This is a genomic window from Streptomyces sp. NPDC003393 (genome assembly GCF_053589015.1).
Genome location: NZ_JBSFRB010000030.1, coordinates 1 through 56,465, shown reverse-complemented (window position 1 = coordinate 56,465; position 56,465 = coordinate 1). Strand labels below are relative to the sequence as shown.

49 protein-coding genes and 1 pseudogene are annotated in these 56,465 nt (G+C 72.7%); 31 read left to right on the top strand and 19 right to left on the bottom strand.

Annotated elements, in window-relative coordinates:
- Positions 1 to 154 precede the first annotated feature (154 nt).
- Positions 155 to 922, top strand: a complete 768-nt coding sequence (locus ACWDUZ_RS25845) for a hypothetical protein (RefSeq protein ID WP_451634193.1) — start codon at positions 155 to 157, stop codon at positions 920 to 922.
- 126 nt (positions 923 to 1,048) lie between these two features.
- Here the strand turns inward: ACWDUZ_RS25845 and ACWDUZ_RS25840 are convergent, their stop codons facing one another.
- Positions 1,049 to 1,900: a GntR family transcriptional regulator gene (locus tag ACWDUZ_RS25840; protein ID WP_451634192.1), complete on the bottom strand. Its 852-nt coding sequence runs from the start codon at positions 1,898 to 1,900 to the stop codon at positions 1,049 to 1,051.
- Positions 1,901 to 2,067: 167 nt separating this feature from the next.
- Between ACWDUZ_RS25840 and ACWDUZ_RS25835 the strand changes: the two genes are divergently transcribed.
- The 3 genes and pseudogenes from ACWDUZ_RS25835 to ACWDUZ_RS25825 all read left to right on the top strand — a co-directional run.
- On the top strand, positions 2,068 to 2,901 hold the full coding sequence (locus tag ACWDUZ_RS25835) for a (2Fe-2S)-binding protein (protein ID WP_451634191.1): 834 nt from the start codon (positions 2,068 to 2,070) through the stop codon (positions 2,899 to 2,901).
- 338 nt (positions 2,902 to 3,239) lie between these two features.
- A complete protein-coding gene (locus tag ACWDUZ_RS25830; protein WP_451634190.1) occupies positions 3,240 to 4,277 on the top strand; it encodes a DUF2637 domain-containing protein in 1,038 nt (345 codons plus the stop codon).
- 26 nt (positions 4,278 to 4,303) lie between these two features.
- A pseudogene (locus ACWDUZ_RS25825) lies at positions 4,304 to 4,402 on the top strand (IS5/IS1182 family transposase); the annotation flags it as partial.
- A 167-nt stretch (positions 4,403 to 4,569) separates the two neighbouring features.
- Here ACWDUZ_RS25825 and ACWDUZ_RS25820 read toward each other — a convergent pair.
- The 3 genes from ACWDUZ_RS25820 to ACWDUZ_RS25810 form a co-directional block, all read right to left on the bottom strand.
- Positions 4,570 to 5,316 (bottom strand): SDR family oxidoreductase, encoded by a 747-nt coding sequence (locus tag ACWDUZ_RS25820; RefSeq protein ID WP_451634189.1) that lies wholly within the window; start codon positions 5,314 to 5,316, stop codon positions 4,570 to 4,572.
- Between the two features lie 70 nt (positions 5,317 to 5,386).
- Positions 5,387 to 6,457: an aldo/keto reductase gene (locus tag ACWDUZ_RS25815; RefSeq protein ID WP_451634188.1), complete on the bottom strand. Its 1,071-nt coding sequence runs from the start codon at positions 6,455 to 6,457 to the stop codon at positions 5,387 to 5,389.
- Between the two features lie 69 nt (positions 6,458 to 6,526).
- Positions 6,527 to 7,252: an SDR family oxidoreductase gene (locus tag ACWDUZ_RS25810; protein WP_451634187.1), complete on the bottom strand. Its 726-nt coding sequence runs from the start codon at positions 7,250 to 7,252 to the stop codon at positions 6,527 to 6,529.
- Positions 7,253 to 7,388: 136 nt separating this feature from the next.
- Between ACWDUZ_RS25810 and ACWDUZ_RS25805 the strand changes: the two genes are divergently transcribed.
- Complete coding sequence (locus tag ACWDUZ_RS25805) at positions 7,389 to 7,952, top strand: TetR/AcrR family transcriptional regulator (RefSeq protein ID WP_451634186.1); 564 nt, start codon at positions 7,389 to 7,391, stop codon at positions 7,950 to 7,952.
- 335 nt (positions 7,953 to 8,287) lie between these two features.
- Here the strand turns inward: ACWDUZ_RS25805 and ACWDUZ_RS25800 are convergent, their stop codons facing one another.
- From ACWDUZ_RS25800 to ACWDUZ_RS25790, 3 genes are all read right to left on the bottom strand, one after another.
- Complete coding sequence (locus ACWDUZ_RS25800; RefSeq protein ID WP_451634185.1) at positions 8,288 to 8,740, bottom strand: ATP-binding protein; 453 nt, start codon at positions 8,738 to 8,740, stop codon at positions 8,288 to 8,290.
- Positions 8,741 to 8,970: 230 nt separating this feature from the next.
- Positions 8,971 to 10,713 carry a pyruvate dehydrogenase gene (locus ACWDUZ_RS25795; protein WP_451634184.1) on the bottom strand — a complete coding sequence of 581 codons (1,743 nt, stop codon included), beginning with the start codon at positions 10,711 to 10,713 and terminating at the stop codon, positions 8,971 to 8,973.
- An 83-nt stretch (positions 10,714 to 10,796) separates the two neighbouring features.
- Entirely contained in the window at positions 10,797 to 12,644 is a 1,848-nt protein-coding gene (locus tag ACWDUZ_RS25790) for a protein phosphatase 2C domain-containing protein (RefSeq protein WP_451634183.1), read from the bottom strand.
- 540 nt (positions 12,645 to 13,184) lie between these two features.
- Here ACWDUZ_RS25790 and ACWDUZ_RS25785 point away from each other — a divergent pair.
- The gene (locus ACWDUZ_RS25785; protein WP_451634182.1) at positions 13,185 to 14,171 is read left to right on the top strand and encodes a helix-turn-helix domain-containing protein; all 987 of its coding nucleotides are present in this window, start codon (positions 13,185 to 13,187) and stop codon (positions 14,169 to 14,171) included.
- 22 nt (positions 14,172 to 14,193) lie between these two features.
- On the opposite strand, the gene ACWDUZ_RS25780 is transcribed toward ACWDUZ_RS25785, so the two are convergent.
- The gene (locus tag ACWDUZ_RS25780; RefSeq protein WP_451634181.1) at positions 14,194 to 14,712 is read right to left on the bottom strand and encodes a methylated-DNA--[protein]-cysteine S-methyltransferase; all 519 of its coding nucleotides are present in this window, start codon (positions 14,710 to 14,712) and stop codon (positions 14,194 to 14,196) included.
- Between ACWDUZ_RS25780 and ACWDUZ_RS25775 the strand changes: the two genes are divergently transcribed.
- On the top strand, positions 14,699 to 14,881 hold the full coding sequence (locus ACWDUZ_RS25775) for a hypothetical protein (RefSeq protein ID WP_451634180.1): 183 nt from the start codon (positions 14,699 to 14,701) through the stop codon (positions 14,879 to 14,881). The genes ACWDUZ_RS25780 and ACWDUZ_RS25775 overlap by 14 nt on opposite strands.
- Here the strand turns inward: ACWDUZ_RS25775 and ACWDUZ_RS25770 are convergent.
- Entirely contained in the window at positions 14,853 to 16,250 is a 1,398-nt protein-coding gene (locus ACWDUZ_RS25770) for a bifunctional transcriptional activator/DNA repair enzyme AdaA (RefSeq protein ID WP_451634236.1), read from the bottom strand. The two genes, ACWDUZ_RS25775 and ACWDUZ_RS25770, sit on opposite strands and share 29 nt — an antisense overlap.
- A gap of 144 nt (positions 16,251 to 16,394) precedes the next feature.
- Complete coding sequence (gene rsgA / locus ACWDUZ_RS25765) at positions 16,395 to 17,507, bottom strand: ribosome small subunit-dependent GTPase A (protein WP_451634179.1); 1,113 nt, start codon at positions 17,505 to 17,507, stop codon at positions 16,395 to 16,397.
- A gap of 445 nt (positions 17,508 to 17,952) precedes the next feature.
- Here rsgA and ACWDUZ_RS25760 point away from each other — a divergent pair, with 445 nt between their 5' ends.
- Together ACWDUZ_RS25760 and ACWDUZ_RS25755 are read left to right on the top strand one after the other, a co-directional pair.
- The gene (locus ACWDUZ_RS25760) at positions 17,953 to 18,156 is read left to right on the top strand and encodes a cold-shock protein (protein ID WP_028423304.1); all 204 of its coding nucleotides are present in this window, start codon (positions 17,953 to 17,955) and stop codon (positions 18,154 to 18,156) included.
- A gap of 87 nt (positions 18,157 to 18,243) precedes the next feature.
- Positions 18,244 to 19,962, top strand: coding sequence for a DEAD/DEAH box helicase (locus ACWDUZ_RS25755; protein WP_451634178.1), 1,719 nt, complete (start codon positions 18,244 to 18,246; stop codon positions 19,960 to 19,962).
- Between the two features lie 95 nt (positions 19,963 to 20,057).
- Here ACWDUZ_RS25755 and pntB read toward each other — a convergent pair whose 3' ends face one another.
- The 4 genes from pntB to ACWDUZ_RS25735 form a co-directional block, all read right to left on the bottom strand.
- Entirely contained in the window at positions 20,058 to 21,524 is a 1,467-nt protein-coding gene (pntB, locus tag ACWDUZ_RS25750; RefSeq protein ID WP_451634177.1) for a Re/Si-specific NAD(P)(+) transhydrogenase subunit beta, read from the bottom strand.
- Between the two features lie 6 nt (positions 21,525 to 21,530).
- A complete protein-coding gene (locus ACWDUZ_RS25745; RefSeq protein ID WP_451634176.1) occupies positions 21,531 to 23,090 on the bottom strand; it encodes a Re/Si-specific NAD(P)(+) transhydrogenase subunit alpha in 1,560 nt (519 codons plus the stop codon).
- Between the two features lie 195 nt (positions 23,091 to 23,285).
- Positions 23,286 to 24,815: a cellulose binding domain-containing protein gene (locus ACWDUZ_RS25740; protein ID WP_451634175.1), complete on the bottom strand. Its 1,530-nt coding sequence runs from the start codon at positions 24,813 to 24,815 to the stop codon at positions 23,286 to 23,288.
- A gap of 283 nt (positions 24,816 to 25,098) precedes the next feature.
- Positions 25,099 to 26,466, bottom strand: coding sequence for a radical SAM protein (locus tag ACWDUZ_RS25735; protein WP_451634174.1), 1,368 nt, complete (start codon positions 26,464 to 26,466; stop codon positions 25,099 to 25,101).
- A gap of 282 nt (positions 26,467 to 26,748) precedes the next feature.
- Here ACWDUZ_RS25735 and ACWDUZ_RS25730 point away from each other — a divergent pair, with 282 nt between their 5' ends.
- The 8 genes from ACWDUZ_RS25730 (at position 26,749) to ACWDUZ_RS25695 (ending at position 37,176) form a co-directional block, all read left to right on the top strand.
- A complete protein-coding gene (locus ACWDUZ_RS25730; RefSeq protein ID WP_451634173.1) occupies positions 26,749 to 27,996 on the top strand; it encodes an FAD-binding protein in 1,248 nt (415 codons plus the stop codon).
- Between the two features lie 96 nt (positions 27,997 to 28,092).
- Positions 28,093 to 29,355 (top strand): ROK family transcriptional regulator, encoded by a 1,263-nt coding sequence (locus tag ACWDUZ_RS25725; RefSeq protein ID WP_451634172.1) that lies wholly within the window; start codon positions 28,093 to 28,095, stop codon positions 29,353 to 29,355.
- A 296-nt stretch (positions 29,356 to 29,651) separates the two neighbouring features.
- Entirely contained in the window at positions 29,652 to 30,914 is a 1,263-nt protein-coding gene (locus tag ACWDUZ_RS25720; protein WP_451634171.1) for an ABC transporter substrate-binding protein, read from the top strand.
- Between the two features lie 20 nt (positions 30,915 to 30,934).
- Positions 30,935 to 31,900, top strand: a complete 966-nt coding sequence (locus tag ACWDUZ_RS25715) for a carbohydrate ABC transporter permease (protein WP_451634170.1) — start codon at positions 30,935 to 30,937, stop codon at positions 31,898 to 31,900.
- A complete protein-coding gene (locus ACWDUZ_RS25710) occupies positions 31,897 to 32,772 on the top strand; it encodes a carbohydrate ABC transporter permease (RefSeq protein ID WP_451634169.1) in 876 nt (291 codons plus the stop codon). The genes ACWDUZ_RS25715 and ACWDUZ_RS25710 overlap by 4 nt, the downstream gene beginning before the upstream one ends.
- A 12-nt stretch (positions 32,773 to 32,784) precedes the next feature.
- Positions 32,785 to 35,682: a glycoside hydrolase family 2 TIM barrel-domain containing protein gene (locus ACWDUZ_RS25705; RefSeq protein ID WP_451634168.1), complete on the top strand. Its 2,898-nt coding sequence runs from the start codon at positions 32,785 to 32,787 to the stop codon at positions 35,680 to 35,682.
- 95 nt (positions 35,683 to 35,777) lie between these two features.
- A complete protein-coding gene (locus tag ACWDUZ_RS25700) occupies positions 35,778 to 36,353 on the top strand; it encodes a TetR/AcrR family transcriptional regulator (RefSeq protein ID WP_451634167.1) in 576 nt (191 codons plus the stop codon).
- 4 nt (positions 36,354 to 36,357) lie between these two features.
- Positions 36,358 to 37,176: an alpha/beta fold hydrolase gene (locus ACWDUZ_RS25695; RefSeq protein ID WP_451634166.1), complete on the top strand. Its 819-nt coding sequence runs from the start codon at positions 36,358 to 36,360 to the stop codon at positions 37,174 to 37,176.
- On the opposite strand, the gene ACWDUZ_RS25690 is transcribed toward ACWDUZ_RS25695, so the two are convergent.
- Positions 37,146 to 37,604, bottom strand: a complete 459-nt coding sequence (locus ACWDUZ_RS25690; RefSeq protein WP_451634165.1) for a hypothetical protein — start codon at positions 37,602 to 37,604, stop codon at positions 37,146 to 37,148. The two genes, ACWDUZ_RS25695 and ACWDUZ_RS25690, sit on opposite strands and share 31 nt — an antisense overlap.
- A 100-nt stretch (positions 37,605 to 37,704) precedes the next feature.
- Positions 37,705 to 38,076 (bottom strand): VOC family protein, encoded by a 372-nt coding sequence (locus ACWDUZ_RS25685; RefSeq protein ID WP_451634164.1) that lies wholly within the window; start codon positions 38,074 to 38,076, stop codon positions 37,705 to 37,707.
- Between the two features lie 145 nt (positions 38,077 to 38,221).
- Between ACWDUZ_RS25685 and mmuM the strand changes: the two genes are divergently transcribed.
- Positions 38,222 to 39,154 (top strand): homocysteine S-methyltransferase, encoded by a 933-nt coding sequence (gene mmuM / locus ACWDUZ_RS25680; RefSeq protein WP_451634163.1) that lies wholly within the window; start codon positions 38,222 to 38,224, stop codon positions 39,152 to 39,154.
- Between the two features lie 121 nt (positions 39,155 to 39,275).
- Here the strand turns inward: mmuM and ACWDUZ_RS25675 are convergent, their stop codons facing one another.
- The gene (locus ACWDUZ_RS25675) at positions 39,276 to 40,838 is read right to left on the bottom strand and encodes a carboxylesterase/lipase family protein (protein WP_451634162.1); all 1,563 of its coding nucleotides are present in this window, start codon (positions 40,836 to 40,838) and stop codon (positions 39,276 to 39,278) included.
- 273 nt (positions 40,839 to 41,111) lie between these two features.
- Between ACWDUZ_RS25675 and ACWDUZ_RS25670 the strand changes: the two genes are divergently transcribed.
- Entirely contained in the window at positions 41,112 to 41,570 is a 459-nt protein-coding gene (locus tag ACWDUZ_RS25670) for a VOC family protein (protein WP_451634161.1), read from the top strand.
- On the opposite strand, the gene ACWDUZ_RS25665 is transcribed toward ACWDUZ_RS25670, so the two are convergent.
- On the bottom strand, positions 41,553 to 42,299 hold the full coding sequence (locus tag ACWDUZ_RS25665) for a helix-turn-helix domain-containing protein (RefSeq protein ID WP_451634160.1): 747 nt from the start codon (positions 42,297 to 42,299) through the stop codon (positions 41,553 to 41,555). The two genes, ACWDUZ_RS25670 and ACWDUZ_RS25665, sit on opposite strands and share 18 nt — an antisense overlap.
- Positions 42,300 to 42,321: 22 nt before the next feature.
- On the bottom strand, positions 42,322 to 43,500 hold the full coding sequence (locus ACWDUZ_RS25660) for a YihY/virulence factor BrkB family protein (protein ID WP_451634159.1): 1,179 nt from the start codon (positions 43,498 to 43,500) through the stop codon (positions 42,322 to 42,324).
- An 87-nt stretch (positions 43,501 to 43,587) separates the two neighbouring features.
- On the opposite strand from ACWDUZ_RS25660, the gene ACWDUZ_RS25655 reads away from it, so the two are divergent.
- From ACWDUZ_RS25655 to ACWDUZ_RS25600, 12 genes are all read left to right on the top strand, one after another.
- Positions 43,588 to 45,222: an acyl-CoA dehydrogenase family protein gene (locus ACWDUZ_RS25655; protein WP_451634158.1), complete on the top strand. Its 1,635-nt coding sequence runs from the start codon at positions 43,588 to 43,590 to the stop codon at positions 45,220 to 45,222.
- A 405-nt stretch (positions 45,223 to 45,627) separates the two neighbouring features.
- Positions 45,628 to 46,923, top strand: a complete 1,296-nt coding sequence (locus ACWDUZ_RS25650) for a GAF domain-containing protein (protein ID WP_451634157.1) — start codon at positions 45,628 to 45,630, stop codon at positions 46,921 to 46,923.
- Between the two features lie 393 nt (positions 46,924 to 47,316).
- Positions 47,317 to 48,684: a hypothetical protein gene (locus tag ACWDUZ_RS25645; protein WP_451634156.1), complete on the top strand. Its 1,368-nt coding sequence runs from the start codon at positions 47,317 to 47,319 to the stop codon at positions 48,682 to 48,684.
- Positions 48,685 to 48,759: 75 nt separating this feature from the next.
- Entirely contained in the window at positions 48,760 to 49,332 is a 573-nt protein-coding gene (locus ACWDUZ_RS25640; RefSeq protein WP_451634155.1) for a GNAT family N-acetyltransferase, read from the top strand.
- Between the two features lie 138 nt (positions 49,333 to 49,470).
- Entirely contained in the window at positions 49,471 to 49,554 is an 84-nt protein-coding gene (locus ACWDUZ_RS25635) for a putative leader peptide (protein WP_309486338.1), read from the top strand.
- Positions 49,555 to 49,713: 159 nt separating this feature from the next.
- Positions 49,714 to 51,405: a nitrite/sulfite reductase gene (locus ACWDUZ_RS25630; RefSeq protein ID WP_451634154.1), complete on the top strand. Its 1,692-nt coding sequence runs from the start codon at positions 49,714 to 49,716 to the stop codon at positions 51,403 to 51,405.
- A complete protein-coding gene (locus ACWDUZ_RS25625) occupies positions 51,402 to 51,587 on the top strand; it encodes a hypothetical protein (protein WP_451634153.1) in 186 nt (61 codons plus the stop codon). The genes ACWDUZ_RS25630 and ACWDUZ_RS25625 overlap by 4 nt, the downstream gene beginning before the upstream one ends.
- Positions 51,584 to 52,294 (top strand): phosphoadenylyl-sulfate reductase, encoded by a 711-nt coding sequence (locus ACWDUZ_RS25620; protein WP_451634152.1) that lies wholly within the window; start codon positions 51,584 to 51,586, stop codon positions 52,292 to 52,294. The genes ACWDUZ_RS25625 and ACWDUZ_RS25620 overlap by 4 nt, the downstream gene beginning before the upstream one ends.
- Before the next feature lie 26 nt (positions 52,295 to 52,320).
- The gene (cysC, locus tag ACWDUZ_RS25615; RefSeq protein WP_451634151.1) at positions 52,321 to 52,857 is read left to right on the top strand and encodes an adenylyl-sulfate kinase; all 537 of its coding nucleotides are present in this window, start codon (positions 52,321 to 52,323) and stop codon (positions 52,855 to 52,857) included.
- Positions 52,854 to 53,792: a sulfate adenylyltransferase subunit CysD gene (cysD, locus tag ACWDUZ_RS25610; RefSeq protein ID WP_451634150.1), complete on the top strand. Its 939-nt coding sequence runs from the start codon at positions 52,854 to 52,856 to the stop codon at positions 53,790 to 53,792. The genes cysC and cysD overlap by 4 nt, the downstream gene beginning before the upstream one ends.
- 2 nt (positions 53,793 to 53,794) lie before the next feature.
- Positions 53,795 to 55,150 carry a sulfate adenylyltransferase subunit 1 gene (locus ACWDUZ_RS25605; protein ID WP_451634149.1) on the top strand — a complete coding sequence of 452 codons (1,356 nt, stop codon included), beginning with the start codon at positions 53,795 to 53,797 and terminating at the stop codon, positions 55,148 to 55,150.
- Positions 55,151 to 55,426: 276 nt separating this feature from the next.
- On the top strand, positions 55,427 to 56,465 hold a 1,039-nt coding region (locus tag ACWDUZ_RS25600), incomplete at its 3' end, for an aliphatic sulfonate ABC transporter substrate-binding protein (protein ID WP_451634148.1).

Here is a 56,465-nt window from a genome sequence, read left to right as displayed (position 1 = left end):
TCGGCGGCGGCCGGCGCCGCCGCCGACGACGCACCAGGACTTTGTGAAATCCTTCACCCACCCTCTTGGCCGGGCCGCGGAATTCGTGCTGAGATGCCGCCACCACTCAAGGCTCGAAGGCGTGCTCGGGGAGGGCAACGTGGCGCATACCGCCATGTCTGGTAACGGAACGACCCCAGGTGACGATCCAGTCCAGACCGCGGTATGGCGGCTGCGCTCACGCGCGTGCTGGGCCGACGCGGCGGCGCTGGTGCCGTCGGACACGGCCGCCGCCGCGCTCCAGCGCACCGTGCTGCTGGTGGAACGCTGCCTGTACACGGAGTCCGGCTGGCAGGAGGCCGAGGACGCGCTGCGCACCGCGGAGGCGCTCGCGCACTCCGACGAGGAGCGGGGCGCGGCCGCTTGTGAACGCGGGTACTTGGCCTACTCGGCCACGCTGCACGGCGTACGGGACCGCGCCGACGAGGCGCGCTCCGCGCTCGGCCGGGCGGCGGCGCTGATCCCTCCGGGGGCTCCCGGGCGGGCGCTGCTGGACTTCCGGCGCGGACTGATCGCCGAGAACCTGACGCGCTCCCCGCAGGCCGCACGCGCCGCCTACCGCCGCGCCCACGCGGCCGCCACCGCCCACGCCGACCCGCTGCTGCTCTCCTCCACGTGGCGCCACCTGGCCGGGCTGGCCCTGCGGGAGGGGGAGTTGGCCGAGGCGCGGCACGGTTTCGCCGAGTCCCTGCGCATCCGCGAGGAGCTCGGCTACCTCGTCGGCACCGCCCCGGCTCTGGTGTCCCTCGCCGACACGGAGTCGGAACCGGAGGCGTCCCGCCTGCGCGAGGAGGCCCGGCGTCTGTTCCGGCTGCTGGGGGGCGTACCGACCTGGCTGGCCCGCCAGTTGACACCACCGGCGGCGGGGGCGGCGACGGCCTGAGCGGGCCCGGATCGGGCCCGGATCCCCTCCGCTCGGGCGAGCCCGCCCGCCGGCTCGCCCGCCGTGGCGGTGGCCGTGGGCGGGGTGGCGGAGGGGTACGGGTCGCCCGCCCCGGCGCCGCCGTCCTCAGCCGGCGGCAGCGAAGTGTTCGCGCACGAGCAGGTGCACCGCGTCGGTCTCCCGCGCGATCAGCGCGTCGAGCAGGGCCGTGTGCTGGGCGGCGTCCGCCACCAGCCCCGCCCGCGTGGGGCGGCCCGAGCCGCCGGCCGGGGGCCACTGGGCGCGGCGGTGCAGATCCCCGGCGATCCGCACGAGCTGTTCGTTGCCGGCCAGGGAGAGCATCGCGCGGTGGAAGGCGCGGTCGGTCTCGCCGTAGGTGGCCCGGCACCCCGACGACGCGGCGCGCACGGTGGCCTCGGCGAGCGGCCGCAGCTCGGCCCAGCGCTCGACGGACACGGTGCGGGCCAGCCGCAGCAGCACCGGCACCTCGACGAGGGCCCGCACCTCGGCCAGTTCGGCGAGTTCACGGGCGTCGCGTTCGACGATCCGGAAGCCGCGGTTGGGCACGACCTCGACGGCGCCCTCCAGCGCCAGCTGCTGCATCGCCTCGCGCACCGGGGTCGCGGAGACCCCGAACCGCTCGCCGAGCGCGGGCGCCGAGTAGACCTCGCCGGGCCGCAGTTCCCCCACGACCAGTGCGGCGCGCAGGGCGTCGAGGATCTGCCCGCGTACCGAGGAGCGCCGGACGGCGGGGCGGGGCGGCGGGACGGGCCGCTCGCCGTGCGTGTGCTCCCCCCGGGCGCCCTCGACCGCCGGGGTCTCCCGGTCCCGAGGTACGTCCGCGGCCGGGGTCTCCCGCTCCCGCCGCACGTCCGCCGCCTGCGGCTGCCGGGGGACCCGCATCGGGCCGGCGGCCGGCGGGAACCACGGTGTGCCGGCCCCGGTGGTCCCGGCGGAGTCCTGCGCGCCCTGCTTCACGGTCCTCCTCCGGGCTTGTAGGTGCTTGGGGTCATTACGGCGGGTTGTTACTCGCCCGTCAAGCACCTTAGGCGCAACTGATGGCGGGGTCACATTCCGGGCAAGTGAAGTAAGGTAAGCCTTGCCTTCAGTCGCCCCTTCAGTCGAGTGCGGATCGGTGGTCCGGCATGCCTGTCTCCCCGTCGGCCACATCGGACGCCTACGCCCGCCTCACCGCGGTGCACCCGGGCCTGGCGGTGACGGTGCTGGGCCCCGGCGAGCGGGCCCCCCGGGGCGGCGGCTGGGTCACGGCGGCCGCCCTCGCCCGGGGCGGCCCCGCCCTGGACGCCTTCCTGGCCTGGGACGACGCCCAGGTGCTGCGCGACTACGGAGTGCGGGCCCGCCCGGACGTGGTGGCGAGCTTCGGACTGCACCGGTACGCCTGGCCCGCCTGCCTGCTGGTCACCGTGCCGTGGTTCCTGCACCGCCGCGTGCCCCGCCTCCCCGTGACCCACGTCTCCTACGACCGCACCGCCGGCCGGATGGCCGTACGCCCCACCGCCTTCGCCTGCCTGCCGGACGACCCGGCGGCGGCGCGTCCCGGCGCCCTCGTGGTGCCCGACGAGGAGGCGCTGCGGGTCGAGGTGCGGGCGGCCGTCGCCGAGCACCTGGAGCCCGTCCTCGCGGCCTTCGGACCGCGCATGCGGCGGCGCGGGCGGGCCCTGTGGGGCACGGCGACCGACGAGATCGTCGAGGGCCTGTGGTACGTCGCCCGTCTGCTCGGGGAGGAGGGGCGGGCGATGCGCGAGCTGGAACTGCTGCTTCCGGGTGCGACCCGGCCGTACGCCGGCTCCGCGGCGTTCCGTGAACTCACCGGCCCGGACGGCGAGGCGGTGCCCACCCGGGACCGGGTCGGCTGCTGCATGTTCTACACCGTGCGTCCCGAGGACACCTGCGCCACCTGCCCGCGCACCCGCGACACGGAACGGGTCGCCGAACGGGCCACCGCGTCGGCCGCGTAAGGCTTCTGAGTCACTGTCAGCGGATCGGCCGGGCCACCCGCCCCACCCCGGCACGTCCGCCCCGATCCCGTAAGATCATCCACCGTCGGACACCCGCATGGGCTTTGGGCATTCACAACTTCCTCACCTGTCGCGCGCACTTTCCGCGGAACCACCCGTACGGGTAGTCTTATTCGAACTCAACTCCCGCCCCTCACGCGGCAGTTCGAGCAGAACGCCGTCCTCGGGCATCCCCTTGCACCTTCCAGGCGGCCTCTTGCCCCGAAACCCCCTGAGGGCCGACGGGATTGGGCCACTATGGCGGGCGTTACGCCCTATCCCCATGCAAGGGACCCCAGATGAGATTGACCGAGATATCGCTGAACTGGCTGCTTCCGGGCGCCGTGCTGCTCCTGGGCGTGCTGGCGGCGGTGGCGGTGCTCGCGCGCGGCAAGCGGTCCGACGGGAACGCCAGTGCCGACGACTCGTGGGAGCGCAGCGAGGAGCGCCGCAGGCGCAAGGAGGCCATCTACGGCACGGCCTCCTACATTCTGCTGTTCTGCTGTGCGGCGGTCGCCGCCGCGCTCTCCTTCCACGGGCTGGTCGGCTTCGGCGAGCAGAACCTCGGACTGACCGACGGCTGGCAGTACCTGGTGCCGTTCGGCCTGGACGGCGCGGCCATGTTCTGCTCCGTGCTCGCGGTGCGCGAGGCCAGCCACGGTGACGCGGCCCTCGGCTCCCGGATACTGGTGTGGATGTTCGCCGCCGCCGCGGCCTGGTTCAACTGGGTGCACGCGCCCAGGGGTGTCGCCCACGCGGGCGCCCCGCAGTTCTTCGCCGGTATGTCCCTGTCCGCGGCCGTCCTCTTCGACCGCGCGCTGAAGCAGACCCGCCGGGCCGCCCTGCGCGAACAGGGCCTGGTGCCGCGTCCGCTGCCGCAGATCCGGATCGTCCGCTGGCTCCGGGCGCCCCGGGAGACCTACCGCGCCTGGTCGCTGATGCTCCTGGAGGGCGTGCGCAGCCTGGACGAGGCGGTCGAGGAGGTGCGCGAGGACAGGCGCCTGAAGGAGGAGAGGCGCCGGCTGCGGCGCGAGCAGGAGCGCGTCGAGCGCGCCCAGCTCAAGGCGATCAGCCGAGGCCACCGCGGCTTCGTCGGCCGGGGCGGGCGGCAGAACGAGACGCAGGCCCTGGAGCCGGGTCCCTCCCAGGTCGGCGCGGAGCCTGCCATAGCGGCGGCGGAGCCGCTGCCGGTGCGCGCCCGGCCCTCCCTCCAGCCGGTCCGCAAGGCCTCTGACCCCATCCCCGTGGACCTCACCGCGGAGGACGACACGATGGCCCTGCCGCGTCTGGACTCGCTGGAGCGCAAGCTCAAGGACCTGGAGCAGCAGTTCGGCTGAGAACTCTTGACAGAGCGGCGCTTCCTGAGCTCATGCCCTTGATCGAGGCCGTCCCGCCGGTGCGGGGCCGACGCGGACGGCCCCGCCGACGGCCGGGACACCTCTACGCCGACCGCGGCTACGACCACTGGTCACCAGCACCCTCGCCGCCCAACGACACAAACAGGTGTCCATCTCATGGGGGAAGGTTCAGTCGGCGTGTCTTCGTGGGCTGCGGCAATGTCCTGGTGCGAGCACCTTTGAAGCCGCCGCGGTAGCGGGCCTCACGCCCGTTGCGGGACGGCGGACGAGCTCAGAGCTGGGTTTCGCCGCCGTCCACGGCCAGCTCGATGCCGGTGGTGTACGTGGCGTCGAAGGCGAGGAATGCGGCCGCCTCGGCGAACTCTTCGACGGTGCCGTAGCGCTTCATGGGGTTGCTCGCGGTCCGCTCCGCCCTGAACTGGTCGGCGGCTTCTCCGGACAGGTTCATCGTTTCGAGAATCCCCGAGTCGATGGGGCCCGGGCTGATCGCATTGACACGGATTCCCCGCGGAAGCAGCTCGCGGGAGAAGGTGCGGGCCATCGAGCGCAGCGCCGCCTTGCCGGCCGCGTAGACACTGGTGTCCACCATGCCGATGACGTTCGCGATCGAGGTGGTGAGGACGATGCCGGCGTTGGCGCTCAGCAGCGGGGCGAGCTTCTGCACAGTGAAGAAGGCGCCCTTGACGTTGATCGCGAACAGCTCGTCGTACGCGTCCTCGGTCGTCGACTCGAGGGGCGTGAGGGGTGAGATGCCGGCGTTGACGAACAAAGCCTCGATCGAGCCGAGCTCGCTCTTCACCCGGCCGGCGAGCATATCCAGGTCGGACATCGTGGCCACATCCGCCCGGACGGCCACGATATTCTCGCCGAGCCGCTCGCGTGCCGCATCGAGCTTGGCCTGAGAACGGCCGGTGATCACCACGCGGGCTCCGCCGTGCACCAGCAGCTCCGCCAGCGCGAGCCCCATGCCGCTGCTGCCACCCGTGATCGCCACATTCTTGTCGCTGTACTTACCCATGACCGAGGTTGCTCCGTTCCGTCATCAAAAACATGTCGATATATCTGGATGTCGCTGTTCACGAGGCGAATCAGCCGAGGGTCTCGATCTTCATGTCGCCTGTGGTGACTGTGCGGATGTGATCGCTGGCGAGCAGGCCGTGCGGATTGCCGAGGTCGATGGCGCTGATCTCGTCGAGGCGGGCCAGCTGGGAAGGAGTGAGGTCGACCTGCAGGGCACCCAGGTTGTCCTCCAGCTGCCCGATGGTGCGGGCGCCGATGATGGGTGCCGTCACGCCCGGGGCGTTCAGGGTCCAGGCCAGCGCGACCTGGGCGGGTGTGCGGCCCAGCTCGGAGGCCACCTCCTTCACCGCATCGGCAATGGCAAGGTTGCGGTCGGTGACCCATCCCAGGGCGACGTTGAGGCTCTTGCGGTTGCCGGCGGTTTCGCCGACGACGGAGCCCGCCGGCTTCTGGTCCTCCCGGCTGTACTTGCCGGTGAGCACCCCGCCGCCCAACGGGGAGAAGGGGACCACGCCGAGTCCCATCTCGCGTGCCATCGGGATCAGGTCACGCTCCGCGGTGCGCTCGATCAGGCTGTACTCGGTCTCCAGCGCGACCAGTGGCGACCAGCCGCGCAGGTCGGCGATCGCCTGCATGCGCGACACCTGCCAGGCCGGGGCGCTGGAGATCGCCACGTACAGCACCTTGCCCTGCCTCACCAGGTCGTCCAGGCCGCGCAGGATCTCCTCCACCGGCGTCCTGAAGTCCCATACGTTCACGTAGAGCAGATCGATGTAGTCGGTGTTCAGCCGCCGCAGACTGGCTTCCACCGACGCCCGCATGCTCTTGCGGTGGGTACCCCCGGAATTCGGGTCACCGGGCCGGCGCAGCGTCGAGTACTTCGTCGCCAGCACCATCTTGTCGCGGTTGGTGCGGGCGAATTCGCCGAGCAGTCGCTCGGAGCTGCCGTTGGTGTAGGTGCTGGCGGTGTCGAAGAAGTTGCCGCCGAGCTCGGTGTAGCGGTCGAAGAGCTTGCGCGCCTCGTCGCGCTCGGCGCCCCAGCCCCACTCGGTGCCGAAGGTCGCCGTTCCCAGCGCCAGCGGTGAGACCCGTAGCCCGGAACGGCCCAGCAGCCGGTAAGTGTCGAGAGTGAGTGCCATCGTGTTCTCCTGTGAGGTGTGGTTCGTGGCGTTCGAGAGGTGCGGATCGGTGGTCGGCTCGCCCGGGTTTCAGGCGCCGAGCCCGTAGCCGCCGGCCACGGTGATGTCCTGGCCGGTGATGTAGCTGGCGGCGTCCGAGGCGAGGAAGGCGACTGCTTCCGCGACCTCCTGGCTGGATCCGAAGCGCTCGAAGGGGATCTTCGATCGCATGGCGTCCCGGCCGCTCCCGGACACCCCCAGCTTGTCGAGCAGCGGGGTGTCGGTGGCCCCGGGGCTCACGGCGTTGACGCGAATCCTGCGCGGGGCCAGTTCGAGCGCGAGCGAGGGCAGCATGGCCAGCAGCGCGCCGCGTGTCGCCGCCCCCACCGTGGCGCCAGGGGTGCCGCGACGGGATCCGATGCCGACGGTCAGCACGATCGAGCCGCCGTCGTTCATGAGGGGAAGGGCCTTTTGGAGGGTGAAGTACTGGCCCTTGAAGTTGAGGTCGGCGTGCTCGTCGAACGATTCCTCCGTCACCTCGGCAACCGGTGCCGGACGGAAGATCCCGGCGTTGAGGAAGAGCAGGTCCAGCGATCCGAACCGCGCCGACACCGCTGACATCAGGGCGTCGGTCTCGGAGAGCACGCGCCCGTCGGATCGGACGACGAGCACGTCGTCGGGGAGCTCGGACCTTGCTCGTGCGAGGGAATCGGGGTTCTGTCCGGTGACCGCGACCTGGTAGCCGCGGGCGTGCAGCAGCTCGGCCGCCGCTCTGCCGATCCCGGTCGTTCCTCCGGTGATGAGAGCTGTAGGCATGGCAAACCTTTCGTCGCTGAGCGATGGGAGAGACCCCCGTAATCGGGGAACTCCCCGGTTGTCTCACCGTACACTGAACCGGGGACATCCCCGAATCGTTCCCGAGCCCCATCCGACACTCACGATCGCGAAGGTCATGACACCTCCACGCAGCACCCTGCGCGCCGACGCGCAGCGCAACCGCGAGCAGCTGATCGCCACGGCCGCCGAAGCCTTCGCGTCCGGACGCGCGATCTCGCTGGACGCGATCGCCAAACGCGCGGGAGTGGGGAACGCCACCCTGTACCGGCACTTCCCCACCCGAGAGGATCTGGTCGAAGAGGTCTACCGGGACCAGATCCGGCCCTTGCGCGAAGATGCCCGCACCCTGCTGGCCACCAAGCCGCCCGCGCAGGCCCTCCACGCGTGGATGCTCCGATTCGCCGACTGGGCCGGTGAACGACGCGGCATCTGCGAGGCCCTGGTCGCCATGAGCGCTTCCGGCCGCTTCGGCACCGGACCGGTCTGCGACGAGGTCCAGCAGGTCCTGGCGATGGTGCTGGAGGCCGGCGCCACAGCAGGAGAACTGCGCAGCGACATCGAGCCGGTCGAGGTAGGCGGCATCCTCGCCGGTCTGCTCTCCGTGGCCGGTGCACCCGAGCAGCGCCCTCAGCTGAACCGCATGCTGGACGTCGTGGTCGACGGACTCAGGCCTCGCTGAAGGGCTGTGCCGCGATCCGCGGTGGATCAGCGCGCGGCGTCGGATGCTCGGGGCACCTCCCACGCCGTTCAGGCAGTGGGGGAGCATCGCACGGTGGAGGGACATCCGCATACTGGGCGTATGCGGACGTTCCGACGACGCGGCGAGGTGCCGTAGCCGGCGTCGCGCGCCCGCCGGGGATCACGGGCAGCCCTTGGGGCCTGTCGGCGGATCGGGGCGTGGTTGAGCGGCGGGGCCGATCGACCCGGGTGATCGGGGGCCGGCCGCGGCCCCCGCCTCCTGGGGTGCGGGGCGGAGGAGGGCGCCGACGCGAGGAGCCCCGGCGCCGGCTGGTGTCACGCCGCCTGGGCCCCGAGTTCGAACCACACCGACTTGCCCTCCTTGTGCGGCAGGACGCCCCAGGCGTCGGCGAGGGACTGCACCAGGACCAGACCCCTGCCGTGGGTGTCCTCGCCCGCGACCGGTACCCGCGGCCGCGGTGTGCGGGCCACGAAGTCCCGTACCTCCACCCGCAGTCCGCGCGAGGAGACCGTCGCCGTCAGGATCGCGTCGTCGTCGGTGTGGACGAGCGCGTTGGTGACCAGTTCGCTGGTGAGCAGCTCCGCCACCTCGGAGGTGTCCGGCCGCCCCCAGTGGCGCAGCAGCTCGCGCAGCGCCCGGCGCGCCTCCGACACGGCCCGCAGGTCGGCCCGGCCCAGGCGCCGCCTCAACTGCGACGCCGGTATGCGCTCGGCGGCGCCGGCGGCCTCTTCCCCCACCGTCTCTCCCGAGGAGGCCCCGACCGTCACGGGACCGCCCCCTCGTGTCTGACTCTTCATCTCCCCCGCCCGCGTGCCGATGTCGGTTCCCCTCCAGCTCGAACACGTTCACGGGAATCCATGCCCCGTAGGACACGCGGCAGTCATGTCGAATCGTCAACGACCATATGTTCGGCCACGGTCGCGCGAATCCGGCCCGGAGGGCGGCGCCCGCCCGCGGACCGGCCGTCTCGGAAACGGCCGCCCCAGGACGCCGGGTCCTACGGCCGCGGTACGTTGCGCAGATTGGAGCGGGCCATCTGCACCATCCGGCCCACCCCGCCCGCCAGCACGATCTTCGAGGCCGACAGGGCGAACCCGGACACCATCTCCGCGCTGATCTTCGGCGGGATGGACAGCGCGTTGGGGTCGGTGACGACGTCGACGAGGGCCGGCCCCTTGTGCCGGAAGGCGTCCTTCAACGCTCCGGCGAGCTCCTTGGGTTTCTCGACCCGGACTCCATGGGCGCCGCAGGCGCGCGCCACGGCGGCGAAGTCGGGGTTCTTGATCGTCGTCCCGTACGAGGGCAGGCCCGCGACGAGCATCTCCAGTTCCACCATGCCGAGCGAGGAGTTGTCGAACAGGACGACCTTCACCGGCAGGCCGTGCTGGACCAGGGTCAGGAAGTCGCCCATCAGCATGGAGAACCCGCCGTCGCCGGACATCGAGATCACCTGCCGGCGGCGGTCGGTGAACTGCGCGCCGATCGCCATCGGCAGCGCGTTGGCCATCGAGCCGTGCGAGAAGGAGCCGATGATCCGGCGGCGTCCGTTGGGCGAGATGTAGCGGGCGCCCCAGACGTTGCACATTCCGGTGTCGATGGTGAACACCGCGTCGTCGTCGGCTACTTCGTCCAGCACGGCGGCCACGTACTCGGGGTGGATCGGGACGTGCTTGTCGACCTTCCTCGTGTACGCCTTGACGACCCCCTCCAGCGCGTCGGCGTGCTTCTTGAGCATCCGGTCCAGAAAGCGCCGGTTCGTCTTCTCCCGTACGCGCGGGATCAGGCAGCGCAGGGTCTCCCGCACATCCCCCCACACGGCCAGGTCGAGCTTGGACCGTCGGCCGAGGACCTCCGGCCGCACATCGACCTGGGCGATCCTCACGTCGTCCGGCAGGAACGCGTTGTACGGGAAGTCGGTGCCGAGCAGGATCAGCAGGTCGCACTCGTGAGTGGCCTCGTAGGCGGCGCCGTAGCCGAGCAGGCCACTCATCCCGACGTCGAAGGGGTTGTCGTACTGGATGAACTCCTTGCCGCGCAGGGCGTGCCCCACCGGTGACTTGACCTTCCCGGCGAACTCCATCACCTCGGCGTGCGCTCCCGCGGTGCCACTGCCGCAGAACAGGGTGACCTTGCCGGCCTGGTCGACCATCCGGGCGAGCCGATCGATCTCGGCGTCGGAGGGCCGGACGGTCGGCCGGGAGGTGACGATGGCGGTCTCGGCGGCCTTCTCGGGGGCGGGCTCGGCGGCGATGTCACCGGGCAGCGCCACCACGCTGACCCCGCTGCGGCCGACGGCGTGCTGGATGGCGGTGTCCAGCAGCCGCGGCATCTGCCGCGCGCTGGAGATCAGCTCGCTGTAGTGGCTGCACTCCTGGAACAGCCGGTCGGGATGGGTCTCCTGGAAGTACCCCAGACCGATCTCGCTGGAGGGGATGTGCGAGGCGAGGGCGAGGACCGGGGCCATGGAGCGGTGGGCGTCGTACAGGCCGTTGATGAGGTGCAGGTTGCCAGGGCCGCAGGAGCCGGCACAGGCCGCGAGCCGCCCGGTGATCTGGGCTTCGGCGCCGGCCGCGAAGGCCGCGGTCTCCTCGTGCCGTACGGTGACCCAGTCGATGGCGGCGTTGCGGCGGACCGCGTCGACAACCGGGTTGAGGCTGTCCCCGACGACGCCGTACAGCCGCTCGACCCCGGCGCGGACGAGGATGTCGACGAACTGCTCTGCGACGTTCTGCTTGGCCATGGTTCTCGGATGCCCTTCGGTCTGCCGCGGATCGTGCGGTCTCCTGCGGGTCCTCTGGGTCCATGAATTCACAGACTCCGCGCTCACGCCTCCCAAACGGCCGCGGCCGTGCGATCGTCGGCGTATCCCTTGACCCGCACCTGTGTGTCCGCCAGGAACGCGGCGAGGCCGGGCACGGGGGGAACGGACGTGGTGGCGACGGGCACGGAGGGCACGGCCCACCGCCGGGCGAGACGCGCGCGCAACTCGGCCTCGCCGCGCAGGGGGTCGGCCAGGCCCGCCGTACACATCAGCAGCGTGTCACCCGGGTGGGCCATGGAGGCGCGGAAGCGGAAGGGTTCGCGGGGCGGCTCCAGGGCGGGGGCGTGCGGGCCGGCGACGGGCGTGACACCGAGGTCCATGGTGAGCCGGTCGCCCTCCGGGGTCTCGGCGGGCCCCGACAGCGGTCCCGAAGGCCACGGCGACCCGGGCGGGCCGGGCGGCCCGGGAACGTCCGGCTCGAGGTCCTGCCACTCGCCGTCGCGCAGCCGGAACAGCCCGCCCGCGCCGACGCCGAAGAAGACGCGCGCACGGCACGCGGGGTCGGCGGGCAGCAGCAGACAGCGCAGGGTGGCCGCGTACTCCTCGGGTTCGATGCCCTGTTCGGCGGCGGCGGCCCGGAGTCTGCCGAGGCTGCGGTCGGTGAGGCGGTGCAGGCCCGACTTGAGTTCGCCGCGCCGGGCGGCCCGGATGTCCTCGGCCAGCCGGGCGTGGCTGCGGCCCACGGCCCGCGCGATCCACCGGCACACGTCGGCCGCCGCGCGGTGCGCGGCCGGTGCGGCACGGGCGCCGGTCGCCATCGCGACGAGGACCAGCGCCCGCTCCCCCTGGCCGAAGCGCGCGGTGAGCAGCGCGTCCCGGCGCGGCTCGCCCCGGTAGCGGGGAGAGTCCCCCCGGATGGACACGGCCCGCAGCGTGCAGGTCCCGTAACGGGCCCCGTCCAGCACGGTGTCCGGCACCAGGTCGTCGAGCTCGTCCGGGTCCGCCGCCGGAAGCGCGGTGGGTTCGGCGTCGTAGGTGGGCGGCCGGGACCCCACGTGGGCGACGGTGAGTGGCGCGGGAGCGTCCGGGCCGGGGGCGGTCGGGGACTCGGACGGGAGGGGGTCCGAGAGGGCGAAGTCCGCCAAGTCCGGGTCGGGGCCGGGGTCGAAGCCCAGGTCGAGATCTGTGTCGAGGTCCGGGTCGACATCTGTGTCGAGGTCTGTGTCGCGATCGGATTCGGGAGCGGGAGCGGTGCCGTTGCCCGGGGCGGCGCCGGCTTCCGTCTCGGCGCCGGTGTCCCTCTCGGCGCCGGTGTCGAGGGGCTCGGGTGCCGGGTCCGCCGAGGGGGGCCACGACCGGTCCCCCGGGGTCCGCTCCCACCAGTCCGGGGCGGGACCAGGCATGCCGGGGGCGTCCGTGACCGGGCGCTGCGGGGGCGGTGGCGCGTCCGGCCGATCCGGCGCCGCGGTGGAGGCCGGCGCGTCGGGCGGTGCGTCGGTCGGCAGAGCGGCTGGTGGGGCGGTGCGCGGTGCGGGTACGGTCGCCGGCCGTACCGGCTCGCGGGGGCCGTCCTCGGGCACCGCCGGAGCCTCGGGCCCCTCGGGCGGCAGCCGGTCGTCGGTCCACTCGCCGGTCCCGGCGGCGGTTCGTTCGCGGGGCCCGTCGCCGGCCCGGCCGCCGCCTTCGGCGTCCGCCTCCGGGTCCGCTCGGGTGTCCCTCCGGTCCTCCGAGGGCGGTCGGCCGCTCCGTGCGGTTCCCGGCGTCCGCCCCAGGGTTCCGGACGCCGAGGCGAAGCGGTCGTCCAGGGAATCCGGCGCGGCCGTGGGACCGGTGTCGGCCGTGGAGTCGTCGTACAGCTGTGCCCACCAGTCGTCCTCGCGACCGGTGGGCCTTCCCCCCTGCTGACTCATGCCGCCAATTGTCCACCGCACAGGCCCGTTGAAAACGGGGCAAGCGGAAAATCCGGCCGGTGGCGGGCCGTGAACGGCCCGCCGGGTGACACCTCGAACACGCACCCGAAGAGCACGTCCGGAGAAAAGCCGCCGGACGGTCCCACCCCCCACGGGAGAACCGCCCGGCGACACCAGGTGACCCGGAAGGCGGGTCACGGTCCGGACGGCCGAAACGCCGCCGTTCGACGCGCCCCGCGAGCGCGGCCCGCGGGGTCGGTATCGAGGCGGCATCCGCCCGGTCCGGCCGCGGCCCACCCCTCCCGGCCGCGGCCGCCCCGCGTCGGCCCGCCGGGCGCCGCTCGTGTCCGAGCAGGCCAGGCCCTGCCGGCCGAACACCGGGACGCCGCCGGACGCTTCGGTCCCGTCACCTTGCCAGGATCACCGGGAGTACGGCGATGATGTTCGGCGGCGGGTTTGCGCCGTGGCTGTTTTCCGCCACAGCCGACACGCGCCGCTGTCGGGTGTGCCGGAGGTCTGGAAAGGGAGGGTCGGCAACTGATGCTGGCAGCGATAGGTCTGGACGAGAGGCACGAGTCGGCGTACCGGGCCCTGGTGTCCGTGGGCGCGTCCGACGTGCCCGATCTGGCGCGGCGGCTGCTGCTGGCCGAGCACGAGACCGAACGGGCCCTGCGCCGCCTGGAACGGCACGGACTCGCGGCCCAGTCCTCCGCCCGGCCCGGCCGCTGGGTCGCCGCGCCGCCCGCGGTGGCACTCGGCGCGCTGCTCACCCAGCAGCGGCACGAACTGGAGAAGGCGGAACTGGCCGCCGCGCTGCTCGCCGAGGAGTACCGGGCGGCGGCCGCCGAGCCCGCCGTGCACGATCTGGTCGAGGTGGTCACCGGCGCCTCCGCGGTCGCGCAGCGCTTCCTCCAACTCCAGCTCGGCGCCGCGGAGGAGGTGTGCGCCCTGGTCACCGGCAACCCGGTGGTCGTGTCCGGAACGGAGAACGAGGCCGAGGAGCAGGCGGCCGGACGCGGCGTGAGCTACCGGGTGGTGGTCGAGCGCGCGGTGCTGGACCTGCCCGACGGCATCACACAGCTGACCGCCGCGCTCGGCCGTGACGAACAGGTCCGGGTCGTCGACCGGGTGCCGACGAAGCTGGTGGTCGCCGACAGGACGCTCGCGATGGTGCCGCTCACCGCGCGCACCGCCGATCCCGCGGCGCTCGTCGTGCACGCCAGCGGGCTGCTGGAGCTGCTGTCCGAACTGTTCGAGTCGGTGTGGCGGGACGCGCTGCCGCTGCGGCTCGGCGCCCACGGGATCACCGAGGAGCGCCTGGACGGCCCCGACGCCACCGACCTGGAGGTGCTGTCCCTCCTCCTGGCCGGCCTGACCGACGCGAGCGTCGCCAAACAGCTCGACCTGGGTCTGAGGACCGTACAGCGCCGGGTGAAGCGGCTGATGGAACTGACCGGGGTCACCACGCGGCTGCAACTGGGCTGGCAGGCCTACGAGCGCGGCTGGGTGTCCCGGGAGCGCCACTGAGTCCCCCCGGGACGCCCCTGATTCAAGGGGCGAGCGCGCCCTCCAGAGCGAGCAGCCGCACCTTCCGCTCCAGGCCGCCCGCGTACCCGGTCAGCGAACCGTCCGCGCCGATCACCCGGTGGCAGGGGCGCAGCAGCAGCAGCGGGTTGGCCCCGATGGCACCCCCGACGGCCCGTACGGCGGCCCGGGAGGCGCCGATCCGGGCGGCGATCGCTCCGTACGTCGTGGTCGCCCCGTAGGGGACGCTGTCGAGGGCGGCCCACACCCGCTCCTGGAACGCGGTGCCACGGGCGCGCAGCGGCAGGGAGAACTCCTCCAGTTCCCCGGCGAAGTAGGCCCGCAACTGCTCCTCGGCGGCGCGGAACCGCCCGGGGTCGTGCACCCAGTCGTCCCGCACCGTGCGGCCGCCCTTCTGGTCCGGCACGGACAGGGAGGTGAGCGCGCCGGTTGCGTCCGCGGTGAGGAGCAGCGGTCCGAGGGGGCTGTCGAGCCGTGTCCAGTACGTCGTCGTGGGCAGGTCGGCCGGCGTGGTCGTGGTCATTGTCCCGGTCGTTCTCCTGGTCGTCGTCGCGGTCGTACGCGTGGTCGCGGTCGTTCGCCTGGTCGTTGCCGCGGTCGTACGCGTGGTCGTTGCCGCGGTCGTGGTCGTCGGCTCGGGAGCCGTCCCGGTCGCTGCGGTGTTCATGCTGTCCTCGACTCCCTTGCGGTGAGCAGGTGTTGCGCGGCGTACGAGCGCCAGGGGGCCCAGCGGTCGGAGGCGGGCACGCCGGGCGGGGCCACGTCGGGGTCGCCCAGCGCGCGGGTGCGGATGGCGACGAGCGCGGTGGTGTCCAGCCCGGGCAGGGCGCGCAGCGCGCGGTGCGCCCCCTCCCGGTCGGCACCCGGATCCAGCCGTAGGGTGCCGTCGGCGAGGGCCGTGGCGAGGGCGCCCAGCGTGCCCTGCGGCCCGGCACCGGCGAGGGCGGCCGGCTCGGGGAACAGGTGGGTGAGGGTGCCGCACGGTGCGTCGAGCGCCTTCCCACGGCGCCGTACCAGTTCCTCCGCGGCCCTCGGGTGCAGCAGCGCCCGTACCGCCGCCTCGTCCGGGTCGGCGGCGCCCGGTGAGCGGAGTCCCGGGCGGGCCGCGACCAGCGGGGCCAGCCGCGGGTCCGCGCCGAGCCGCTCGTCCACGGCGTAGGGGTCGGCGTCCAGGTCGAACAGCCGTCGCAGCCGCTGCACGGCCGTCGTCAGGTCGCGCGGGTCGGTCAGGTGCAGCCGGGCCTCCAGCCAGCCGCCGGGGTGCGCCACGGAGCCCGCCCGCGGACCGCCGGGCCGTTCGTCGACGGCGACGATCCCGGTGCCGTAGGGCAGGCGCAGGGTGCGCCGGAAGGTCCGGTCGCCGGGCGTGCCCCGCATCTCCTCGACACCGGGCACGGCCTCCCGCTGGAGCAGGTCGAAGACCGGACCGGCCTGGTAGGGGCCCCGGTGGGCGAGCCGCAGCGGGATCCCGGCGGTGGGCGCGGCGGCCCGGCGGTGCCGGGTCCGGGGCGCGGCGGCCCGCACCTCGCTCGGGGTCGCCGCGTACACGGTGCGGATGGTGTCGTTGAACTGCCGCACGCTGGCGAACCCGGCCGCGAACGCGATCTCGGTGACCGGCAGGCCGGTGGTCTGGAGCAGGACGCGCGCGGTGTGTGCCCGCTGCGCCCGGGCGAGGGCCACGGGACCGGCGCCGACCTCGGCGGTCAGCTGCCGCTGCACCTGCCGCGCGCTGTAGCCGAGCCGCGCGGCGAGTCCGGCGACGCCCTCCCGGTCGATGACGCCGTCCGCGATCAGCCGCATGGCGCGGCCGACGGCGTCGGCCCGGACGTTCCACTCGGCGGAGCCGGGCACCGCGTCGGGACGGCATCGGCGGCAGGCCCGGAAGCCCGCGGCCTGGGCGGCCGCGGCCGTGGTGAAGTACCGCACGTTGTGCCGCTTCGGGGTCACGGCCGGACAGCTGGGACGGCAGTAGATCCGGGTCGTCTCGACGGCGAAGAAGAACTCGCCGTCGAACCGTCCGTCCCGGCTGCGCACCGCCTCGTACCTGGTGTCCTCGTTCATCACGCTGTCCAGTGTCCGACCGCGGCGAGGGTGCACGCTGGCGGGAATCGGACATGACGCTGCTGCCGGGGGCGCCCAGAGGCCCGGGCGCCCCCGGGGCCGGACAAGGCTCACCGAGGGGCGGGACGGAAAATCACGGTCCCGTCAGTGCCATCGGCCCCGCTTCGCCTCCATCGCCGCCCGGCCCTGCGCGCCCTTGCGCTTCCAGTCCCGTTTGATCTCCGCGCGGACCCGCGCGTCGGTCTTGGCGACGATCCACTGGTTCTCGCGCACCAGCTTGCGGTAGCTCTCCAGCCGCCGCTCGGGCAGCTCACCGGAGTCGATGGCGGCGAGCACCGCGCAGCCGGGTTCGCTGCCGTGGGCGCAGTCGTGGAACCGGCACCGCTCGGCCAGTTCCTCGATCTCCGAGAACACCTGGCCGACCCCGCTCCCGGCGTCCCACAGCCCGACCCCGCGCAGCCCGGGCGTGTCGATCAGCACACCGCCGCCGGGCAGCGCGAGCAGGTTGCGGGTGGTGGTCGTGTGGCGGCCCTTGCCGTCCATGTCCCGGGTGGCCCGGACGTCCATCACCTCCTCGCCGAGCAAGGCGTTGGCGAGGGTCGACTTGCCGGCGCCGGACTGCCCGAGCAGCACGGAGGTGCCCTGCGAGACGGCGGCGACGAGCGTGTCGAGGCCGTCCCCGGTCAGGGCGCTGACCGGCAGCACCGTCACCCCGGGGGCCGTCGTCTCCACGTCCTGGACGAGGTACGACAGCCCCACCGCGTCCGGTACGAGGTCGGCCTTGGTCAGCACGACCATCGGCTGGGCGCCCGACTCCCAGGCCAGCGCCAGGAACCGTTCGACGCGGCCGAGGTCGATCTCGGTGGCCAGGGAGACCGCGACGATGGCGTGGTCGACGTTGGCGGCGAGGATCTGCCCCTCGGACCGCTTGGAGGAGGTGGACCGCACGAAGGCGGTGCGGCGCGGCAGCAGCGTGCGCACATACCGCGGATCGCCGCCGTCGGGGTCCACGGCGGCCCAGTCGCCCGTGCACACGACTTTCATCGGGTCACGGGGGACGACGAACTCCGTGTCCGCGCGCACCGTGCCGGCCGGCGTGACGAGATCGCACTGCCCCCGGTCGACCCGGACGACCCGGCCCGGCACCAGACCCCGCTGTGCGTACGGAGCGAACTCGGCTTCCCAGCCGGCGTCCCAGCCGTACGGGGCCAGCGGGTGCGACGAAGCCGAACAGGGCGAAGAAGAGGAGAGATTCAAGGGGAACCCTTCACAAGGGCGGCCCCGGCACAGCGCTCACAGGCGCGAAGAAGGATGACGAATGGTCAGCCGGAGACCGCGGAGGTGGAATGGATGCTCTTCTGGTCGCGGGCAACGCCCATCGCAAAGACAGCCATCGGTCACACCTCCCGTTCGTCGCACAGCCGGCAGCGGCGGCCGACGGCCGCCTGCGAAGCGGTCCTGACCTTAGAGCGGCACGCACGCGAGCGCCACCGAATTAACGGCCGCCGATCGCCGAACGGCCCGGGAACCGCCGGCGCGCCTCGGTGATCCACGGCGGGCGCCGGTCTGTGCTACGGTTTCGGGGTTGCAGTTGCGGTACCCATGAACCTATGTGCGCCTGATTGGAATGTTCCTTCAGGCGCATTATTTGTTTTTCCGGCATTTTCCGGATGGGGCCTCTGCCTACAGAAGGAGAAATGTCATGGCACAGGGAACCGTGAAGTGGTTCAACGCCGAAAAGGGTTTCGGCTTCATCCAGCAGGACGGCGGCGGCCCCGACGTCTTCGCTCACTACTCGAACATCCAGACCCAGGGCTTCCGTGAGCTCCAGGAGGGTCAGCGCGTCTCCTTCGACGTCACGCAGGGCCAGAAGGGCCCGCAGGCGGAGAACATCGTCCCCGCCTGATCGCCGGACGCGCATCCGCTCACCGTGGTCCGCACCGTCATGGTGCGGACCACGGTTTGTGCTGTTTCCAGGAAGGCAGACCACCGCATGTCCCGCATGCCCCAGAAGTCGAGGCGACGTGCCTCGTCGCCCCCGCCGCCCCCGTCGTCCGCAGCGTCACCGAGGGAGTTCCGGCTGCCGCGGAGCACCACGCCCGCGCTTCCCGCCGTGGAGGACTTCGCGGCTCTGGACATGCCCGCGGCGCTGCTGAAGACCCTCGCCGCGCAGGGCGTCGTCACCCCCTTCCCCATCCAGGCCGCGACGCTGCCCAACTCGCTCGCCGGCCGTGATCTGCTGGGTCGGGGACGTACCGGCTCCGGCAAGACCCTCGCGTTCGGGCTCGCACTCCTGGGCCGCACGGCGGGGCTGCGCGCCGAGTCCAAGGCGCCCCTCGCCCTGGTGCTCGTACCCACCCGTGAACTGGCCCAGCAGGTGACCGATGCGCTGGCCCCCTACGCGACGGCGGTCGGCCTTCGCATGGCCACCGTGGTCGGCGGGCTGTCCATCACCAAGCAGGCCCACACGCTCCGGCGCGGCGCCGAGGTACTCGTGGCGACTCCGGGCCGGCTCAACGATCTCGTGGAGCGCGGGGACTGCGTGCTCGGCGACGTACGCATCACGGTGCTGGACGAGGCCGACCAGATGACCGACATGGGCTTCCTGCCGCAGATCACCAGAGTGATCGAGCGCGTACGGCCCGACGGACAGCGCATGCTCTTCTCGGCCACCCTGGACCACAACATCGACCGCCTGGTGCAACGGTTCCTCACCGACCCCGTGGTGCACTCGGTGGACCCGTCCGCGGGAGCGGTGACCACCATGGAGCACCACGTGCTGCATGTGCAGGACGAGACCGACAAGAAGGCGGTCACCACGCGCATCGCCGCGCGTGACGGCCGGGTCATCCTCTTCCTCGACACCAAGCGGTCCGCCGACCGGCTCGCCAAACGGCTCCTGGCCGTCGGTGTCCGCGCGGCGGCACTGCACGGAGGCCGGTCCCAGCCGCAGCGCAACCGCACGCTGGATCAGTTCAAGCACGGCCAGGTCACCGCTCTGGTGGCGACGAACGTCGCGGCCCGCGGCATACACATCGACGACCTCGACCTCGTCGTGAACGTCGATCCCCCCACCGACCACAAGGACTACCTGCACCGGGGCGGCCGCACGGCCCGCGCCGGCGGCTCCGGCAGTGTGGTCACGCTGGTCCTGCCCGACCAGAAGCGGGACGTCACCCGGCTCCTGTCGGACGCGGGCATCCGCCCCCGGACGGCCCGCGTCAGGTCGAGCGACGCGGAACTGGCCACCATCACGGGCGCCCGCGAGCCCTCCGGCGTGCCCGTCACCATCGAAGTCCCCCAGCAGGCGACCCCGGCGGCGTCCCGACCGGACCGGAGGACCGGAAGCGGGACCGGCAAGCGGTCCGGCCGGCGACGCGGCACCGGCGGCGGGCCCGGCACGGCGACCGGTACCGCCGCCAGGACGGGGAGCCGGGGCTCGGGCCGCCGGTCCGCCGCCGGTGCGGCGGCAGCCGGTGACACCCTCGCGACCAGCGGGCGAGGCTCTGCCCGCCGGGCCGGATCGTCCGATGGTGCCGTCGACACCGGCGGACGCGGTTCCGGTCGCCGGGTCCCGGGGGGTTCGGCGGCCGGCACCGCGTCCGGCGAGCAGGGCCGCGGATCGCGCCGGCGAACGGCGGCCGGCGAGGCCGCCGGCACCGGCGGTCGCGGCTCCGACCGCCGAGGCGGGCGCCGCACCTCAGCCACCTAGTTGCTGTCCGGAAAGGTTCACCGGCTCGCGGCGCCCGGCACGACGCCGGACGAGGTCCGCCGCGTCGCCGGCGGCCGCCGATCCTCAGGACCGGGTCACCGGCCGGCTGTCGACGCCTGGTGTGCGTCCGCGCCCGTGCGGTGGCGTCCGTCGGCGGTGAGGGCGTGCAGGATCTCCTCGACGCTCTGCTTGGCGTCGCCGAAGAGCATGCCGCTGTTCTCGCGGAAGAACAGCGGGTTCTGTACGCCCGCGTAGCCGGAGGCCATGGAGCGCTTGAAGACGATGACCTGTTCCGCCTCCCAGACCCGCAGCACCGGCATGCCGGCGATCGGGCTGTCCGGATCCTCGGTCGCGGCGGGGTTGACGGTGTCGTTCGCGCCGATGACCAGGACGACCGACGTGTCGGCGAAGTCGTCGTTGATCTCGTCCATCTCCAGGACGATGTCGTACGGCACCTTGGCCTCCGCGAGCAGCACGTTCATGTGCCCGGGCAGGCGCCCGGCGACGGGGTGGACGCCGAAGCGGACCTCCACTCCCCTCTCCCGCAGCAGCCGCGTCAGTTCCGCCACCGGGTGCTGGGCCTGGGCGACGGCCATGCCGTAACCGGGGGTGATGATCACGGAGCGGGCCCGGGCGAGCATCTCGGCGGCCTCCGCGGCTCGCACCTCGCGGTGCTCGCCCTGCTCCTCCTCGCCGCCGGACGGCGCCTCGATGCCGAAGCCGCCGGCGATCACGGACAGGAAGGAACGATTCATCGCATGGCACATGATGTAGGACAGATAGGCGCCGGAGGAGCCGACCAGGGCGCCCGTGACGATGAGCAGGTTGTTGTCGAGGAGGAAGCCGGCCGCGGCGGCCGCCCAGCCGGAGTAGCTGTTCAGCATGGAGACGACGACGGGCATGTCGCCCCCGCCGATCGAGGCGACCAGGTGCCAGCCCAGGGCCAGTGCCAGGACGGTCACCGCGATCATCAGTGACAGGTCCGGGCTGATCGTGAACCAGACGGTGAGCGCGACGAACACGACGAGCGCGCCGATGTTGAGCGCGTTCTTGCCCGGCAGCATCAGCGGACGGGACTTGATGCGGGCGGAGAGCTTGAGGAACGCGACGATGGAGCCGGTGAAGGTGACGGCACCGATGAAGATGCCGATGAACACCTCGGCGTGGTGGATGCCCAGCAGGTCGGCGCCGATGCGGGTCTGCGCCGCGCCGTGCGCCTCCACCTCCAGGTAGCTGTTCCAGCCGACCAGCACCGCGGCGAGGCCGACGAAGCTGTGCAGCACCGCGATCAGTTCGGGCATCTGCGTCATCTCGACACGGCGGGCCCGCCACAGGCCGATCGCCGCTCCCAGCGCCATGGCCAGCACGATCAGGGCCACTGCTCCGGCGGTGATGCTCTGCGCCGCCAGCACGACCGTGGCGACCAGGGCGAGGGCCATGCCGGCGATGCCGTAGACGACGCCGGCGCGGGAGGTGCGGTGCTGGGAGAGGCCGGCCAGGCTGAGGATGAACAGCAGCGCGGCGACCAGGTCCGCAGCGTGGGAGGCTGTCAGGGAGGTCATCTCGGCTCAGCCTTTCGAGAACATGGACAGCATGCGGCGGGTGACGGCGAATCCTCCGAAGACGTTGACGCTCGTCAGGAGGATCGCGACGAAGGACAGCACGGTGACGATCGCTCTCTCGTGCCCGATCTGCAGCAGGGCGCCGATCACCACGATGCCGGAGATGGCGTTGGTCACCGACATCAGCGGTGTGTGCAGCGCGTGGTGCACCTTGCCGATGACGTAGTAGCCGATCACCACGGCCAGGGCGAACACCGTGAAGTTCCCGGCCAGTTGCGCGGGGGCGAAGGCGACCAGCAGAAACATGGCGAGCATGCCGAGCCCGATCAGGGCGAAGCGTGCCTTCGGCGTCAGCCCGCGTTGCCCGGACGGCTCGGGGTCCGGCTCGGCGGTCGGTGTCTTCGCGGCGGGGGCGGCCGACACGGACACGGGCGGCGGCGGCCAGGTGACGGTGCCGTCCCGCACCACGGTCACGGCCCGCTGCACCACGTCCTCGAAGTCGATCACCAGTCGGCCGTCCTTGCCCGGCGTGAGCAGCTTCAGCAGGTTCACCAGGTTGGTGCCGAACAGCTGCGAGGCCTGAGCGGGCAGCCGGGAGGCGAGGTCGGTGTAGCCGATGATGGTCACGCCGTTGTCGGTGACCACCGCGCGCCCCGGCACGGTGCCCTCGACGTTGCCGCCCTGGGCGGCGGCCATGTCGACGACGACGCTGCCCGGCTTCATGACGGCCACGTCCCGGGAGGTCAGCAGGCGGGGCGCCGGCCGGCCCGGGATCAGCGCGGTGGTGATCACGATGTCCACGTCCTGCGCCTGGGCGTGGTACAGGTCGGCGGCGGCACGGTCGTAGTCGGCCGAGGTCGCCCTGGCGTATCCGTCGGTGCTCGTCTCCTGGGCGACGTCCACCGGCAGGTACTCACCGCCGAGCGACTTGACCTGGTCGGCCACTTCCGGCCGCGGGTCGGTGGCCCGCACGACGGCGCCGAGGCTGGAGGCCGCACCGATCGCCGCCAGACCGGCCACGCCGGCGCCCGCGACGAGCACCTTCGCCGGCGGCACCTTGCCCGCCGCGGTGACCTGCCCGGTGAAGAACCGGCCGAAGACGTGCGCGGCCTCGATGACGGCCCGGTATCCGGCGATGTTCGCCATGGACGACAGCACGTCCATCGACTGCGCGCGCGAGATGCGCGGCACCGCGTCCAGCGCCAGCGCGCTGACGCGGGCGTCGGCGAGCTCCGTCAGCAGCTCGGGCCGCGCGCCGGGCGCCAGCAGACCCACCAGGACGGCGCCGGGTCGCAATCGGGTGATCTCCGAGTCGGAGGGGGCGTTCACCTTCAGGACGACGTCCGCGGTCCAGGCCTCGCCGATCTCGGCGCCGGCATCGACGTAGGCCTGGTCGCCGAAGCCGGAGGCCTCACCGGCCTCGGGTTCCACCACGACCTCGAAACCGAGGCCCAGCAGCTGACGCACTGTCGCGGGAGTCGCCGCGACACGGGTCTCCCCGGAGGCGGACTCGGTCACGACACCGATGCGCTGCGGTGGCTGGTGCGCGGGTTCACGTGAAGACATCTCTGGTGTTCTCTCCTCTGGGGAGGCTCTGACGGGGCATCCGCGGTCGGGCGTTTCGCCGGCCCGGTCCCCGGTGGGCACGGGCCGCAGGTGCATACCTACCCCGACCCTCGATGACCTCGAGCCCGTTTCAGGACAGGTCGTCGAAGAAGGCCGTACCCGCCTGCCCGGCGCGCCCCGGCCGGGCGTGGGCCGTCACGTCGTGGTGCAGGCGCGGCCGTCGAGGGTGAAGTCGGTCGGTGCTGAGTTGTGGTCGTGCCAGGAGGCGATGAAGCCGAAGGAGAGGGTGCCGCCGGCGGGGACGGTGCGGTCGTAGTCGGCGGCGGTGGCGGTGACGCGGGGACCGTCCTGGCGGACGGTGGCGTCCCACGACTGGGTGATCCGCTGGCCGTCGCCGAAGGTCCAGCTCGTCCGCCAGGTGTCCAGGGCCCGGGTGGTGGTGACGGTGACACGGGCGTGGAAGCCGCTGTTCCACTGGTCGGCCACGTCGTAGTGGACGGTGCAGGCCGGGGACGTGCTGCTGGACGGGTCGGGCGTGCCGGAGGGGCCGGAGGGGTCGCCGGAGCCGGTCGCGGCGGTGGACGACGAGGTGGCCTGGGGTTCCGGGTCCGGGTCGGCGTGGCCCGAGCCGGTCGCCGTGGCCCTCGGGGAGGACCGCCGGGTCGGCGACGCCGGGGCGGTGGACACGGCCGAGTCACCGGCCGAGTGCGGTGAGGGGTCCGCGGAGGGCAGGGTGAACGCGCCGTCCACGACCGGGCGGCCCTCCCCCTCGCCGCCGGCGGAGTCGTCCACCGAGCCGCCGAACGGCATCAGCGACACGGTCAGGGCCAGCGCCGACAGCGCGACCGCCGCCGCGAGCAGACTGCCGCGCACCATCCGGGCCCGGCCCCTGCCGGTCTCCGGCGGTTCGGCGCCCTCGGTGCCGGCACGCGGCGGCCCGAGGCGCACCTCGGCGGCCCGGCGACGGCGCTCCAGATAGGCGAGGCCGCCCCAGCCGATCACACCGCCGGCCAGGGCGGCGGGCAGCCCGCCGCCGTGCGGCCGGAGACAGGCCGCGGCCTCCGCGCACCGCACGCACGTGGCCAGGTGCCGGGACAGGTCCTCGGGCGCCTCGCCAGCGGGCGTGGAGCGGGTGACGGCGTCCAGCAGCCGGGCGTAGCGGCGGCAGTCGCCGTCCGTCGGGGTGTCGAGGTGGTTGCGTCGGCAGCGGTCCCGGAACAGGCCCCGGACCTGGTCCAGTTCCTCGGAGACGGTCGCCGGGTCGAGCCCGAGCCGACGGGCCACGACGACCAGGGGCAGCGCCTCCACCTCGGTCAGCCACAGCAGCGCGGCGTCCGCCTCCTGCAGATCCCGCAGTCCGCGCAGCGCCAAGGGGCGCAGCGGCGGCGGCCCCGGATAGCGGGCGGCCCGGTCGGAGCCGAGCCACAGCCGCAGATCCGGGTCGAGCCGGTCGCCGAGCCCGCCGGCCTCCCAGGAGGCGGCCGTGGTGCGTACCGCGGTCAGCATCAGCGGGATCGCGGGCAGCCGGGCCGTACGGCGGCCGCGGGACGCGCCGGCGTCGGCCGCGCGCACCTCGCGCAGCCCGAGGGAGAACGCCTCCGTGGCCAGTTCGTGCGCCTCGGCGGCCCCGGCCGTGCACAGGTCGGCGTAGGAGAGCACCGCGTCCCAGCACTCGGCCCACAACGCGGCCTCGGTGGCGTCCTTCGGGCTCGGCTGCTCGGGCATGGGTCTCCTGCGTCCACGGGCGAGGTCGACTGACCGTGTTCACAGTGGAGTTGGGGCGCGGCCTCGCGGCAGGGCCCGAGCTTCGCACGTCCCGGACACGGCTGACAAGCCGCGTATGGGATGACGGGCCGCGTGTTCGAAGCGGTGACGGCGCGCCACCGGCCCCGGGCGTGCCCCTCGCGTCCGGGAGACGGTCGGCGCCGCATCCGGCTCGCGGTGCCGGGAGACCGCACGGGCGCCCGTCCGCCGCCGGGCGCCGGTGGGTGCGCCGTCCGACCCCTTCCTACGCGCCCTTCGGCGCCGTCTCCTTCGCGCGCGCCGCGTCGTCCGCGGCGTCGGCCGCGGTGCCGTCCGCCGGCAGGCTGTCCATGAAGGAGCTGACCGAGAAGACGGCGCGGCCGGGTCCGGGCGGGCCGTAGCCGGGGGGCGAGGACAGGCCGAAGTCGTCCATGGTGGCGCGGTAGGCCTCCAGCAGCCGGATGTGGTACTCCAGCGGCGCGCCCTGCGGGTTGGCCTTGCCCAGCGGGGTGGTGGGCTCGGGGCACCACGTGGTGAAGCGGGGCGTGATGCCGTGCGACATGAAGAAGCGCAGGCCCTCGGTGGTGGAGGCGATGGCCTCGTCGACGGTGGTGAAACCGAACGGCTCGGCCATCTCCACGCCCGCGACGAAGTTGGGGATCACGTTGCGCGCCCCGAAGACGTCCGCGGAGTCCAGGATGCGGCGGTGCCACTCGTCACGGCCGACGTAGCGTTCCTTGCCGGGGCAGTACAGCTCGAACAGGCGCCGGTCCCACACCTCGAAGTTGGGGTGGTAGATCTGCACGCCGTAGTCCTTGAACCGCTGCACGTCGGCCTTGGGCAGCGCCTGCGCGACGACCTTGCCGATCCAGCGGCCGGGGAAGCGCTCCTCGATGGCCTTGGCGTAGTGGCCGTAGAAGTCGGCCTCGTCGCGGCCCGCCACCTTGGACGTGATCGCGCCGCCGGTCAGCGTGTACGCGGTGGACGCCTTCTGGGTGTCGTAGCGGTCGATGATCTCGAGGGCCTCGAGGACCTCCTCGACGTCCTTCACGCCCGTGTAGGGCCGGCCGGCGGCCTTGTGCTGGCGCCAGTTGTGGTTGATGTCGCAGTACTGGCACTCCTCCTTGGCGCCGAAGTACTGGCAGACCCGGAAGACGGTCAGGTAGATCAGGTAGCCCCACTGGATGGTGGGGGCCACCTCCATGACGGACTTCCCGTTGGCGAGGGTGTGCCGGTAGTACTCCGGCATGGGCGGCACCCCGACGTCGGCGATGCGGCGGCCGTCGAGGTAGAGGCCGAGCAGACCCTCGTCGTCGGCGGCTACCCGGTAGGGCGAGGCGGGATTCACCCGAACGGAGACGACGGTGCGCCGCAGGTCGTACGGCCCGCCGGTGAGGATGATCTCCTCCGGCGGGCGCCTGAGCGCGGCCTCGCCGAGTTCCGGCAGAGTGCCGTGGTCGAAGGAGAAGATGAAGTACGACTTCGGCTTGACCTCGCCGCTCTCGTTGTCGCTCAGCGCGGAGGGGTCGAAGGCCACCCCGCCCCGCAGCAGGTCCTCCTTGAAGACGGCCTCCCGCGGCACATGCGGAAAGCGCTCCATCAGATCCTCGACCAGCGCGGTACGGCTGCCCATCCGGTCTCTCCTCCTGGCTCGTGCGTACGACTCCTCACGGTATGCCCCCGCCCGCGGGGCGGCCGTGCCGGGTCCCCTCCGGCCCGTCGGCGGGGCGGGCACCGGGGGCCGGCGGGGCGGGTGCGCGGCGGTGCGAGGGGGCCAGGACGGGGGCCGGAGAATTAGTATGGTGGCTTGACAAAATAAGACGACATCACCGACCGTCGGGTAGGTTCCCTCGGCATACGGGCGCACGACGGGAGTCCGACGACAGACCTGGACGCCCCCGGGAGGGACGACGACATGAGCGGGACCGTGACCAACTGGGCGGGCAACATCGCCTACACCGCCGAGGAGGTCCGCCGGCCGGCCTCGGTCGAGGAGCTGCGGGCGGTGGTCGCCGGGAGCGCGGCGGTGCGCGCCCTGGGCAGCGGGCACTCCTTCAACGCGATCGCCGACCCGGGCGCCGGCGGCGTACTGCTCCGGACGGACGCGCTGCCGGCCGAGGTGGACGTCGACACGGCGGCCCGCACGGTTCGGGTCGGCGGCGGCGTCCGGTACGCGGAACTGGCCCGCCGGGTGCACGCGCACGGGCTGGCGCTGCCCAACATGGCGTCCCTGCCGCACATCTCGGTGGCCGGTTCGGTGGCGACCGGCACCCACGGCTCGGGGGTGGCCAACGGGCCGCTCTCGGTGGCGGTGCGCGAGGTCGAACTGGTCACGGCGGACGGCTCGACGGTGCGGATCGAGAAGGGCGACGCGCGGTTCGGCGGCGCCGTGACCTCCCTCGGCGCGCTCGGCGTGGTCACGGCACTCACCCTGGACCTGGAGCCGACCTACGAGGTCGAGCAGCACCTCTTCACCGAACTGCCTTTGGCGGGGCTGGACTTCGAGACGGTGGCGGGTGCCGCGTACAGCGTCAGCCTGTTCACCGACTGGCGGGATCCGGGCTTCCGGCAGGTCTGGCTCAAGCGGCGCACCGACCAGGCGCTGCCCGACTTCCCCTGGGCGGTGCCCGCCAAGGTCGCGCTGCATCCGGTGCCCGGGATGCCCGCGGAGAACTGCACCGAGCAGTTCGGCGTGCCGGGACCCTGGCACGAGCGACTGCCGCACTTCCGGGCGGAGTTCACCCCGAGCAGCGGCGCCGAGCTCCAGTCGGAGTACCTGCTGCCGCGCGCCTTCGCCATGGACGCCCTGCACGCCGTCGACCGGATCCGGGAGACGGTCGCCCCCGTCCTGCAGACCTGCGAGGTGCGCACGGTCGCTGCCGACGAGCAGTGGCTGAGCCCGAGCCACGGCCGGGACACGGTGGCGCTCCACTTCACCTGGGTGGAGGACACGGCGACCGTGCTGCCGGCGGTGCGACGGCTGGAAGAGGCCCTGGAGCCCTTCGACCCGCGACCGCACTGGGGCAAGGTGTTCACCGTGCCGGCCGCCGCGCTGCGCGCGCGGTATCCGCGTCTGGACGACTTCCGGGCGCTGGTGCGCGAGCTGGACCCGGCGGGGAAGTTCACCAACGGTTTCGTGGGGGACCTGCTCGGCCGAGGATGACCCGCCACGCCGCCCCGCGACTTCCTACAGCCCCTTTCGTAAGCCCTTGTCGAAAGGCCGCCGCAGACCATAGCCTTGCGGCGGTCTCGGCGAGGGATGGGGGCAGACGCAGTGAAGCGCACGTCACGGGACATTCGCACCGCCAACCGCTACGAGGTGCTGCGCCAGATCATCGCCCGGTCGCCCACGTCCCGCCAGGAACTGGCGGCCGCCACCGGGCTCAGCCTCGCCACGGTCGCCACGCTCGTCGGTGAGCTGCTCGACCTGCACATGATCACCGAGGTGGGGTTCGAGGACTCGGCGGGCGGCCGGCCGCGCGGCCTGGTGGCCGTCGACTCCGCGGGCGGCGCGCTGATCGGCGTGGACGTCGCGGAGACGTATGTCAGGGTCGAGCTGTTCGACCTGGCGTTGAACGTGCTCGCCCGCGCCGACGAGGACATGCGGCCCGGCGAGAGCCGCCCCGAGCAGGTGGTCGGCCACGTCGCCGCCGCCGTCGGCTCGGTGGTCGCGCAGGCCGGGGTCGAGAGCGCCCGGGTGCTGGGCGTCGGCGTGAGCGTGCCCGGCCAGGTGGACCGCGACACCGGCATCGCCGAGTACGCGCCCAACTGGGACTGGCACGACGTGCCGCTCCTCGACCTGCTCGCCGAGCACATCGCCTACCCGCTCCACCTGGACAACCCGCTGCGCGCCTGCGCGGTCGCCGAGCTGTGGTTCGGGGCCGCGCGCGGGCGGGGGGACGCGGTGGTGGTCAACCTCGGCACCGGAGTGGGTGCCGGGCTGGCACTGGGCGGCGGGCTGCACCGGGGCGTCAGCAACAGCGCCGGCGAGTGGGGCCACACCACGCTGGTGCTCGACGGCCGGCTGTGCCACTGCGGCAACCACGGCTGCGTGGAGACGTACGTCGGCGCTCCCGGCATCATGCTCAACCTGCGCGAGCTGAGCCCGCGGAGCCCGCTGCTGCACCCCGGGGACCAGACGGCCACCATCGACGCGCTGGCGCGGGGCGTCGCCGACGACGACCCGGTGGCCGTCAAGGTCGTCCGCGACACCGCCCGTTACCTCGGCGCGGCCATCGCCGACCTGGTGAACCTGCTCAATCCCGAGGTGGTCGTGCTCAGCAGCTGGGTCGCGGCCACGCTCGGCGAACCGCTGCTGCGCGAGGTGCGCGAGACGGTCGCCCAGCACGCGCTGAAACGGCCCTACGCCGCCACCGAGATCGTCCTGTCCCCGATCCCCACCGACCCCGTGTGCCTGGGCGCGGCCACGTTCGCGCTCGAAGCCGCGTTGCGGTCGGTCGGACAGCGGAACCGCAAGCGCACCACCGAATCCGCCAGGAGCCGCACCGCGCCGTCCTCCTGACGCGCACGGCCCGGCAGCGACACCCCTCTCCCGCGAGGGCCGCCACCGCTGCCCTCGCCCCTCCCCCCGGACCGGGCGCGGCAACCCTCCCCCACCTGGGCCTGCCACCCTCCCGTGGCCGAGGGCCGCCGGAACACCGACCCGGCGGCCCTCGAAGCGCCTACGCCGTCGGCGCGTTCGGTATCACGAACCGTCCGCAACGCTTCGAACCGACTTCGTCCAACCCCTTGCCGAAGCCTTAGTCGAAGAATAACGTCCCGCCACACCGCAGCCGCTATCGAGACAAGGACGTCAGCATGCCTGCATCGAGCAGCAACTGGGACCGTCGATCGATCCTCCGGGCCGCCGCGGGCCTGGCCGCCGCCGGCACGCTCGCCGCCTGCGGCAGCAACAACGGCCGGGGCTCGGGCGGCGGGTCGGGCGAGAACCTCACCCAGATGTTCCACGCCTACGGCGAGGCGGGCACCGAGCAGGCGATCAAGCGGTACGCCGCCGCGTACAAGGGCGCGAAGGTGTCCACGCAGTGGATAACCGGGTCGAACTTCGAGAGCAAGCTCTTCGCGAGCCTGCTCACGAAGAACGCGCCGGACGTGTTCGAGTTCCACCCGCAGTACCAGCTCGTCAAGAGCGGGCAGGTGGCCGACCTGACCGACCTCATCGAGCCGGTCAAGGACGACTTCAACCAGGCGGACATCGCCTCGCACACGGTGGACGGCAAGATCTACGGCATCCGTATGATCGACGACCCGCAGTTCTTCTTCTACCGCAAGTCGCTGCTGGAGAAGGCGCACATCGAGCCGCCCACCACCTTGGACGAGCTGGTCGAGGCCGCGGCCGCGCTCACCACCGACAAGGTCAAGGGCGTCTTCCTCGGCAACGACCTGCACGCCGTCATCCAGCCGCTGTTCTACTCGGCCGGCACCGACACCCTCACCGACGACAACAAGATCGCCTACCACACGGACGGCGTCGTCGAGGGCCTGAAGAACCTGCGCAAGCTCTTCACCAGCGGCGACCTGCTGCTGGACGCCCCGGCCGACTACTGGGACCCGTCCGCGCTCAACCAGGGCCTGTGCGCCATCCAGTTCTGCGGCATGTGGGCCATGCCGCAGTTCCAGCAGACCCTCGGCGACGACCTCGGCATCATGCCCTTCCCGAAGGTCGGCGCCGGCGGCAGGCCCTCCGTCTACAACGGCGGCTGGTCGGTCTTCGTCAACGCCAAGAGCAGAGACGTCGACGCGGCCAAGGAGTACGTGAAGTGGCTGTGGATCGACCAGAAGAAGTACCAGGAGGACTGGGCCCTGTCCTACGGCTTCCACATCCCGCCGCGCACCTCCATCGCCCAGTCCGCCACCAAGCTGAAGTCGGGCCTGCCGGCGGAGGGCGTGCAGCTGTTCGAGGAGTGCGGCCACTTCGACCGGATCGGCTGGACCCAGGCCATGATCACCGCGACGGAGAACGTCTTCGCCGACTGCGTCCGCAAGGACGGTGATCCTCAGGCCGCTCTCGACAGGTGCGACAAGACGGTGAACGCCGAGCTGAAGAAGCTCTTCGGATAGACCGGCGGACGGATCACGACATGTCGACGACCACGACGCGCGACCTGGCGGACCCCGCCCCGGCCGAGGCCGCCCCGGCCAGGCCGCGGCGGGGGCTGCGGGGCAGCAGCACCTTCAACTTCTGGCTCTTCACCGGCCCGTTCCTCATCGGGCTGATGGTCTTCGTCTACGTTCCCATCGGCTGGAGCGTCTACCTCAGCTTCTTCGAGGCCCGGTTCACGGTCACGCCCAGCGACTTCATCGGCCTGGGCAACTACCGGGAGATCCTGACGGACGGCAACTTCACCGGCTCCCTCCTCACCTTCACCGTCTTCGCCCTCTTCATCGTGCCCACGACGTGGGCGCTCTCCCTGGGCCTGGCGCTGCTGGTGGACCGGCTGAGGGTCATGCGGGCGTTCTTCCGGTCGGTGTTCTTCCTTCCGACGGCGTGCAGTTACGTCGCCGCCTCGCTCATCTGGAAGATGTCGATCTTCAACGGGGTGCGCTTCGGCCTGGCGAACACCGTCCTCGGTGTGTTCGGTGTGGACGACACCGCCTGGCTCGCCGACCCCAGCCCGCCCTGGTACTGGCTGGTCATCGTCACCGCCCGGCTGTGGCTCCAGTCCGGCTTCTACATGATCCTCTTCCTGGCCGCGCTGCAGAACATCCCGCGGGAGCTGTACGAGGCGGCCGCCATCGACGGCGCGGCGCGTGGCCGGCAGACGTTTTGGTACATCACACTGCCGCAGCTGCGCGCCACCTCCACGGCCGTGATCCTGTTGCTGATCGTGGCCGCCTACCAGGCCTTCGACGAGTTCTTCAATCTGCTGTCCAAGACGACATGGGGACGTCCGCCCCTCGTCGAGCTCTACTACACCGCCCTCGGACAGGACCAGAACTACGGCAAGGGCAGCGCCGGCGCGGTGATCCTTACGCTGCTGATCTGCGTCGTCACCCTGTTCCAGGGCCGGATCATGGGTTTCGGACGAGGTGAGGAGTCCAAGTGACCACGACCGCACCCGAGGCCCGCCGGTCCCATCGCCCGAGGCGCGGCGGCGAGGTGATGAGCTCCTTCGGCCTCTACCTGGCCACCGCCGTCGCCGCCGTGCTGTTCCTCGTCCCCTTCTACATCCTGATCCGCAACGCCCTCTCCACCGATCCCGAGATCACGGGCGAGAACTGGACCTTCTTCCCCACCCCCATCCAGTGGGGCAACGTCACCGAGCCGTTCCGCGACATGACGGTCGACTTCGGCCGGTCGATGGTGAACTCACTGATCGTGGCCGTCCTGCACACGGCGGGCACCCTCTTCGTCTGCTCGTCGGCCGGCTACGGCCTGGCCCGCATCCCCTACCGGCACGCCGGCAAGGTCTTCTACGGCGTCCTGTTCACCCTGATGGTCCCGACCGCCGTCACCTTCGTGCCCAGCTTCGTGCTGGTGTCGTCGCTCGGCTGGGTGGACAGCTACCGGGGCCTGATCATCCCGGGCCTGTTCACCGGCTTCACGTGCTTCCTGTTCCGTCAGTACTTCCTCGGGTTCCCCAGGGAACTCGAGGAGGCGGCACGGGTGGACGGGCTGGGCTACTGGGGTGCCTACTGGCGCGTCGTCGTCCCGAACTCCCTGAACTTCTTCGCGGCCATCGCCACCATCACCTTCATCAACGGCTGGAACTCGTTCCTGTGGCCACTGGTCATCGGCCAGGACCCCGGCGCCTGGACCGTCCAGGTCGCACTGTCCTCGTACATGACCAACCAGACGGTGAACTACCACCTGATCTTCATGGCCACCGCCGTTTCCATCCTGCCCCTGCTGTTCGTCTTCCTCTTCCTCCAGCGCTGGCTGGTGCAGGGGATCGCGCAGACCGGTATCAAGGGCTGAGCTAGGAGTCCGATGTCTTTCCGCAGTCGTCCCACCGTCACCGCCCACATCGAGGACGTCTCGCCGGGTTCCGGGGTGCTGCCGCCCCGCGCCCGCTACGCGTCCTCGGACGCCATGTCACTGTCCTTGAACGGACGTTGGCGGTTCCGGCTGTCCCGGACGGCCGATGCCGAGGACGACTCCTTCGCCGAGCCCGGATACGACGCCGGGGACTGGGCGGAGATCACGGTCCCCGGCCACTGGGTCCTCCAGGGGCACGGCTCGCCCGTCTACACCAACCACCTCTACCCCTTCCCCGTCGACCCGCCCCACGTCCCCACCGAGAACCCGACCGGCGACCACCTGCGCCTCTTCGACCTGCCCGCGGACTGGCCCGCGGAGGGGGGCGCGACGCTGCGCTTCGACGGCGTCGAGTCCTGTGCCCGGGTCTGGCTCAACGGCGCGCCCCTGGGTGAGTTCAAGGGCTCGCGGCTGCCGCACGAGTTCGCGGTCGGGCAGTTGCTGAGGCCGGCCGGCAACGTGCTCGCGGTGCGCGTCCACCAGTGGTCGGCGGGCTCCTACCTGGAGGACCAGGACCAGTGGTGGCTGCCGGGCGTCTTCCGGGACGTCACCCTGCTGCACCGCCCGGCGGCCTGCGTCCAGGACTTCTTCGTGCACGCCTCCTACGACCACGCGACGGGCGAGGGCACGCTGAGTGTCGACTCGGACGTTGCCGGGCGGGTGACCGTGCCGGCCCTCGACATCGATGTCGCGACGGGCGAGCCGGCGACCGTGCCCGTCCGCCCGTGGACCGCCGAGACGCCGGTGCTCTACGACGGCGAGCTGGCCACGGGGGGCGAGCGGGTACCGCTGCGGATCGGCTTCCGCACCGTGGAGCTGTCGGACGGCCTGATCAAGGTCAACGGCCGCCCGGTGCTCTTCAAGGGCGTCAACCGGCACGAGTGGCACCCGGCGAAGGGCCGCGCACTGGACCTGGACACCATGCGCGAGGACGTGCTGCTGATGAAGCGGCACAACATCAACGCCGTCCGCACCTCCCACTACCCGCCGCACCCCGCCTTCCTGGACCTGTGCGACGAGTACGGACTGTGGGTGATCGACGAGTGCGACCTGGAGACCCACGGCTTCGTCGAACAGGACTGGCGGGACAACCCGGTGGACGACGACCGCTGGACCCCGGCACTGCTCGACCGCGCCGCCCGCATGGTCGAACGCGACAAGAACCACCCCTCGGTCGTCATGTGGTCCCTGGGCAACGAGGCCGGCACCGGCCGCGGCCTGACCGCCATGGCCGAGTGGATCCACGACCGGGACCCCTCCCGGCCGCTGCACTACGAGGGCGACCGCGACTGCCGCGACACGGACGTGTACTCGCGGATGTACGCCTTTCACGAGGAGGTCGAGCGGATCGGCGAGGGCCTGGACGGCGGCACGCACCGGCGCCGCGAACTCCCCTTCATCCTCTGCGAGTACGGCCATGCCATGGGCAACGGCCCCGGCGGACTCGCCGACTACCAGCGGCTGTTCGAGCGGTACGAGCGCCTCCAGGGCGGCTTCGTCTGGGAGTGGATCGACCACGGCATCGAGGACGGCCGCCACGGCTACGCCTACGGCGGCGACTTCGGCGAGGAACTGCACGACGGCAACTTCGTCTGCGACGGCCTGCTGTTCCCCGACCGCAGCCCCTCTCCCGGCCTGATCGAGTTCAAGAAGGTCATCGAGCCGGTCCGGATCGAGGACGGGGGCGAGGGATCCGGCTCCACCGTGCGCGTGACCAACCTCCAGGACTTCGCCGACCTGTCTGCGCTCGCCTTCGAGTGGTCGTACCAGGTGGAGGGCGAGACCGTGGCGGCCGGCGCCCTGTCCGTGCCGGTGCTCGCGCCGGGCGGGTCGGCCGACGTGAAGCTGCCGGAACCGCCCGGGGATCCGGACGGCGAGACGCACTGGACGGTCCGGGCGCTGCTGGCCTCGGACACCGCGTGGGCGCCGAAGGGGCACGTGGTGGCATGGGGCCAGGCGGCCGTGGCCCCGCGGACCCCGCCGACGATGCGGGCCACCGAGCGCCCGGTACGCCGGCCCGCCGGCGACCTGATCACCCTCGGCCCGGCGGTCTTCGACGCGCGAACGGGTGCGTTGCGGCGCGTCGGCGAGGTGGAGGTCACCGGGCTGCGGCTGGACGTGTGGCGGGCCCCCACCGATAACGACGAGGGCGCCGAGTGGCAGACCGGCGTCCGCTACGGCCCGCTGTGGCGGCGGCTCGGCCTGCACCGCATGCGGCACCGCCTGGACGCGGTGGAGGCGGGCCAGGACGCGCTGACGGTACGCACCCGGGTGGCTCCCGCCGCTCGGGAGCTGGGCCTGGCGACGGTGTACCGCTGGACGTCGGACGGCGAGAGGCTGCGGCTGACCGTCTCGGTGACACCCGAGGGCGACTGGACCGTGCCGCTGCCCCGGCTCGGCATCCGGTTCGGGCTGTCCGCCGCCGACGAGGTGCGGTGGTACGGCGGCGGTCCCGGCGAGGCGTATCCGGACACCCGGTCGGCGTCCCTGGTCGCCCGCTGGGCCGCCACGGTCGACGAGCTCCAGACGCCATACGTCCGCCCGCAGGAGAACGGTGCCCGGGCGGACGTCCGCTGGGCCCGGCTCGGCGGCCTGCGGATCGAGGGCGACCCCGAGTTCTGGCTGACGGCCCGCCGCTGGACCACCGAACACCTGGACGCGGCCCGCCACCTCACCGACCTCACCCCCGGCACCGCATCCGACAGCGGCTCCGCCGCGGGGGTGTGGGTCAACCTCGACCACGCCCAGCACGGCATCGGCTCGCAGTCCTGCGGCCCGGGCCCCCTGCCGCGGTACGTCCTGTGGGCGAAGCCCGCGGAGTTCTCGTACGTCTTCTCCGCGACGGGCTGACGGTCCCCCACCCGCCGCGGGGTACCGCCTCCTGCTGCCGAACGAGATACACTAGGCTGCAGCCTAGGATCTCTAGGCAGCAGGAGGAGGCGCCCGTGGGCCGAGCCGGTGTCAGTGTCGAGCGGCTGGTCGCGGCCGCCGCCGACATGGCCGACGAGGTGGGGTTCGAGAACGTCACCCTGTCCGCGCTGGCGCGCGGTTTCGGGGTGAAGGACGCCAGTCTCTACTCGCACGTCAGGAACCTGAAGGAACTGCGCACCCGGCTCGCCCTGTTCGCCGGCGGCGAGATGATCGACCGGATCGCCGCCGCCGTGGCGGGCCGGGCCGGGAAGGACGCGCTGGCCGCGTTCGCCGGCGCCTACCGGGAGTACGCCCACCGCCATCCCGGCCGGTACGCGGCCACCCAGATCCGGATCGACGGGTCCCTCGCCGGCGACTCCCCCGAAATGCGCCGCACCGCCGACATCACCTACGGCATGCTGCGCGCCTACGGCCTGGCCGAGCCCGACCTCACCGACGCCGTCCGCCTGTTGCGCAGCACCTTCCACGGCTACTGCGCCCTGGAGGCCACCGGCGGCTTCGGCGCGCCCCGGGACGTGGACGCGTCCTGGGACAAGGCCGTCGAGGCCCTGCACCTGGCACTCACCCACTGGCCCCGAGAGAAACGCTGACGACATGAGCGACCTGCACTACGACGTGTGCGGCACGGGGCCCGTGCTGCTGCTCCTCCCCGGCGGGGCAGGGCACCCCATGGGGCTGGAGCCGATGACGCTGCGGCTGGCCCGCCGGTTCACCGTCGTCACCTACGACCCGCTCGGCCTGGCCCACGGCCGGCTCGGGCTGCCCGTCGCCGACCAGCGGGTCGAGGAGTGGAGCGACGGGGCGAACCGGGTGCTCGACGCGGTGCTCCCCGAGGGCGAGCCGGCGTACGTCCTCGGCACCAGCTCCGGCGGCGTCGCCGCCCTGGATCTCCAGGCCCGGCATCCCGGGCGGCTGCGGCACGTCGTCGCCCACGAGCCTCCGTGCGTGGCGGTGCTGCCGGACGGGGCACGCCGGCGGGAGAGCTTCCGGGAGGTGTACGACACCTATCGCGCGGCGGGGCCGCGAGCCGCCGGCGCGCGGATGGCCGCGGTGCTGGCGGAGCGGACCGTGGCGGACGGCACTCCCGAGGGCCGGCCGTTGACCCGCGAGGAGGAGCTGTCCTCGCCGATGGCCCTGTTCCTGGCCCATGTGCTGGGCCCGTTCACCTCGTACGCGCCGCCCGCGGACCCCCCTGCCGTGCCCCTCACCCTCGCCGCCGGCATCGGCTCCCGCGGACAGCTGCTCCACCGGACGGCCGCGCTCCTCGCCGAGCGGTACGGCGCCGGCTTCGCCGAGTTCCCGGGCGGGCACATCGGGGCCGTCGAGCAGCCGGAGGCGTTCGCCGACCGGCTCGCGGACGTCCTCACCTCCGGTGGGAACGGTCAGGACAGGTCGCCGAGGGCGTCGGCGTAGTACGTGGACCCGGCGAGGTGGCGGGCGAGTTCGCGAAAGCTCCAGCCCTCGCCCGGCGAGTGGTCGAGCTGCTCCGCGGTGAGCGCGTCGAGGCGGTTCGCCCAGATCCGGGCCAGCCGGGTGAGGCGGCTGCGGGCCTCGTCGAGGTCCTCTTCGGTGAAGGGGGCCCGGTCGGCCTCGGTCGTGATCGCCGAGGCGTGCCAGTGGTCCGGGCGCGGCTCCTCACCGGCCAGCCGTGCCTCCAGCTCCGCCAGGTGGTCGATCAGGTGGTCGGCGACGCGGCGGATGGCCTTGTGCGGGGTGTAGACGCGGTCGTCGACGGGGGCGGGTGTGCCGTCCCAGGCGGTCCAGGTGGCGGCCAGGGCGAGTACGTGGTCGACCATGGCGGTCACGGAGGCGGCGGGCGTGTCGTGGGTGGTACGGCTCATGCGGCTCACGCTAGAGGCCGGACGCTTCGGTGCGGGCCGAAGCGTCCGGGGGCGCGCCTCGCGCTTTGGCAGTTCCTCCCTCGTCCCGCCGCTCGGTGGCTCACCCGGCCGCCCGTTCCGCGGCGCCGCGCTCCACGCAGAACTCGTTGCCCTCCGGGTCCGCGAGGACCGCCCAGCCGGTGCCGTCCCGGTCGCGGCGGTCGTCGACCAGCGTGGCGCCGAGGGCGAGCAGCCGCTCGACCTCCTCGTCGCGGGTGCGGTCCTGCGGCTGGAGGTCGAGGTGGACACGGTTCTTCGCCGTCCTGGCCTCCGGCACGGTGACGAAGAGCAGCTCTGCGCCCTCGATCAGCGCCTCCTCGTCACCCGGCTTGTCGTCGTCGTGCACGGGCAGGCCCAGGACCTGTGACCAGAACCCGCCCAGGGCAGAGGCGTCGGCGCAGTCGATCGTCGTGTGACGGATGGCTGGAGTCATGCGGGCATCCTGTCAGGCATGTCCACGCCGACGAGCGGCGATTTCCGCGCTCCGAACCCGGGCCTTCACAGGTCGTCGGGCCACCGACTGTGTGCGCTGCGTCCGGCGGGGCGAACGTTGTCCGTCGCGGCGCTAGCGTCGTCGTATGCGCACGAACGGCACCCCTTCCCCCAGCCTCGCCGAAGCCCTCGCCGCCGGGACGGTGGTGCTCGACGGCGGGATGTCCAACCAGCTTCAGGCCGCCGGCCACGACCTGGGCGACGAGCTGTGGTCGGCCCGGCTGCTGGCCGAGTGCCCGGAGGCGATCACCGAGGCCCATCTCGCCTACTTCGAGGCGGGCGCGGACGTGGCGATCACCGCGAGCTACCAGGCGACGTTCGAGGGGTTCGCACGGCGCGGGATCGGGCGGGAGCGGGCCGCCGGGCTCATCGCGTCGAGCGTGGAGCCGGCCCGGGCCGCGGTGCGGCGGGCGCGCGAGAAGGGTGTCGTACGACCGCTGTGGGTGGCCGCGTCGGCGGGGCCCTACGGTGCGATGCTCGCCGACGGCTCGGAGTACCGGGGCCGCTACGGGCTCACCGTGCGGGAGCTGGAGCGCTTCCACCGGCCCCGCCTGGAGGTGCTGGCCGCGGCCGGGCCCGACGTGCTGGCCCTGGAGACGGTCCCGGACACCGTCGAGGCGCAGGCCCTGCTGCGGGCCGTGCGCGGGCTCGGCGTACCGGCGTGGCTGTCCTACACGGTCGACGGCCCGCGCACCCGCGCCGGGCAGCCTCTTCAGGAGGCGTTCGCTCTCGCCGCCGACGCGGCGGAAGTGATGGCGGTGGGGGTGAACTGCTGCGCGCCCGAGGACGCGGACGCCGCGGTGACGACGGCCGCCCGGGTGACCGGCAAGCCCGTCGTCGTCTACCCCAACAGCGGCGAGACCTGGGACGCCGACGCCGGGTCCTGGACCGGCCGCTCCACCTTCACGCCCGACCTGGTCGCACGCTGGCAGGCCCACGGCGCCCGCTTGATCGGCGGCTGCTGCCGGGTGGGCCCGGCGGCCATCGCGGACGTGGCACGGACCCTGACGGCGAGATGAGCGCCCCTGACGGAGTGCCGCGCGGTGCCGGCTTTCGCGGTGAGGCGGTGCCTCCCGCGGTCCGCGGGCAGGCGGTGCCTGCACGGTCAGGCAGTGCTTCTGCGGTCAGGCGCTCAGGCGGTCAGGTGCCGCGGAGGTCGCCGGGGCGGCGCAGGCGCCGGATGACCGCGCGCAGTTCCGCGGCGCGGGCCGGGGAGGCGTCCTGCGTGGGGCGGGGCGTGGTGTCGGCCGTCCACAGGGCGAGTTCCGCGTCGCGCGGGCCGTACAAGGTGTGCGGGGGGCCGTCGCCGAAGACATGCACCGGGTGGGCCGCGTCCCAGGCCGCCCAGCCGGGATCGCCGTCGGTGGCGAAACGCACCCAGGCCGCGTGCATGGTGTCGGCCAGCTCCTGCGGAGCGCCCTCACCCGCCAGCCTGCGGGACTCCGGCACCTCCCCGGTGTCGAAGACGAAGCCGAGTTCCAGGGCGTGGCAGGCGCCCAGGTCGGGCCGCAGGGACGGCCAGGCGAACTCGTAGACGTACGCGGAGCCGGGGCGGGCGTCCGCCAGGCGGTGCAGCGGGCGACGCAGCAGGTGGTCGGTGACCATCTGGCCGACGATCTCGGCGGCGCCCGCCCGGGGCCGCAGCGCCCGGTAGCCGCGCACCACCTCGTGTCCGCAGTGGCAGCGGGCCATCGCGCCGGCCAGCGCGACCGGCCCGAGCCGGTCGACGCGCTCCAGCAGGCCACCGGGCACCAGCCACAGCAGGTACTCGTCGCGGGTCCAGCCCATGAGCAGGTCCGCGCCGCGTGCCGCCTCCCCGGCGATCAGTGCCTCCAGCGGATCGCGGGGCACGAGGTCGCCGTCGACGACGATGCCGAAGGCGGGTCCGCCGAGGACCGGGCTGCTGAGCCGGCCGACCTCGGCCTGGGTGCGCAGCAGCAGGTCGCGCTCCACGGCGGCGAAGGCCTCGGCGGTGGCGGGCACCTTCAGCCGGGTCGCCATGCGGCGCACCATCCGTCTCACCTTGTCCCGGTCGGAGACCTCCGGGGGCCCGCTCTGCAGGACGGCGCGCCGGAACAGGCCCTGGGCCTGCGGCGCGGCGATCAGGGCGCCGACGCTGATGGCGCCGGCCGACTGGCCGCACAGGGTGATCCGGTCGGGGTCGCCGCCGAAGGCGTCGATCGTGTCGTGCACCCAGCGCAGCGTGGCGAGCTGGTCGCGCAGGCCGGGGTTGGCGGGCGCGTCCGGGAACAGTCCGTAGCCCTCCACCCCCAGTCGGTAGTTGGCGGAGACCAGGACGACCCCGTCACGGGCGAAGGAGTGCCCGGCGTACACGGGCACGGCTGACGAGCCCCGGGTCAGCGCCCCGCCGTGCAGCCAGAGCAGGACGGGCAGCCGCGCGCCCGGGCCCGGCTCGGGCGTCCACACGTTCAGGTTCAGGCAGTCGTCGCCGGGCACGGACGGGTCGGACAGATACTGGGCGAAGGCCTCGGAGTACGGCGGTTTGGGCGCGGTCGGGCCGAAGGAGCCCGCGTCCCGGACCCCTTCCCACGGCTCGGGCGGCACCGGCGGCCGGAACCGGCGGGGCCCGAACGGCGCCGCCGCGTAGGGGATCCCCCGGAACACGGCCACCCCGTGCTCGTGTCTGCCGCGTACCGCGCCGTACGGCGTTGTCACCACGGGATCCGTCTGGTCTGCCGTCATGTGCCCACCAGCCCTTCGCCGCGTTCGTGCACCAGCACCGGTAACACCAGAGCACCACGACGGCGTCGCGTATTCCGGCGCGAAAGGCGGAGAGGGGCCCGTACGGCGCACGCTCGGTGCCCCCGGCGGTGTGCCGCTGCCGACCCGGCCGTTCGCGCCGCGGTCGGCCTGGCGGACCGAGTCGGCGTGCGAGTCGCCGACACGGTGGTCGGTCCGCCGGCACCGTCCGATTCGTTCAAGACCCACCGCCGGGGCCGTGTCTACCGTGCCCGCATGACCACACCGAAGACCCCGAAGACCTCGAGGACTCCGACGGCTCCGACGGCCTTGCCCACTCCGCGGTTCGCCGTGATCGGGCTGGTCGCCTCCGACCTGGCCGCCTCCCTGGCCTTCTACCGCCGCCTCGGGCTCGTCTTCCCGCCGGGCGCGGAGGAAGAGCCGCACGTCGAGGCCGAGTTGCCCGGCGGTCTGGCCCTCGCGCTGGACACCGAGGCGACCGTCCGTTCCTTCCACCCCGGGTGGCGGCCCCCGTCGGGGGGCGGCCGGCTCGGGCTGGCTTTCCGGTGCGCCTCGCCCGCCGAGGTGGACGCCGTGTACGAGGACCTGGTCGGCGCCGGGTACCACGGGGAACTGGCGCCGTGGGACGCGTTCTGGGGGATGCGGTACGCGGTCGTGCACGACCCCGACGGCAACGGCGTGGACCTGTTCGCCCCACTACCCGAGAGCGAGTAGGTCGCGCAACGGCCTGCCGGTCAGCTCCCGTACGTTCCGGGCGAGATGGGCCTGGTCGGCGAAGCCGGCCCGAGCCGCGGTCTCGGCGAACGGCACTCCGGTCCGCGCCAGTGCCAGCGCGCGTTGCAGGCGCAGGACGCGGGCCAGCGTCTTGGGGCCGTAGCCGAACGCGGCCAGGGAGCGGCGGTGCAAGCGGCGGGCGCCCAGCCCGAGTTCGTCGGCGGTGGCGGCGACCGGGCGGCCCGCGTCCAGGGCCGCGACCAGATGCCGCAGCAGCGGGTCGGGCGGCCCCGTCGCGGCGGCCAGCTCCAGGGCCGCCTCCTCCAGCGCGGCGGCCGGATCCGGCGCCGCCGCCAGGCGTGCGCTCAGCCGCCGGGCCCGCGCGGCGGGCCACAGCTCGGCCAGTTCGACGCGCCGGTCGCGCAGCTCGTGGGCGGGCACGCCGAGGCAGGCGGGCGCCGTGCCGGGGAAGAACCGCAGGCCGGCCCAGTGCGCGGGCGGCCCCGCCGGGACGTACGCGCGGGTGTCCGGGCCGGCGACGAGCAGCCGCCCCTCGCTCCACAGCAGGTCCATGCACCCGTCGGGCAGCACGGGCCGCACCGCGGGTCCGGGCCCCGCGCCGGCCCCGGACCCCGCCGGGCCCTTCGTCCACACCACCGCGCCGGCCAGCCGGGAGGGCCGCTCCGCGTACCCGCCCCCGACCGTCCCCGCGGACGTCTCGGCAGCCACGTACCCGAGGTTAGCGACCCCGTCACTTCTCCCACTTCTGGGGGGAGGAACCGTTCTGGCTCTCCTTGTGCGGGCTGCGGGGCTGCATGGCCCTGGCGTGGGCGCGCAGGCGGGCGGTCACGTCCTCGTGGGGCAGGAAGCGGGACCAGCGCTCGGGGAACTCGGAGGGCATGTCCGGGTCGTCGCCGGCGTCGGGGTCGGCCTCGCGGGCGGCGGCGGCACGGGCCACGTACTCGGCGATCTGGGCCTCGCGCACCCGCTCGTTGGCGGCGCGGGCGGCGGCCGTCGCGGCGGCCGGCCAGACCCGGTCGATGGCCGCGTTGACCGCGGCCCCGACGAGCACGGCGAACGCGGACACACCGATCCACAGCAGCACGGCGACCGGCGCGGCCAGTGAGCCGTAGATGGTGGGGCCCTCGACGGTGCTGGTGAGGTAGATGCGCAGCACGAAGCTGCACACCACCCACATGGCCAGCGCGACCAGGGCCCCCGGCACGTCCTCGATCCACGCCGAGCGCACCGGCACGGACACGTGGTACAGCGTGGTCAGGAAGGCGACGGACAGCACGATGACCACCGGCCAGTACAGGACCTGGACCACGGTCGTGGACCAGGGCACGACGCGCACCACGGCGTCCGGGCCCGCGACCATCAGCGGCAGCGCGACCGAGCCGATCAGCAGGGCCACGACGAACAGCAGGAACGCCATCAGCCGGGTTCTGACGATGCCGCGCACTCCGTCCAGGCCGTACATCACGGTGATGGTGTCGATGAAGACGTTCACCGCCCGGGAGCCCGACCACAGCGCGAACACGAACCCGATGGAGATCACATCGGGCCTGCCGCCCTTCATCACGTCCCGCAGGATCGGCTCGGTGATCTCGTTCACGCCCTGGTCGGACAGGACCGTGCGGGAGGCGTCGAGGATGTTGTGCCTCAGGCCGGCGATGGTGTGGGCGCCGGTCCAGCTGTCGACGTAGAAGAGCAGCCCGATGAGGCTGAGCAGCAGCGGCGGCACGGACAGCAGGGAGAAGAACGCGGCCTCGGCGGCGAGCCCGAGGATCCGGTACTCCATGCACGAGTTGACGGTGTCCTTCAGCAGCAGCCAGGCGGTCCTGCGTTTGGAGACGTTCCGGTAGAGGGCACGGGCCCTGTGGAGGCGGCCGGACGGCCTGTCGGGGAGTTCACTGGCTTGCTGCACGCCCTAAAGGTATCCCTGTCCCGCCGGGTCGCTCTCGCCGGTGACCGTGTGGTGACCGGCGGCGTACCGCGAGATAGGTTCCGTTCCATGGCAGCCGGCACTCACACCGTGACGAATCAGGCGCCCCCGCTGGTCGGCTACGACGTCTTCGCCGCCGACCGGGCGCTGACCGAGGCGGTCGAGCGGCACGTCGACGCCGGTGTGCTCGACGAGGTGCGCGGCGAGCTGTCGGCGCTCGGACGCTCGGCGGGCTCCGCCCAGGTGCAGGAGTGGGGCGCGCAGGCCAACGAGAACCCGCCGCGGCTGCGCACCCACGACCGCTACGGCCACCGCATCGACGAGGTCGACTTCCACCCGGCCTGGCACCGGCTGCTCGGCAAAGGGGTCGCGGCGGGCCTGACGGCCGCCTGGGGCCGTCCCGCGGGGCATGTGCGGCGGGCGGCCGGCTTCCTGGTGTGGTCGCAGGTGGAGGCGGGCAACGGGTGCCCGCTGTCGATGACGCACGCGGCGGTGCCCGCGCTGCGCGCCGACCCGGAGCTGGCCGCCGAGTGGGAGCCGCGCCTGACGTCCATGGTCTACGACCGTGAGCTGCGGCCCGCGCATCTGAAGGCCGGGGTGCTGTTCGGGATGGGCATGACCGAGAAGCAGGGCGGCAGCGACGTACGGACCAACACGACCTCGGCGCGGCCGCTCGCCGAGGCCGGGACGTACGAGCTGACCGGGCACAAGTGGTTCTGCTCGGCGCCCATGTCGGACGCCTTCCTGGTGCTCGCCCAGGCTCCGGGCGGGCTCACCTGCTTCCTGGTGCCGCGGGTCCTGGCGGACGGCGGCCGCAACGTGTTCCTCGTCCAGCGGCTCAAGGACAAGATGGGCAACCGGTCGAACGCCTCGGCCGAGGTCGAGTTCGCCGGGACCTGGGCGCGCCGGGTCGGCGAGGAGGGGCGAGGGGTGCGCACCATCATCGGGATGGTGGCGGCGACCCGGCTGGACTGCGTGCTCGGTTCGGCGGGGCTGATGCGCCAGGCCGTGGCGCAGGCGGTGCACCACTGCACGTACCGAGAGGCCTTCGGCGGGCCGCTCGTCGACAAGCCGCTGATGCGCAACGTCCTCGCCGACCTGGCGCTGGAGTCCGAGGCGGCGACCACGCTGGCGCTGCGGCTGGCGGCGGCCTGCGACGACGACGGCGAACAGGAGCGGGCGCTGCTCAGGATCGCGGTGCCGGCCGCCAAGTACTGGGTGACCAAGCGGTGCGCGCCGCTCGCGGTGGAGGCCGCCGAGTGCCTCGGCGGCAACGGGTACGTGGAGGAGTCCGGCATGCCCCGCCTGGTGCGGGAGTCGCCGCTGAACTCGATCTGGGAGGGCGCCGGCAACGTCCAGGCGCTGGACGTGCTGCGGGCGCTGCGGCGGGAACCGGAGGCGTTCGACGCGTACCTGCGCGAGGTGGGACGGGCGCGCGGCGCCGACCACCGCCTCGATGCGGCGATCAAGAACCTGCTCACGGAACTCGCCGACCTGGACGGCGTCGAGGCCCGCGCCCGGCGGCTGGCCGAGCGGCTCGCGCTGGTGCTCCAGGGGTCGCTGCTGGTGCGGTACGCGCCGCCGGAGGTCGCGGACGCGTTCTGCGCCGCGCGGCTGGGCGGCGACGGCGGCTCGGCCTTCGGCACGCTGCCGCACACGCTGCCTCTCGCGGCGCTGGTGGAGCGGGCGCGCCCGGTGCCCTGACGGGGTCACCGAAAGCATCCGGCCTCCGCGGGGGCCCGGCATCCGGCGTGCGGCATACGCCGGGTGTCCGGTCTCCGGGGTGCGCCCCGGCCTCCGTCACCCGACGCACGGCGGATTTCGGACGCCACGCGGGGGTGGTGCTGCGCCGACACGGCACCACCCCCGCCGCGGCCCCGTTGCAGGCCACGGACGCCGCACGCGGCGCTGAACAAGTTTCAACCACCGCGCGCCCTGTTCACCAGGGTTGCAAGGGGTTGCAACTCGCCCGTCCGGTATGGCCGGAGCCGACCCCTCCGGTGCCGGTGAACGGCAGTATGAAACGCACAGGCGGGAAGGCCGCCGGCACATGGCCGGAACATCTCGGGGCACCCGTCTGCCGGTGGCCCCTTGTGGCGGGAGGACCCAGTGGCGAAGGCGCCGTTGGACGTGGACGTGACGCGGATCGCCGCCGTCGACGCGGCGCGGGCGGCACGGCTGCTCAGCGAGGTGCGCTCGGCGGCACTCGCGGGGCAGCGCACACAGGTGGCGCCGCGTCCGGTCATCGGACAGTCCTGGGAGCGTGTACGGCGTACCGGCGTCGATCCCGACCACGGCCTGAACTCCCGGCTGCTGCCCCGCGAGGAGGTGCAGCGGCGGCGCGAGGCGTCCCCGCTGCGGCATGTGCTGCCGGTGCTGCGCGAGGGGCTGCTGTCGGTCGCGGACGTCGCCCAGCACATCATGGTCGTCGCCGACGAGGACGGCCGGGTGCTGTGGCGCGAGGGCCATCCGTCGGTGCTGCGCAAGGCCGACGGTCTCGGGTTCGAACTCGGCGCCGACTGGCGGGAGGACGTCGTCGGCACCAACGGTGTGGGCACCCCCGCGGTGGTGCGCCGGCCCGTGCAGGTCTTCGCCTCCGAGCACTTCGTCCGCTCGCACACCACCTGGACCTGTACCGGCGCCCCCGTCACCGACCCCCGGGACGGCCGACTGCTCGGCGTGGTGGACGTCAGCGGGCCGCTGGAGACCATGCATCCGGCCACCCTGGCCTGGGTGGGCTCGGTGGCCAAGCTGGCCGAGGCGAGGCTGAGGGAGTTGCACCTCGACGCGCTGGAGCGGCTGCGCGCGGTGGCCGCGCCGGTCCTGGCCCGGCTGGACGGCCGGGCGGCGGTGGTGGACCGGGACGGCTGGACGGCGGCGGTGGCCGGAATGCCGTACACCCCGCGCATCCCGCTGCCCAAGTCGGTCTCCCCCGGCCGCCGGTGGCTGCCGGCGGTCGGGCTGTGCTCCCTGGAGCCGCTGGCGGACGGCTGGTTGGTGCGGGCCGACGAGGAAGTGCCCGTGCACGGCGACGCCCGCATCGTGCTGGACCTCACCCGCCCCCGGCGCTGGTCGGTGGCCGTCTCGGGGGGCCCGGGCTCCTGGTCGCACGAACTGAGCCCCCGCCACGCCGAACTGCTCTACCTGCTGGCCCTGCACCCGGCCGGGCGCAGTGCGGCGGCCCTGGCCGAGGCGGTGTTCGGCGATCCGGCCCGTACGGTCACCGTCCGGGCCGAGATGTCCCGGGTACGACGGTATCTGGGCGCCTTCCTCGAGCACCGGCCGTACCGCTTCCGCGAGGGCGCCGAGGTCCGGGTGCTCCTCCCGGACGACCCCCGCGACCTGCTGCCGCACTCCACGGCCCCGGCGGTCCGCCGAACGGCCGCGGCACCCTTCGCGCCCTGAACCGACCCGGCACCGGGCGGCGCCGGCATCGGACGCGGCGCCGCGAGCCGGCCGGACACGAGCCCACGGGCCGCGATCCGGTCGGAGCCGAGTGGCCGTGCCGCGAGCCGCCCTGACGCGAGTCGGCGCGCCGCACGTCGGCGTGCCGTACGCCGCACGCATCCACGTGAGGGCGAGGCGCCGTGATGCGAGCCGGCGGGCCCGAGTAGTCCGGCGTGGCATCTTCCGCATATTTGCGGGGTCTTCGTCCTGCGGCGGGCCGGACTGCCGTAGCATCGCCTGCGGGCCGCCTCATCCGCTCCTCGGCCAACGCTCGGACCGTCCGACGCAGTTGGACCGTCCCGGCCGGAGGGCGTCCCGAGGCGGACCGAGCCCTGAAAAAAGGGGGGTTGGATGAAGCAACGCGGCAGACACCGCCGTCGCAGGCGGGGCAGGGCGTTGCGCGCGGTGCTGGCCGGGGCCGGGCTCGCACTGACCGCCGCCGCCACCCTGATCAGCGCCTCACAGGCCACGGTCGCCGAGGACCCCGGCGCCCTGAAACCGCTCACCTCGCCCACCGAGCTCGACCGGCTGCGGCTGACGGAGCGGCTGGTGCCGGAGCGGTCCCTGGACCGGCTGGAGGCGGCGATGGGCCGCCCGGCCGGAGTCGACGCCGTGCTGGCCGGCGCCGACCGGACGATGCGCGCCGGCGACGCCTGCGCGGCCGGGGAGAAGGAGGCGCTGCCCGTCGAGCCGGCGGCCACGCGCGCCTACTGCTGGGACGTCGCCGACACCGCCACCCGCCGCTGGCGGCCGGAGTCGGTGACCACGTCCGGGGACGCCGACACCCACGGCAGGTGGGGCGCGCACCGGGTGATCCTCTCCGGCTGGGCGCGCGAGGGCGGCGGGCCCATGGACCACGGCCTGGCCCGGGTGGCGTTCGTGAACGCCGACGACCCCGCCCGCCTCACCTACACCTGGGCCCTGCTGGCCGTGCCCGTCGACGGCGGCCGCGACTACCGGGGGCTCGCCTCGCACGTGTCGGGGATGGTCTGGTACCAGGACAAGCTGCTGGTCACCACCTCCGGCAGCGAACCCGACGCGCTGTACGTCTACGACCTGCGCCGGATCCAGCGCGCCACCGTCACCACCGATGCGATCGGCCGGGTACCCGGCGGCTGGTCGGCCCACGGCTACCGGTGGGTGCTGCCCGCGGTCGCCTCCTACCGTCCGGCGCAGGGGCCGTGCGGCGGCCCGACCACGGCCCGCGCGGCCGCCGCGACGGCCGGAACGGGTCTCCCCTGCCCCTACGGCCTCTCCCTCGACCGCACCTCCACCCCGGTCAGTCTCGTCGCGAGCGAGCCGGCAGCCAGGGGCAGCGGCGGGCACACGCGTCTGTGGCGGTACTCCTTCAGCACGGATCCGGCCCGCTCCGGTCTGCTGGCCGCCGACTCCGCCGGGACCGTGACCGCCGACGAGGCGTACGAGACCAGGACGGACGGCGTACGGGGGGTGCTGTCGCACCGCACGGGTCCGACCGGCCCAGCCCGCTGGTACCTGAGCCGGACGGCCGGGCCGCACGGCGATCACGGCACGCTGTGGCGGCAGGACCTGCACGGCGCCGAGGCGGCGCGGTGCGGATCGTCCGAGGACACGCACCGCTGCTGGGGCGACGGCACCGGCTCCCTGTCGTACTGGGAGGCGACCGGCGAGCTGTGGTCGCTCTCCGGACGGACCCTGTTCGCGCTGCCCTTGTCCTCGGTCGACCGGGAGCTGCGGTAGGGCGCGAGCGGCGGGCAGCGGGCCGGGGACGATCCCGATCGACACGGGCCCGGCGCGGATGATTCCCTGACCGGCATGACGCACATCGCCGTGACCACCTGGTCCCTGGAGCAGACCGCTCCCACCGACCTCCTCCCGGCCGACGCCCCCGAGGGGGATGTCCGGATCATCCGCTCGGAGGTACCCTCGCCCGAGTTCAGCCGGTTTCTGTACGCCTCGGTCGGCGGCGACATCCGCTGGACGGACCGGCTCGGCTGGAGCTACGCGCAGTGGCGGGAGTACCTGGAGCGTCCGGGTGTCGAGACCTGGGTGGCGTACGACCGGGGCACACCGGCGGGTTACGTCGAGCTGGAGGCGCAGGACGACGGGGTCGTGGAGATCGTCTACTTCGGGCTGATCCCGGCCTTCCGCGGCCGCCGGATCGGCGGGCACCTGCTGTCGTACGGCACGGCCCGCGCCTGGGACCTCGCGGACCGCCGGCCGGGGCTGGCCCCGACCAAGCGGGTGTGGCTGCACACGTGCAGCAAGGACGGCGAGTACGCGATGGACAACTACCGGCGCCGCGGCTTCAAACTGTTCGACACCCAGGTGGAGGAGGAACCGGAGGTGGCCACTCCGGGTCCGTGGCCGGGTGCCCACACCGGCTGACCCCCGCCTGACCTGGGCGTTCACGGCCACCTCGGCGGTCCGTGATCAGCGACACCCCTGTCTCTCATGGCGAGACAGGGGTGTCCGCATCTCGGATGAAGCTGGACGGTGTCCAGATCGTCGTGCCACGCTTCCGTCATGTCTGGAACTGGAATCGCCTTGGTGAGTCGACGGCACGTCGACCTCGGCCGTATGTCCAGCGCCATCTGTCCGGCGAGCTGACCCGGCCACAGTGGCCTTGAGCCACGTGCCGCATACCGCCGGATCTCTCTTTTTTTCTCCTCCCCGCGCAATGACGCGCACGCCTGCCTGTCTGCCCGTGCGCTCACATCTGCGCAGGTCAGAGCCGCATTCCTCGCTGTCCCGAAGGACGTATCGACCATGGCCGCCTCTTCGCAGAACTCCGTCGCGCCCCGCCGCAAGGTGAGCCGCCATCGTGGTGAGGGTCAGTGGGCCGTGGGGCACCTGACCCCGCTCAACGGCAACGAGCAGTTGAAGAAGGACGACGACGGTCTCAATGTGCGGACACGCATTGAGACGATCTACTCCAAGCGCGGCTTCCACTCCATCGACCCCAACGACCTGCGGGGACGCTTCCGGTGGTGGGGCCTCTACACCCAGCGCCGCCCCGGGATCGACGGCGGCCGGACCGGCGTGCTGGAGCCCGAGGAGCTCGAGGACGAGTACTTCATGATGCGTGTCCGCATCACGGGCGGCCGGCTGACCACCGAGCAACTGCGGGCGATCGGCGAGGTGTCCGAGACGTACGCCCGCGGCACCGCCGACATCACCGACCGGCAGAACATCCAGTTCCACTGGGTGCGCATCGAGGACGTGCCCGCGATCTGGGAGCGCCTGGAGGCGGTCGGCCTGTCCACCACCGAGGCGTGCGGCGACTGCCCGCGCGGCATGCTCGGCTCCCCGGTCGCCGGCGTCGCCGAGGACGAGATCATCGACGGCACGGCGGCGCTGAACGAGATCGTGCGCCGCTACATCGGCGACCCCCGCTTCTCCAACCTGCCGCGCAAGTACAAGACGGCCGTCTCCGGCTCCCCGCTGCTGGACGTCGCCCACGAGATCAACGACATCTCCTTCGTCGGCGTGGTGCATCCCGAGCACGGCCCCGGCTTCGACCTGTGGGTCGGCGGCGGTCTGTCCACCAACCCCCGGTTCGGCGTGCGTCTCGGCGCCTGGGTGCCCGAGGCGGAGGTGCCGGAGGTGTGGGAGGCGGTCACGTCCGTCTTCCGAGACTACGGCTACCGGCGGCTGCGCAACCGGGCCCGGCTGAAGTTCCTGATCGCCGACTGGGGCGCGGAGAAGTTCCGTCAGGTCGTCGAGGACGAGTACCTGGGCCGCAGGCTCGTCGACGGACCGGCGCCCGAGATGCCCGCCCAGCAGTGGCGCGACCACATCGGCGTGCACCGCCAGAAGGACGGCCGGTTCTACGTCGGCTTCGCCCCGCGCGTGGGGCGCATGGACGGCTCGCTGCTCACCAAGGTCGCCGAACTGGCCGAGGAGCACGGTTCGGGGCGGGTGTCCACCACGGTCGAACAGAAGATGATCATCCTGGACGTCCCGCAGGACCGCGTCGACTCCCTGGTCGACGGCCTGGAGGCGCTGGACCTCCGGGTCAGCCCCTCTCCGTTCCGGCGCGGCACGATGGCGTGCACGGGCATCGAGTTCTGCAAGCTCGCCATCGTGGAGACCAAGGAGCGCGGCAGCGACCTCATCGACGAACTCGAGCGCCGGCTGCCCGACTTCGACGAGCCGCTCACCATCAACATCAACGGTTGCCCCAACGCCTGCGCCCGCATCCAGACCGCGGACATCGGCCTCAAGGGCCAGCTGGTCGTCGACGCCGAGGGCAACCAGGTCGGCGGCTACCAGGTCCACCTGGGCGGCGCGCTCGGCCTGGAGCCTTCCTTCGGCCGCAAGGTCCGCGGGCTGAAGGTGACCTCCACCGAGCTGCCCGACTACATCGAGCGCGTCCTCAAGCGCTACCTCGCCGAGCGCGAGACCGGCGAGCGCTTCGCGACCTGGGCCGCCCGGGCTTCCGAGGAGGCGCTGTCGTGAGCGAGCGGGCCGCTCCCTTCTACTGCCCCTACTGCGGCGAGGAGGACCTGCGCCCCGGCGAGCAGGGCCACGGCGCCTGGGAATGCGCCGCGTGCAACCGCGCCTTCCATCTGAGGTTCCTGGGGCTGCTGGCCCGGGGGCTTCACCAGGCGGCTGACAACGGAGGGGATGAGTCGATATGACGACTGCTCAGCAAGACCGGACCGCCGAGGAGTTGAAGGCCCTGGCCGAGCAGGCCGGGCGCGATCTCGAGGACGCCTCCGCGCTGGAGATTCTCCGGTGGGCGGCCGAGACGTTCGGCAGGCGGTTCTGCGTGACCTCCTCCATGGAGGACGCGGTGGTCGCCCATCTGGCCTCCCGTGCGATGCCCGGCGTGGACGTGGTGTTCCTCGACACCGGCTACCACTTTCCGGAGACCATCGGCACCCGCGACGCCGTCGAGGCCGTGATGGACGTGAACGTCATCACCCTCACCCCGCGGCAGACGGTCGCCGAGCAGGACGCCGAGTACGGCTCCAGGCTCCACGACCGCGACCCGGACCTGTGCTGCCGGCTGCGCAAGGTGCTGCCGCTGGAAGAAGGGCTCAAGGGCTATGACGCCTGGGCGACCGGGCTGCGCCGCGACGAGTCCCCGACCCGGGCGAACACCCCGGTGGTCGGCTGGGACGACAAGCGCCGGAAGGTGAAGATCTCTCCCATCGCACGGTGGTCGCAGGAGGACGTGGCGGCGTACGTGTCCGAGCACGGAGTGCTCACCAACCCGCTGCTGATGGACGGCTATGCCTCCATCGGCTGCGCCCCGTGCACCCGGCGGGTCCTCCAGGGCGAGGACGCGCGCGCCGGACGCTGGGCGGGCCGCGCCAAGACCGAGTGCGGGCTGCACGGATGACCACGACACACACTCAGGAGAACGACGTGAGGACCGGAGCCACCGTATGGCTCACGGGTCTGCCGAGTGCCGGCAAGACCACCATCGCGCACGAGCTGGCGGGACGGCTGCGTGCGGAGGGCCACCTCGTCGAGGTGCTCGACGGCGACGAGATCCGCGAGTTCATCTCGGCGGGTCTCGGCTTCAGCCGCGAGGACCGGCACACCAACGTGCAGCGCATCGGTTTCGTGGCCGAGCTCCTCGCCCGCAACGGCGTCAAGGTGCTCGTCCCGGTCATCGCCCCGTACGCGGACAGCCGCGACGCGGTGCGCAAGCGGCACGAGGCGAACGGCACGACCTACCTGGAGGCGCACGTCGCGACGCCGGTGGAGGTGTGCTCCGTACGCGATGTGAAGGGCCTGTACGCCCGGCAGGCCGCGGGCGAGCTGACCGGACTGACGGGGGTCGACGACCCGTACGAGGAGCCCGAGTCGCCGGACCTGCGGATCGAGTCGCAGCACCAGACCGTGCAGGAGTCCGCGGCGTCCGTGTACGCGCTGCTCAGCGAAAGGGGACTGGCATGACGACCACCGTCGCCGAGGTCGAGGAGGGCACGGGCAGCCCGTACGCCCTCTCCCACCTGGACGCGCTGGAGTCGGAGGCGGTGCACATCTTCCGGGAGGTGGCGGGCGAGTTCGAGAACCCGGTGATCCTGTTCTCCGGGGGCAAGGACTCCATCCTCATGCTGCACCTGGCGCTGAAGGCGTTCACGCCCGCGCCGGTCCCCTTCTCCCTGCTGCACGTGGACACCGGGCACAACTTCCCCGAGGTGCTGGACTTCCGGGACCGGACCGTGGCCAAGCACGGGCTGCGCCTGCACGTCGCCTCCGTGCAGGACTACATCGACCGGGGCGTGCTCAAGGAGCGCCCGGACGGCACCCGCAACCCGCTGCAGACGCTGCCGCTGACCGAGAAGATCCAGAGCGAGAAGTTCGACGCGGTCTTCGGCGGCGGCCGCCGGGACGAGGAGAAGGCCCGCGCCAAGGAGCGGGTGTTCAGCCTGCGCGACGAGTTCTCCCAGTGGGACCCGCGCCGCCAGCGCCCGGAGCTGTGGAACCTGTACAACGGCCGGCACGCGCCCGGCGAGCACGTGCGGGTCTTCCCGCTGTCGAACTGGACCGAGCTGGATGTGTGGCAGTACATCGCGCGGGAGGGCATCGAGCTGCCCGCGATCTACTTCGCCCACGAACGCGAGGTGTTCGATCGCAACGGCATGTGGCTGACCGCCGGCGAGTGGGGCGGCCCCAGGGACGGCGAGCGTGTGGAGAAGCGTCAGGTGCGCTACCGCACCGTCGGCGACATGTCCTGCACCGGTGCCGTCGACTCCGACGCGGTGACGCTGGAACAGGTCATCACCGAGATCGCCGCCTCCCGGCTCACCGAGCGGGGCGCCACCCGCGCCGACGACAAACTCTCCGAGGCCGCGATGGAAGACCGCAAGCGCGAGGGGTACTTCTAGCCATGACCAGCACCACCGAACCCACCGAGCCGCTGTCGGTCGAGCAGCTGTCGGCCACCACCCTGCTGCGGTTCGCGACGGCCGGCTCCGTCGACGACGGCAAGTCCACGCTCGTCGGGCGGCTGCTGCACGACTCCAAGTCGGTCCTCGCCGACCAGCTGGAGGCCGTGGAGCGTGCCTCCGCCTCGCGCGGCCAGGACGCCCCTGACCTGGCGCTGCTCACCGACGGCCTGCGCGCCGAACGCGAGCAGGGCATCACCATCGACGTGGCCTACCGCTACTTCGCCACCCCGCGCCGCCGGTTCATCCTGGCCGACACCCCCGGGCATGTGCAGTACACCCGGAACATGGTCACCGGCGCCTCCACCGCCGAGCTGACCGTCATCCTGGTCGACGCCCGCAACGGCGTCGTCGAGCAGACCCGCCGCCACGCCGCGATCGCCGCCCTGCTGCGCGTCCCGCACGTCGCCCTCGCCGTGAACAAGATGGACCTGGTCGGCTACCAGGAGTCCGCCTTCGCCGCGATCGCCCAGGAGTTCACCGCCTACGCCACCGAACTCGGCGTCCCCGAGGTCACCGCCATTCCGATCTCCGCGCTCGTGGGTGACAACGTGGTGGAGCCCAGCGCGCACATGGACTGGTACGGCGGGCCGACCGTGCTGGAGCACCTGGAGACCGTCCCCGTCGCCCACGACCTGGCGCACTGCCACGCGCGGCTGCCCGTGCAGTACGTGATCCGGCCGCAGTCCGCCGAGCACCCCGACTACCGCGGCTACGCCGGGCAGATCGCCGCCGGTTCCTTCCACATCGGCGAGGAGGTCACCGTCCTGCCCTCGGGCCGCACGACCCGGATCTGCGGCATCGACCTGCTGGGCACCCCCGTCGACGAGGCCTGGACGGCGCAGTCGGTGACGGTCCTGCTGGAGGACGACATCGACGTCTCCCGCGGCGACCTGATCGTGCCCAGCAAGGACGCACCCGCCACCACCCAGGACGTGGAGGCGACCGTCTGCCATGTCGCCGACGCCCCGCTGACGGTCGGGCACCGGGTCCTGCTCAAGCACGGCACCCGCACGGTGAAGGCCATCGTGAAGGACATCCCCTCCCGGCTCACCCTCGACGACCTGTCCCTGCACCCGCACCCGGGTCGCCTGACCGCCAACGACATCGGCCGGGTGAAGATCCGCACCGCCGAGCCGCTGCCGGTCGACTCCTACGCCGACTCCCGCCGCACCGGCTCGTTCATCCTGATCGACCCCTCCGACGGCACCACACTGACCGCGGGCATGGTCGGCGAGTCCTTCGCCGCCCCCGAACCGGTCAAGGACGCCGCCAAAGAGGACGGCTGGGACTTCTGACCATGAACTCCTCGGACTTCTCCTCGATGTTCGCCAAGGAGGGCGGCCGGGTCGGTGGGGGTCGCCGCCCCGGACGAAGTCTGGGGGAGGCGCCCTCGGCTGGGGGTCCCCCCGAGCGGAGTGTGGGGGAGGGCAGGGCGGAGCGGGCGATGTGCGCACCGACGTACGCGCGCTGCCCGCGCGCCCTCACCCCCTCGCCGTAGACGAAGACCTGCCGATCTCCCGGCCACGACCTGAGAGACCGTGACCGCCGGGCCAACGAGAGGACAACCTCCCGTGCCTGCCACCCGCTCATCCTGGTTCCGCCGCGGCCTCGCCGTGGTCGCCGCCCTGCCCCTCCTGGCCCTCGCCGCCTGCGGCTACGGCTCGAAGGCCGCTGACGGCGCCGCCGAGCAGAAGATAGCCGCCGGCGCCAAGAAGATCGACGGTCTGGACTCCGTGACGATCGGCTACTTCGGCAACGTCACCCACGCGACCGCGCTCGTCGGCCACCAGAAGGGCTTCTTCCAGCAGGCGCTGGGCGCGACCAGGGCCACGTACCAGGTGTTCAACGCGGGCCCGTCCGAGATCGAGGCCCTCAACTCCGGTTCCCTGGACATCGGCTGGATCGGCCCGTCCCCCGCGATCAACGGCTACACCAAGGCGCACGGCAAGAACCTGCGCATCGTCGGCGGCTCCGCCTCCGGCGGCGTCAAACTCGTGGTGAACCCGAAGAAGATCAAGACCCTGAAGGACGTCAAGGGCAAGAAGATCGCCACCCCGCAGCTGGGCAACACCCAGGACGTGGCGTTCCTGAACTGGATCGCCGAGCAGGGCTGGAAGGTCGACGCGCAGAGCGGCAAGGGCGATGTGTCGGTGATCCGCACCGACAACAAGATCACTCCCGACGCCTACAGGTCGGGCTCCGTCGACGGTGCCTGGGTGCCCGAACCGACCGCGTCCAAGCTCGTCGCCGAGGGCGCCAAGGTCCTGCTGGACGAGTCGGCGCTGTGGCCGGAGAAGAAGTTCGTGATCACCAACATCATCGTGTCGCAGAAGTTCCTCAAGGAGCACCCCCAGGCCGTCGAGGCGGTGCTGAAGGCCTCGGTCGACACCAACAAGTGGATCAACGCCCACCCCGAGAAGGCGAAGGCGGCGGCCAACCAGCAGCTGGCGGCCGACGCCGGCAAGGCCCTGCCCTCCGATGTCATGGACCCGGCCTGGGCATCCCTCACCCTCACCGACGACCCGCTGGCCGCGACCCTGAACACCGAGGCACGCCACGCGGTCACGTCCGGCCTGCTGCAGGACCCGAAGCTGGACGGCATCTACGACC

Excerpts from the sequence above, each read along its gene's own strand:
- ACWDUZ_RS25845 (WP_451634193.1), top strand. The coding sequence starts at position 155 with ATGTCTGGTAACGGAACGACCCCAGGTGACGATCCAGTCCAGACCGCG.
- ACWDUZ_RS25835 (WP_451634191.1), top strand. The coding sequence starts at position 2,068 with ATGCCTGTCTCCCCGTCGGCCACATCGGACGCCTACGCCCGCCTCACC.
- ACWDUZ_RS25830 (WP_451634190.1), top strand. The coding sequence starts at position 3,240 with ATGAGATTGACCGAGATATCGCTGAACTGGCTGCTTCCGGGCGCCGTG.
- ACWDUZ_RS25820 (WP_451634189.1), bottom strand. The coding sequence starts at position 5,316 with ATGGGTAAGTACAGCGACAAGAATGTGGCGATCACGGGTGGCAGCAGC.
- ACWDUZ_RS25815 (WP_451634188.1), bottom strand. The coding sequence starts at position 6,457 with ATGGCACTCACTCTCGACACTTACCGGCTGCTGGGCCGTTCCGGGCTA.
- ACWDUZ_RS25810 (WP_451634187.1), bottom strand. The coding sequence starts at position 7,252 with ATGCCTACAGCTCTCATCACCGGAGGAACGACCGGGATCGGCAGAGCG.
- ACWDUZ_RS25805 (WP_451634186.1), top strand. The coding sequence starts at position 7,389 with ATGACACCTCCACGCAGCACCCTGCGCGCCGACGCGCAGCGCAACCGC.
- ACWDUZ_RS25795 (WP_451634184.1), bottom strand. The coding sequence starts at position 10,713 with ATGGCCAAGCAGAACGTCGCAGAGCAGTTCGTCGACATCCTCGTCCGC.
- ACWDUZ_RS25790 (WP_451634183.1), bottom strand. The coding sequence starts at position 12,644 with ATGAGTCAGCAGGGGGGAAGGCCCACCGGTCGCGAGGACGACTGGTGG.
- ACWDUZ_RS25785 (WP_451634182.1), top strand. The coding sequence starts at position 13,185 with ATGCTGGCAGCGATAGGTCTGGACGAGAGGCACGAGTCGGCGTACCGG.
- ACWDUZ_RS25780 (WP_451634181.1), bottom strand. The coding sequence starts at position 14,712 with ATGACCACGACCACGCCGGCCGACCTGCCCACGACGACGTACTGGACA.
- ACWDUZ_RS25770 (WP_451634236.1), bottom strand. The coding sequence starts at position 16,250 with ATGAACGAGGACACCAGGTACGAGGCGGTGCGCAGCCGGGACGGACGG.
- ACWDUZ_RS25760 (WP_028423304.1), top strand. The coding sequence starts at position 17,953 with ATGGCACAGGGAACCGTGAAGTGGTTCAACGCCGAAAAGGGTTTCGGC.
- ACWDUZ_RS25755 (WP_451634178.1), top strand. The coding sequence starts at position 18,244 with ATGTCCCGCATGCCCCAGAAGTCGAGGCGACGTGCCTCGTCGCCCCCG.
- pntB (WP_451634177.1), bottom strand. The coding sequence starts at position 21,524 with ATGACCTCCCTGACAGCCTCCCACGCTGCGGACCTGGTCGCCGCGCTG.
- ACWDUZ_RS25745 (WP_451634176.1), bottom strand. The coding sequence starts at position 23,090 with ATGTCTTCACGTGAACCCGCGCACCAGCCACCGCAGCGCATCGGTGTC.
- ACWDUZ_RS25740 (WP_451634175.1), bottom strand. The coding sequence starts at position 24,815 with ATGCCCGAGCAGCCGAGCCCGAAGGACGCCACCGAGGCCGCGTTGTGG.
- ACWDUZ_RS25735 (WP_451634174.1), bottom strand. The coding sequence starts at position 26,466 with ATGGGCAGCCGTACCGCGCTGGTCGAGGATCTGATGGAGCGCTTTCCG.
- ACWDUZ_RS25730 (WP_451634173.1), top strand. The coding sequence starts at position 26,749 with ATGAGCGGGACCGTGACCAACTGGGCGGGCAACATCGCCTACACCGCC.
- ACWDUZ_RS25725 (WP_451634172.1), top strand. The coding sequence starts at position 28,093 with ATGGGGGCAGACGCAGTGAAGCGCACGTCACGGGACATTCGCACCGCC.
- ACWDUZ_RS25720 (WP_451634171.1), top strand. The coding sequence starts at position 29,652 with ATGCCTGCATCGAGCAGCAACTGGGACCGTCGATCGATCCTCCGGGCC.
- ACWDUZ_RS25715 (WP_451634170.1), top strand. The coding sequence starts at position 30,935 with ATGTCGACGACCACGACGCGCGACCTGGCGGACCCCGCCCCGGCCGAG.
- ACWDUZ_RS25705 (WP_451634168.1), top strand. The coding sequence starts at position 32,785 with ATGTCTTTCCGCAGTCGTCCCACCGTCACCGCCCACATCGAGGACGTC.
- ACWDUZ_RS25695 (WP_451634166.1), top strand. The coding sequence starts at position 36,358 with ATGAGCGACCTGCACTACGACGTGTGCGGCACGGGGCCCGTGCTGCTG.
- ACWDUZ_RS25690 (WP_451634165.1), bottom strand. The coding sequence starts at position 37,604 with ATGAGCCGTACCACCCACGACACGCCCGCCGCCTCCGTGACCGCCATG.
- ACWDUZ_RS25685 (WP_451634164.1), bottom strand. The coding sequence starts at position 38,076 with ATGACTCCAGCCATCCGTCACACGACGATCGACTGCGCCGACGCCTCT.
- mmuM (WP_451634163.1), top strand. The coding sequence starts at position 38,222 with ATGCGCACGAACGGCACCCCTTCCCCCAGCCTCGCCGAAGCCCTCGCC.
- ACWDUZ_RS25675 (WP_451634162.1), bottom strand. The coding sequence starts at position 40,838 with ATGACGGCAGACCAGACGGATCCCGTGGTGACAACGCCGTACGGCGCG.
- ACWDUZ_RS25670 (WP_451634161.1), top strand. The coding sequence starts at position 41,112 with ATGACCACACCGAAGACCCCGAAGACCTCGAGGACTCCGACGGCTCCG.
- ACWDUZ_RS25655 (WP_451634158.1), top strand. The coding sequence starts at position 43,588 with ATGGCAGCCGGCACTCACACCGTGACGAATCAGGCGCCCCCGCTGGTC.
- ACWDUZ_RS25645 (WP_451634156.1), top strand. The coding sequence starts at position 47,317 with ATGAAGCAACGCGGCAGACACCGCCGTCGCAGGCGGGGCAGGGCGTTG.
- ACWDUZ_RS25640 (WP_451634155.1), top strand. The coding sequence starts at position 48,760 with ATGACGCACATCGCCGTGACCACCTGGTCCCTGGAGCAGACCGCTCCC.
- ACWDUZ_RS25635 (WP_309486338.1), top strand. The coding sequence starts at position 49,471 with ATGTCTGGAACTGGAATCGCCTTGGTGAGTCGACGGCACGTCGACCTC.
- ACWDUZ_RS25630 (WP_451634154.1), top strand. The coding sequence starts at position 49,714 with ATGGCCGCCTCTTCGCAGAACTCCGTCGCGCCCCGCCGCAAGGTGAGC.
- ACWDUZ_RS25620 (WP_451634152.1), top strand. The coding sequence starts at position 51,584 with ATGACGACTGCTCAGCAAGACCGGACCGCCGAGGAGTTGAAGGCCCTG.
- cysD (WP_451634150.1), top strand. The coding sequence starts at position 52,854 with ATGACGACCACCGTCGCCGAGGTCGAGGAGGGCACGGGCAGCCCGTAC.
- ACWDUZ_RS25605 (WP_451634149.1), top strand. The coding sequence starts at position 53,795 with ATGACCAGCACCACCGAACCCACCGAGCCGCTGTCGGTCGAGCAGCTG.